At 63.1% G+C, this 57447-nt stretch carries 55 protein-coding genes (1 of these 55 only partly in view); 12 read left to right on the top strand and 43 right to left on the bottom strand.

Annotated features, from left to right (window positions below):
• The 8 genes from UP06_RS13440 to UP06_RS13470 all read right to left on the bottom strand — a co-directional run.
• The coding region (locus UP06_RS13440) for a caspase family protein (RefSeq protein ID WP_045003196.1) at window positions 1–2085 on the bottom strand (2085 nt) is incomplete at its 3' end.
• A 182-nt stretch (window positions 2086–2267) separates the two neighbouring features.
• The gene (locus UP06_RS13445) at window positions 2268–3230 is read right to left on the bottom strand and encodes an FHA domain-containing protein (protein WP_045003066.1); all 963 of its coding nucleotides are present in this window, start codon (window positions 3228–3230) and stop codon (window positions 2268–2270) included.
• The gene (locus UP06_RS13450) at window positions 3227–4570 is read right to left on the bottom strand and encodes a S1C family serine protease (RefSeq protein ID WP_245305469.1); all 1344 of its coding nucleotides are present in this window, start codon (window positions 4568–4570) and stop codon (window positions 3227–3229) included. The genes UP06_RS13445 and UP06_RS13450 overlap by 4 nt, the downstream gene beginning before the upstream one ends.
• 99 nt (window positions 4571–4669) lie before the next feature.
• Window positions 4670–5407, bottom strand: coding sequence for a carbonic anhydrase (locus UP06_RS13455; RefSeq protein WP_045003197.1), 738 nt, complete (start codon window positions 5405–5407; stop codon window positions 4670–4672).
• Window positions 5408–5465: 58 nt separating this feature from the next.
• A complete protein-coding gene (locus tag UP06_RS42030; RefSeq protein ID WP_245305470.1) occupies window positions 5466–5675 on the bottom strand; it encodes a hypothetical protein in 210 nt (69 codons plus the stop codon).
• Window positions 5675–5992 carry a DUF2846 domain-containing protein gene (locus UP06_RS42035; protein ID WP_245305471.1) on the bottom strand — a complete coding sequence of 106 codons (318 nt, stop codon included), beginning with the start codon at window positions 5990–5992 and terminating at the stop codon, window positions 5675–5677. The genes UP06_RS42030 and UP06_RS42035 overlap by 1 nt, the downstream gene beginning before the upstream one ends.
• 109 nt (window positions 5993–6101) lie before the next feature.
• On the bottom strand, window positions 6102–9605 hold the full coding sequence (dnaE, locus tag UP06_RS13465; RefSeq protein ID WP_045003068.1) for a DNA polymerase III subunit alpha: 3504 nt from the start codon (window positions 9603–9605) through the stop codon (window positions 6102–6104).
• Window positions 9606–10068: 463 nt separating this feature from the next.
• On the bottom strand, window positions 10069–10797 hold the full coding sequence (locus tag UP06_RS13470; protein ID WP_045003069.1) for an outer membrane protein: 729 nt from the start codon (window positions 10795–10797) through the stop codon (window positions 10069–10071).
• Window positions 10798–11051: 254 nt separating this feature from the next.
• Between UP06_RS13470 and UP06_RS13475 the strand changes: the two genes are divergently transcribed.
• The 3 genes from UP06_RS13475 (at window position 11052) to UP06_RS13485 (ending at window position 12985) form a co-directional block, all read left to right on the top strand.
• Window positions 11052–11360: a DUF3551 domain-containing protein gene (locus tag UP06_RS13475; protein WP_045003198.1), complete on the top strand. Its 309-nt coding sequence runs from the start codon at window positions 11052–11054 to the stop codon at window positions 11358–11360.
• 1 nt (window position 11361) lies between these two features.
• Window positions 11362–11610: a DUF3551 domain-containing protein gene (locus UP06_RS13480; RefSeq protein WP_045003070.1), complete on the top strand. Its 249-nt coding sequence runs from the start codon at window positions 11362–11364 to the stop codon at window positions 11608–11610.
• A gap of 115 nt (window positions 11611–11725) precedes the next feature.
• On the top strand, window positions 11726–12985 hold the full coding sequence (locus tag UP06_RS13485; protein ID WP_045003071.1) for a hypothetical protein: 1260 nt from the start codon (window positions 11726–11728) through the stop codon (window positions 12983–12985).
• Window positions 12986–13058: 73 nt separating this feature from the next.
• Here UP06_RS13485 and UP06_RS13490 read toward each other — a convergent pair whose 3' ends face one another.
• Complete coding sequence (locus UP06_RS13490) at window positions 13059–14765, bottom strand: arylsulfatase (RefSeq protein ID WP_045003072.1); 1707 nt, start codon at window positions 14763–14765, stop codon at window positions 13059–13061.
• Between the two features lie 109 nt (window positions 14766–14874).
• Window positions 14875–15069 carry a hypothetical protein gene (locus UP06_RS39830; protein WP_045014086.1) on the bottom strand — a complete coding sequence of 65 codons (195 nt, stop codon included), beginning with the start codon at window positions 15067–15069 and terminating at the stop codon, window positions 14875–14877.
• A gap of 363 nt (window positions 15070–15432) precedes the next feature.
• On the opposite strand from UP06_RS39830, the gene UP06_RS13495 reads away from it, so the two are divergent.
• Complete coding sequence (locus UP06_RS13495; protein ID WP_045003199.1) at window positions 15433–16758, top strand: MFS transporter; 1326 nt, start codon at window positions 15433–15435, stop codon at window positions 16756–16758.
• 56 nt (window positions 16759–16814) lie between these two features.
• Here the strand turns inward: UP06_RS13495 and UP06_RS13500 are convergent, their stop codons facing one another.
• From UP06_RS13500 to UP06_RS13510, 4 genes are all read right to left on the bottom strand, one after another.
• Window positions 16815–17330, bottom strand: coding sequence for a GrpB family protein (locus tag UP06_RS13500; protein ID WP_045003073.1), 516 nt, complete (start codon window positions 17328–17330; stop codon window positions 16815–16817).
• A 138-nt stretch (window positions 17331–17468) separates the two neighbouring features.
• A complete protein-coding gene (locus UP06_RS13505; RefSeq protein ID WP_082081387.1) occupies window positions 17469–17852 on the bottom strand; it encodes an ester cyclase in 384 nt (127 codons plus the stop codon).
• 214 nt (window positions 17853–18066) lie between these two features.
• The gene (locus UP06_RS39835) at window positions 18067–18243 is read right to left on the bottom strand and encodes a DUF1127 domain-containing protein (protein WP_082081388.1); all 177 of its coding nucleotides are present in this window, start codon (window positions 18241–18243) and stop codon (window positions 18067–18069) included.
• A 49-nt stretch (window positions 18244–18292) separates the two neighbouring features.
• Window positions 18293–19033, bottom strand: coding sequence for an NIPSNAP family protein (locus UP06_RS13510; RefSeq protein ID WP_245305472.1), 741 nt, complete (start codon window positions 19031–19033; stop codon window positions 18293–18295).
• A 122-nt stretch (window positions 19034–19155) separates the two neighbouring features.
• On the opposite strand from UP06_RS13510, the gene UP06_RS41850 reads away from it, so the two are divergent.
• Together UP06_RS41850 and UP06_RS13515 are read left to right on the top strand one after the other, a co-directional pair.
• On the top strand, window positions 19156–19327 hold a 172-nt coding region (locus UP06_RS41850), incomplete at its 3' end, for a helix-turn-helix domain-containing protein (RefSeq protein ID WP_245305476.1).
• 142 nt (window positions 19328–19469) lie between these two features.
• On the top strand, window positions 19470–20015 hold the full coding sequence (locus tag UP06_RS13515) for a LysR substrate-binding domain-containing protein (protein WP_245305477.1): 546 nt from the start codon (window positions 19470–19472) through the stop codon (window positions 20013–20015).
• Window positions 20016–20062: 47 nt separating this feature from the next.
• Here UP06_RS13515 and UP06_RS13520 read toward each other — a convergent pair whose 3' ends face one another.
• Window positions 20063–20836 (bottom strand): helix-turn-helix transcriptional regulator, encoded by a 774-nt coding sequence (locus UP06_RS13520; protein ID WP_045003203.1) that lies wholly within the window; start codon window positions 20834–20836, stop codon window positions 20063–20065.
• Between the two features lie 107 nt (window positions 20837–20943).
• On the opposite strand from UP06_RS13520, the gene UP06_RS13525 reads away from it, so the two are divergent.
• Complete coding sequence (locus UP06_RS13525; protein ID WP_045003209.1) at window positions 20944–22023, top strand: zinc-binding dehydrogenase; 1080 nt, start codon at window positions 20944–20946, stop codon at window positions 22021–22023.
• 128 nt (window positions 22024–22151) lie between these two features.
• Here UP06_RS13525 and UP06_RS13530 read toward each other — a convergent pair whose 3' ends face one another.
• The 8 genes from UP06_RS13530 to UP06_RS13565 all read right to left on the bottom strand — a co-directional run bounded on the left by UP06_RS13530 (window position 22152) and on the right by UP06_RS13565 (window position 31278).
• A complete protein-coding gene (locus UP06_RS13530; protein ID WP_045003075.1) occupies window positions 22152–22856 on the bottom strand; it encodes an ABC transporter ATP-binding protein in 705 nt (234 codons plus the stop codon).
• 7 nt (window positions 22857–22863) lie between these two features.
• Window positions 22864–24144 (bottom strand): lipoprotein-releasing ABC transporter permease subunit, encoded by a 1281-nt coding sequence (locus tag UP06_RS13535; protein ID WP_045003076.1) that lies wholly within the window; start codon window positions 24142–24144, stop codon window positions 22864–22866.
• Window positions 24145–24216: 72 nt separating this feature from the next.
• Window positions 24217–25536 (bottom strand): proline--tRNA ligase, encoded by a 1320-nt coding sequence (gene proS, locus UP06_RS13540; protein WP_045003077.1) that lies wholly within the window; start codon window positions 25534–25536, stop codon window positions 24217–24219.
• Between the two features lie 147 nt (window positions 25537–25683).
• Window positions 25684–27246 (bottom strand): copper resistance CopC/CopD family protein, encoded by a 1563-nt coding sequence (locus UP06_RS13545; protein WP_045003078.1) that lies wholly within the window; start codon window positions 27244–27246, stop codon window positions 25684–25686.
• Window positions 27246–27764, bottom strand: a complete 519-nt coding sequence (locus UP06_RS13550) for a YcnI family copper-binding membrane protein (RefSeq protein WP_045003079.1) — start codon at window positions 27762–27764, stop codon at window positions 27246–27248. Before UP06_RS13550 ends, UP06_RS13545 begins: the two co-directional genes overlap by 1 nt.
• Before the next feature lie 31 nt (window positions 27765–27795).
• Complete coding sequence (locus UP06_RS13555; RefSeq protein WP_045003080.1) at window positions 27796–28317, bottom strand: copper chaperone PCu(A)C; 522 nt, start codon at window positions 28315–28317, stop codon at window positions 27796–27798.
• A 41-nt stretch (window positions 28318–28358) separates the two neighbouring features.
• Window positions 28359–30818, bottom strand: coding sequence for a TonB-dependent receptor (locus UP06_RS13560; protein WP_045003081.1), 2460 nt, complete (start codon window positions 30816–30818; stop codon window positions 28359–28361).
• A gap of 85 nt (window positions 30819–30903) precedes the next feature.
• The gene (locus UP06_RS13565; protein WP_197087220.1) at window positions 30904–31278 is read right to left on the bottom strand and encodes a DUF2946 family protein; all 375 of its coding nucleotides are present in this window, start codon (window positions 31276–31278) and stop codon (window positions 30904–30906) included.
• Between the two features lie 478 nt (window positions 31279–31756).
• Here UP06_RS13565 and UP06_RS13570 point away from each other — a divergent pair, with 478 nt between their 5' ends.
• The 5 genes from UP06_RS13570 (at window position 31757) to UP06_RS42040 (ending at window position 36936) form a co-directional block, all read left to right on the top strand.
• Window positions 31757–32161, top strand: a complete 405-nt coding sequence (locus UP06_RS13570; protein WP_045003083.1) for a globin — start codon at window positions 31757–31759, stop codon at window positions 32159–32161.
• Window positions 32162–32304: 143 nt separating this feature from the next.
• Window positions 32305–33327 (top strand): sugar ABC transporter substrate-binding protein, encoded by a 1023-nt coding sequence (locus tag UP06_RS13575; RefSeq protein ID WP_045003084.1) that lies wholly within the window; start codon window positions 32305–32307, stop codon window positions 33325–33327.
• A gap of 21 nt (window positions 33328–33348) precedes the next feature.
• Window positions 33349–34851, top strand: a complete 1503-nt coding sequence (locus UP06_RS13580; protein ID WP_045003085.1) for a sugar ABC transporter ATP-binding protein — start codon at window positions 33349–33351, stop codon at window positions 34849–34851.
• 11 nt (window positions 34852–34862) lie between these two features.
• On the top strand, window positions 34863–35891 hold the full coding sequence (locus UP06_RS13585) for an ABC transporter permease (protein WP_045003086.1): 1029 nt from the start codon (window positions 34863–34865) through the stop codon (window positions 35889–35891).
• Between the two features lie 721 nt (window positions 35892–36612).
• Window positions 36613–36936 carry a hypothetical protein gene (locus UP06_RS42040; protein ID WP_502691549.1) on the top strand — a complete coding sequence of 108 codons (324 nt, stop codon included), beginning with the start codon at window positions 36613–36615 and terminating at the stop codon, window positions 36934–36936.
• Between the two features lie 52 nt (window positions 36937–36988).
• On the opposite strand, the gene UP06_RS40755 is transcribed toward UP06_RS42040, so the two are convergent.
• The 20 genes from UP06_RS40755 to nuoI all read right to left on the bottom strand — a co-directional run.
• Window positions 36989–37183, bottom strand: coding sequence for a hypothetical protein (locus UP06_RS40755; RefSeq protein ID WP_156162950.1), 195 nt, complete (start codon window positions 37181–37183; stop codon window positions 36989–36991).
• Window positions 37184–37442: 259 nt separating this feature from the next.
• Window positions 37443–37904, bottom strand: a complete 462-nt coding sequence (locus UP06_RS13590) for a hypothetical protein (RefSeq protein WP_245305473.1) — start codon at window positions 37902–37904, stop codon at window positions 37443–37445.
• A gap of 1122 nt (window positions 37905–39026) precedes the next feature.
• The gene (locus tag UP06_RS13595; RefSeq protein WP_045003087.1) at window positions 39027–40643 is read right to left on the bottom strand and encodes a glycoside hydrolase family 17 protein; all 1617 of its coding nucleotides are present in this window, start codon (window positions 40641–40643) and stop codon (window positions 39027–39029) included.
• A 50-nt stretch (window positions 40644–40693) separates the two neighbouring features.
• The gene (locus tag UP06_RS13600) at window positions 40694–41758 is read right to left on the bottom strand and encodes an ABC transporter ATP-binding protein (RefSeq protein ID WP_045003088.1); all 1065 of its coding nucleotides are present in this window, start codon (window positions 41756–41758) and stop codon (window positions 40694–40696) included.
• A complete protein-coding gene (locus tag UP06_RS13605; protein WP_045003089.1) occupies window positions 41751–42731 on the bottom strand; it encodes an ABC transporter ATP-binding protein in 981 nt (326 codons plus the stop codon). The genes UP06_RS13600 and UP06_RS13605 overlap by 8 nt, the downstream gene beginning before the upstream one ends.
• Window positions 42728–43549 (bottom strand): ABC transporter permease, encoded by an 822-nt coding sequence (locus tag UP06_RS13610; RefSeq protein ID WP_045003090.1) that lies wholly within the window; start codon window positions 43547–43549, stop codon window positions 42728–42730. Before UP06_RS13610 ends, UP06_RS13605 begins: the two co-directional genes overlap by 4 nt.
• Window positions 43546–44469 (bottom strand): ABC transporter permease, encoded by a 924-nt coding sequence (locus tag UP06_RS13615; protein ID WP_045003091.1) that lies wholly within the window; start codon window positions 44467–44469, stop codon window positions 43546–43548. The genes UP06_RS13610 and UP06_RS13615 overlap by 4 nt, the downstream gene beginning before the upstream one ends.
• A 60-nt stretch (window positions 44470–44529) precedes the next feature.
• Window positions 44530–46119, bottom strand: a complete 1590-nt coding sequence (locus tag UP06_RS13620; protein WP_045003092.1) for an ABC transporter substrate-binding protein — start codon at window positions 46117–46119, stop codon at window positions 44530–44532.
• A gap of 122 nt (window positions 46120–46241) precedes the next feature.
• The gene (gene mtnK / locus UP06_RS13625) at window positions 46242–47534 is read right to left on the bottom strand and encodes an S-methyl-5-thioribose kinase (RefSeq protein WP_045003093.1); all 1293 of its coding nucleotides are present in this window, start codon (window positions 47532–47534) and stop codon (window positions 46242–46244) included.
• Between the two features lie 35 nt (window positions 47535–47569).
• Window positions 47570–47917 carry a hypothetical protein gene (locus UP06_RS13630; RefSeq protein WP_045003094.1) on the bottom strand — a complete coding sequence of 116 codons (348 nt, stop codon included), beginning with the start codon at window positions 47915–47917 and terminating at the stop codon, window positions 47570–47572.
• A 47-nt stretch (window positions 47918–47964) separates the two neighbouring features.
• On the bottom strand, window positions 47965–48240 hold the full coding sequence (locus UP06_RS13635; protein WP_045003095.1) for a DUF1467 family protein: 276 nt from the start codon (window positions 48238–48240) through the stop codon (window positions 47965–47967).
• Between the two features lie 9 nt (window positions 48241–48249).
• Window positions 48250–48654: a methylmalonyl-CoA epimerase gene (gene mce, locus UP06_RS13640; protein ID WP_045003096.1), complete on the bottom strand. Its 405-nt coding sequence runs from the start codon at window positions 48652–48654 to the stop codon at window positions 48250–48252.
• 69 nt (window positions 48655–48723) lie between these two features.
• Window positions 48724–50394 carry a ribonuclease J gene (locus UP06_RS13645; protein ID WP_045003097.1) on the bottom strand — a complete coding sequence of 557 codons (1671 nt, stop codon included), beginning with the start codon at window positions 50392–50394 and terminating at the stop codon, window positions 48724–48726.
• The gene (locus UP06_RS13650; RefSeq protein ID WP_045003098.1) at window positions 50394–51200 is read right to left on the bottom strand and encodes a biotin--[acetyl-CoA-carboxylase] ligase; all 807 of its coding nucleotides are present in this window, start codon (window positions 51198–51200) and stop codon (window positions 50394–50396) included. Before UP06_RS13650 ends, UP06_RS13645 begins: the two co-directional genes overlap by 1 nt.
• Before the next feature lies 1 nt (window position 51201).
• Window positions 51202–52638 (bottom strand): NADH-quinone oxidoreductase subunit NuoN, encoded by a 1437-nt coding sequence (gene nuoN / locus UP06_RS13655; RefSeq protein ID WP_045003099.1) that lies wholly within the window; start codon window positions 52636–52638, stop codon window positions 51202–51204.
• A 22-nt stretch (window positions 52639–52660) separates the two neighbouring features.
• Window positions 52661–54169, bottom strand: coding sequence for an NADH-quinone oxidoreductase subunit M (locus UP06_RS13660; RefSeq protein WP_045003100.1), 1509 nt, complete (start codon window positions 54167–54169; stop codon window positions 52661–52663).
• Entirely contained in the window at window positions 54170–56251 is a 2082-nt protein-coding gene (gene nuoL, locus UP06_RS13665) for an NADH-quinone oxidoreductase subunit L (protein WP_045003101.1), read from the bottom strand.
• An 8-nt stretch (window positions 56252–56259) separates the two neighbouring features.
• A complete protein-coding gene (gene nuoK / locus UP06_RS13670; protein WP_008547737.1) occupies window positions 56260–56568 on the bottom strand; it encodes an NADH-quinone oxidoreductase subunit NuoK in 309 nt (102 codons plus the stop codon).
• Window positions 56565–57203 (bottom strand): NADH-quinone oxidoreductase subunit J, encoded by a 639-nt coding sequence (locus tag UP06_RS13675; RefSeq protein WP_045003102.1) that lies wholly within the window; start codon window positions 57201–57203, stop codon window positions 56565–56567. The genes nuoK and UP06_RS13675 overlap by 4 nt, the downstream gene beginning before the upstream one ends.
• Window positions 57204–57212: 9 nt before the next feature.
• Window positions 57213–57447, bottom strand: the end of a protein-coding gene (gene nuoI / locus UP06_RS13680) for an NADH-quinone oxidoreductase subunit NuoI (protein ID WP_026232873.1). Its footprint extends 254 nt past the window's final position; the window shows 235 of its 489 coding nt (coding positions 255–489); its start codon lies off the right edge, out of view; it ends in the stop codon at window positions 57213–57215.

Genomic DNA, 57447 nt, shown 5'->3' on the forward strand with positions numbered 1-57447 from the left:
TCGCTGATTCCTGGGCTTGAGCTGCTCCCGCGCGGCGACCGGCGGTGGAGGCGACGCGGCCGGCTTCGCCGAGGTCACCGCCGGCTTGACTGCCGGGGTCGCCGAAGGCGCGATGGCGGCCGGCTCATGTGCGGTCGATTTCGCGCGCCCCAACGGTCCCGTCGTCGGCGCTTGAGCCACGGGCGGCTTGGAGGACGGTGCAGTACCGGTGGGAACGGCCTCATTCGACGGCGCCGTCGCCGCATTGGGATGCGTCTGTGGCAGACCGTTGGCAGGCGCCGTTGCGGTTGGCGCCAGCCGGTTCGGCGCCTGGACCGTGCCGGCAGGCGCAGGCGGGGTGTTCTGGGTGCCCGGAACCGGAAGCGCGTGGCCGGCCGGCGGCGAAGCCGTCTGCGGCGCGGCCGCCGTCGGCGCGGCGTTGACCGGCTTCACGAGCATCGCTGCCGGCTTTGCGGTCGGATTGCTGACGAACGCCGCCTGGCTCGGCTTGAGCTGCTGGTTCGGATTGGTCTGGATCGCCATCGCCTGTTGCCTCACAGCACCGGGTACCGGCGTCAGCGCGCCCGCTCGGCCGGCTCCATTCGCCGCAACGATCGCTGCGGCCGCGGCATTCCCGGCCGGCGGCGGGGCCGGCGCCTGGTTGATCACGGTGTTGATGACCGTGGTGTTGTGGCTGTTCTGGTAGATGATGTTGTTCGGCGGCGGCGCGACATAGATCGGCGGCCGGACGAACACCGGGATCGGCACGAACATCGGCTGCGGCAGCACGAACAGGCCGACGACCGGCAGCGGCGGCGCCAGTACCACGAAGTCCGGCGGCGGCGGCGGCAGATAGTAAACCGGCGGCGGTGGCGGCGGCGCGAAGCCGAACACGGGATCGCCGAACAGCAGCACCGGACGGTCGATATAGACCACCTCCTCCGGCGGCGGTGGCGGCACATCATAATCCATCATCGCGAAAGTTGGCGGCGGCTCGAGCGGCGCGGTCAGGATCGCAAGCCTGCGCCGTGCATCGCCCGCGTGCGGCCCACGCGGATAGCGGCGCAGATACGACCAATAGGCGTCGGGCGTATCGGCGCGATAGGTCCGCCGCCAGGTGATGGCTTCGCGGCGCGCCGCCACGATCGCCATCACGCGCTTCGACATCGGATCGTTGGGATAGGCGCCGAGAAACTCCTCATAGGCCGGCAGCGTGTCGCGCTCGAGCGCGGCCGCATAGGCATCCTGCACGCCGAGATCGCGGATCGGCTTGTTGCGCAGCGCGGCGACCTGGTCGGGCGCGGCCTGCGGCGGCGGCGCGTCGGGCCCGCGCTCAAAGAAGGCGAATTGCTCCGAGACCTTCTGCTCGTCCCAGGGCACCTGCGCGCCCTTGCTGGCCTCGTTGACGCGCAGGCGAACGCGGTCGAACACATCCGTGAGCGACAGGCCGCCGGTGCGGATCATTTCGGCCAGCGATTGCGCGTAGATGCCGTAGGGCCCGGGCTCCTCGGGCGCCACCGTGCCGGGCGCCGCATTGAAGGCGATCAGCATGTTCGCCTCCGGCTCGACCAGCCCAAGCCCGCTCGCGATCGCCTGGCCGCCCTCGATGAAGGGCTGTGCGCGCGCCGCGTCGAGTACGATGATGTTGGCCTTGAGCGGAATGGACGCGAGCTGGCGGACATAGTCGCTGATACGCAGGCCCTCGATCGGAACGTCGGTATCGCGCGTGATGCTGGAATCGACCGGGATGAAATAGTTCTCGCCGGCGAGCTGCACGCCATAGCCGGCGAGATAGATCATCGCGACGGTGCCGGGGCCAGAGGCCTGCGCCTTCTGGATGAAATCGCGAAAACTCTTGCGCAGCGTGTCGCCGTCGAGATCGCGCGCGCCGGCGACGTCGAAGCCCGCCGCTTGCAGCGTCTGCGCAATCAGGCCGGCATCGTTCGCGGTGGTCGCCAGCGGCGACTTGGCATAGGCGCCGTTGCCGACCACGAGCGCGATGCGCTTTTCCTGCTGCTGCGCGCGCACGGGATCATGCAGCCCGCCGGCCACAACCAGCAGGATCGGCAGAAGAAGACGGACCAACAGTCCTGGTGTCCCATGCATGGCTTGCTTGCCCCGCTATTGTTGTTGAGCGCATTCCCGCGCAACAAGGCACGCGGATACCTGAACGGCATTTGAACGAAGACGCCGCGAATGCGGCGGCCGGATGGCGCACACGCTTGTCAGGATCATGTCAGCTTCACCGGACCAAACGGCCACCTATCTCGCAAGGTGGCCCGCTCGCATCACAGGCGCGGATCGCCCGGGCGGGACTGGCTGCGATCAGCATCGAGCTCGCCCTTCAGGCTGCCGATCTTGTCGAAGAAGGCGTCCTTGTTCCTGACCGGAACCGCGCGCAACATTGGCGGCATCAGCCAATGCACCGTCAGCTGCCGTCCGGAATCGGTGAAGGCCTCTGATTGCTGCAACGTCTGCACGCCGATGCCCCCCACCAGCACAGCCGCGACGAGTCCCCCTTTCAACCACAGCCGGCTGCGCCCGATCTCGCGCAGATGACCGAAGCAGACGACCGCAAAGATCAGCCAGACCGCGACATAGGCGTAACTGACGCCCTCCGGCCAAGTCCAGGCGAACGCGGCATATTGCGAGAACTCGTTGTAGAGCGAGACGGCGGCGAGGCCGACCAGCACGATCAAGAGATTGCGGAGGAAGTGCGAGCGTCCGGCGAAGATGCGGCAGAGCAGCGCCCATAGTCCGACCCAGACCAGGAGCGTCCCGGCGACCGTCAACAGTGGCGTGAAATAGGTCGATGCGCGCGGCTCGCTCGTCTGCGTCAGCCAGATCTTAAGCGCGTCGATCGCCAGGACCGACACGCCAATGACGAGCGCCATGATGATCGGCAAGACATGCCGCTCGGGCGGCGCAATCAATTCGCGCTCGACTGCGTGATTGACGTCGCGAATGCGCAGATAAGTCTGCCCGATGCGGATCAGCTGATTCCCGTCCACGACGAAATCGGACAGCCCGGTCTTGCTGCCGTCGATGAATGTGCCGTTGGCGCTGCCAACGTCCTCGGCGACAAGGCTGCCATCGTCGCGACGGACCACGCGCAGATGCTGCGCGGCCACGTAGGGGTCATCGATCACGACATCGTTGTCGTAGCCCCGCCCGATACGCACCTCGGAGGCGGTGATGCGAAAGCGTGCGGCGACCTCGCGCTGTCGCGAAAGTATCTCGATCCACATCATTTGGCGACCTGCACCGCCTCGAGGAAGCGCTTGCCGAGCGCGACGGCGTCGTCATAGCCGACCGCCTGCATGTTCAGCCGCGAGACCAGCGCTTCAAGTGACTGGTCCTGCGTAACCGCGATCAGGGACACATCATAAAGTCCTTCGAACTGCCGGTAGGCCTGCGCGCACCACACCACATGCAGCGACGGATGCTGCGGCGCCGCGCCAGCCTGGACGAAGTCCTCGTGACACCGCTCCGGCGTGTACCATTTCTTGAAGGGACCGCCGACGCTGAGGCGGGGCTGGCTGATCCGGACTAGATAGGTTGCGAACTGGAATTGATTGAGGTCGACGGTCTTGACCAGGGAATGATTGATGTTGATCGCACCGATGTTGAGGTCGGACGCCACGAACACGCTGGTGTCGCTGCTGCATTCGGTGGAGTTGACGCTGGCGCGCGGCTTCGGCGTGTCGACGGCGTTGGTGCTGGCCCAGCAGTTGAACCAGCGCGCCTGCGCCGCCGGTACGCGGTAGGGACCGAGCGCGTCCGAGCGGAAATCCGCTTCACCCAGCGACTTGTAGAGTCCTGATCGCCACGCGACCAATTGCCGGCCCACATCGCTCTTGATGTCAGACGGCTTGACGTCAGAGGATCTGGCATCCTCGCTCGCCCGCTGCAGCAGATCCGCCGCAAAGCGTGCGGGCACCAGGAAGCTGATGAGCTGGCCGCCCCTGCGCGTTGCGACGTTGACGCCGATGACGTTGCCGTCGGCAGTGACGGCCGGGCCTCCGCTCATGCCGGGATTGAGCGCGCCGGAGAAATGGATCCGATCGGTGTAGGTGTGATCGGTAAGGCCGTTATAGGTGCCTTCGATGATGGTGAAGCCAAGGTCGAGCGGATTGCCCATCGAATAGAGCCGTTCGCCCTTGGCGAGCTTGTCCTCGAGCGCCGCCTGGTTGAAGGCAAAGAACGGCACGCCCTTCTTGTCGATACGGACCAGCGCAAGATCGTTCGGCAAATCGACGCGCAGCAGCGTCACTTTGCCCTGGCCGCCGTCGGCGGCGGTATATTCAAGCCGATAGGTGTCCGGCTCCAGCGCGGCCTGCGAGACGACGTGATAGTTGGTGATCGCCAGTCCGTCCGCAGAGACGAGGAAGCCGGAGCCGTTCGAGGTCTGGCGCCCAGCATCTGCGACCAAGGTGCGGATTTGCAGCAGGCGCGGCGGCGCGGCCGCGTAGATACGCTCGGCGACCGAACCTTCACCTTGTGCTGCCGACGCCGTGTCCGAAGCGCTCGCCGCGATCAGAAGCGACAATCCGATCGCACGCACAAGCGCGCCAACAAACAATCTTTGCAAGTCCCTGCCCCCGCGCAAATACACGCACGGCTGCATAGCCAAAGCACGGAGGGGTTGCAACATAATCCGGCTTCGTCCGAAGCACGCACGCGAGGCATCTCATCCCTGGGCGATCAAATCGACGGTGCCGGTCGCGAGCCGATAGATACCGCCGACCACTCTGAGCTTGCCCTGCCCGACCGCGGCGTCGAGGATCGGCGCGGCTGACTTCAGCTTCGCGACGTTGTCGATCACGTTCTGCCGGATCGCCTTGTCGAGCACGTCCCCGCCCTGCTGCATCGCAGCCTTTGCCGCGGGCGCGATCGCATCGACCAGCGAGGGAATGTGCCCCGGCGGCGGCTTGTCGTCCTTGATCGCCTTCAGCGTCGCATCGACCGCGCCGCAAGCATCATGGCCGAGCACGAGGATCAGCGGCGCGCCCAGCACAGCGACCGCATATTCCATGCTCGCGATGGTCTCAACGCCGGCAAAATTTCCGGCGACGCGGCAGACGAAGAGATCGCCGCGGCCGGTGTCGAAGGCATATTCCGGCGCGATGCGCGAGTCGGCGCAGCCCAGCACCGCCGCGAACGGGTTCTGCCCGCCGGCCAGCGCCTCGCGCTCATGCTTGAAATCGTGGCGCCGCGACACGCCGTCGACATAGCGCGCATTGCCCTCCATCAGCCGCTTCAACGATGCGTCGGGTGACAGCACGTTCTGCGGCTTCGGCGGCGGCTTGGTCTCCTTGGCCAAGGCCGCGCCGGCAAAGGCCAGCCCCACCGCGGAGACTGTCAAGTGGATGAGCGACCGCCGCGAAGGCCCGATGCGGACGTCGTCATGGACGCAGTTCTCGCACATGTTTGCTCCTCCCGGCCGAGCCGCCTTCGTCGATACAGCGGCAATCATGCCGCGCATCTTAGTCGACGGCTTGCAACTCGGCGAGCTTTGTTCGCGCGGTCGCCTCGTCCAGCGGGACAAGCTCGGCCGGCCCGGGATTCGCTTCTCCCGCCGTCGCGACGGACACGACCGCAAGCCCGGCCAAGCCGCCGAGGATCGCTCCGCCCGTCGTGGCATCGTGCCTGGGGCTGCTCTTGATGAGGTAAAACTGCGTGCGGCCGGATTCCATCACGATCTCGCGCTTGGTGTCGCCGGGAACAGCAGCTCGGTCACCAGCAATTCGTGACGGCCGGCCGGACGATCAGCATAGGCATATTTCCCGGCCAGAATCTTCCCGAGTGGGGCGCCATCGAGCTTCACCTCGCAGGCGCAGATCGCCATGCTCAGGCCCTGCCGCTTGTCCTGCAAGAAAACCACGCGCGACTGGCCCGCGCGCGGAGGACCGATCTTTTGTGACACGGAAGCAAAGTCGGTTCCGACCTGATCGCTGACACACCCCGCCAGCATGGCACCAACGGCAAACAACAGCACGCCCAGTCGCAGCATAACACCCCCAATTCATTCCCCGGGGACATGTTAGCCAAAATCAGCGCAGGGTTGCAACCGATCCAATATGACTACTTTGTAAAATCTGGAACGTGCATCCGCCACGCGGCTACAGCTGCTGCACGTCCACCACACCCGCCACCGCCTTGATCGCGCCGGCGATCTGCGGCGAGACCTTGAAGCGGCCGGGCAGCTTCATCTCCACCTCGGTCTCGAGGTCGAGCATGATCACCAGCGAGACCTCGCCGTCGCCGTTGGAGCGCGGCGCGATGCCGGGACTGCCGATCTTTGGCGCGGCGCCGTTCGCGCCCGCCATCTCGGGTCCGGCCAGACGTTTGGCGATCGAGTCCAGCGGCTTGGTGTCGCGCACGAAGATGCGCAGGCCCTTCTGCGTCTTGGCGGCGGCGTCATCGAGCGGCTCGGCGTGCAGCACGCGGGCGCGGACGTCCTCGCCCTGGAGCTCGGCGCCGAGCTGGAGCAGCACGGCTGCGCCCGGCTCCAGCACGTCGCGATATTGCGCGAGCCCTTCCGAGAACAGCACCGCCTCAAAGTGACCCGTGGGATCAGAGAGCCCCATGATGCCCATCTTGTTGCCGGTCTTGGTGCGCCGTTCCATCCGCGACACCACGGTGGCCGCGACCTTGCCGGCGGTCGCGCCGGTCTTCACCGCGCGCGAGAATTCGGCCCATGACTGCACGCGCAGGCGCTTCAGCACGGTGGCGTAATCGTCGAGCGGATGGCCCGACAGGAAGAAGCCGATCGCGTCATATTCGCGGCGCAGCCGCTCGGCCGGCAGCCAGGGCTCGACCTGCGGCAGCATGATGGTCGGCGCGTCGGGGGCACCGCCGAACATGTCGTTCTGGCCGACGGTCGCAGCCTCATGGGAGCGCTGACAGGCCGCGAGCACCGCATCGGCGCCAGCGAAGACGCGCGCGCGGCTCGGCTCCAGCGTGTCGAACGCGCCGGCGGCCGCGAGGCTTTCGATGATCCGCTTGTTGATCGCACGCGGATTGACCCGCGCGGCGAAGTCGGCAAGCGAGGTGAACAGGCCGTTCTTGGTCCGCTCCGCGATGATCTGCTCGACCGCCTGAATGCCGACGCCCTTCAGCGCTGCGAGCGCGTAGTAGATGGTCTTGTCGCCGACCTCGAAGGTCGCGCCGGAACGATTGATGTTGGGCGGCTCGACCTTGATGCCGAGGCGCTGCGCCTCGGAACGAAACTCCGAAAGCTTGTCGGTGTTGTTGAGATCGAGCGTCATCGACGCCGCGATGAACTCCACCGGGTAATGCGCCTTCATATAGGCGGTGTGGTAGGACACCAGCGCATAGGCGGCCGCGTGGCTCTTGTTGAAGCCGTAATCGGCGAACTTCGCCAGCAGTTCGAAGATGGTGTCGGCCTGCCCTTTCGGCACGCCGTTCTTGACCGCGCCCGCGACGAAGATTTCGCGCTGCTTCTCCATCTCGGCGCGGATCTTCTTGCCCATGGCGCGGCGCAAGAGGTCGGCGTCGCCGAGCGAGTAGCCCGACATCACCTGCGCGATCTGCATCACCTGTTCCTGATAGATGATGACGCCGAACGTCTCCTTCAGGATCGGCTCGAGCACGGGATGCAGATATTCCGGCTCTTCGTCGCCGTGCTTGCGCAAGCAATAGGTCGGGATGTTCGCCATCGGGCCCGGGCGATAGAGCGCGACCAGCGCGATGATGTCCTCGAAGCGATCGGGGCGCATGTCGACCAGCGCGCGCCGCATGCCCTGGCTTTCAACCTGGAACACGCCGACCACCTCGCCCCGCGCCAGCATCTGGTAGCTTTCGGCATCGTCGATCGGCAGCGTGGCGAGATCGACATGGATGTCGCGCGGCTTGAGCAGCTTGATCGCGACGTCGAGCACGGTCAGCGTCTTCAAGCCGAGGAAGTCGAACTTCACGAGCCCGGCCGGCTCGACCCATTTCATGTTGAACTGGGTCACCGGCATGTCCGACTTGGGATCGCGGTACATCGGCACCAGTTCGCTCAGGGGGCGATCGCCGATGACGATGCCGGCCGCGTGCGTCGAGGCGTGCCGCGTCAGGCCTTCAAGGCGCTGGGCGATGTCGAAGGCGCGCGCCACCACCGGGTCTTCGTCACGGAAGGCCTGAAGCTTCGGCTCGCTCTCGATCGCAGCCGCCAGCGTCACCGGCGCGGCCGGATTCTGCGGCACGAGTTTCGTCAGCTTGTCGACCTGGCCATAGGGCATTTGCAGCACACGGCCGACGTCGCGCAGGACGCCGCGCGCTTGCAGCGTACCGAAGGTGATGATCTGGGCGACTTGGTCGCGGCCGTAGCGCTCCTGGACGTATTTGATCACCTCGCCGCGGCGGTCCTGGCAGAAGTCGATGTCGAAGTCCGGCATCGAGACGCGCTCGGGATTGAGGAAGCGCTCGAACAGCAGGCCGAACTTGATCGGGTCGAGATCAGTGATGGTCAGCGCCCAGGCCACCAGCGAGCCTGCGCCGGAGCCGCGGCCCGGCCCGACCGGAATGCCTTGCGCCTTGGCCCATTTGATGAAGTCGGACACGATCAGGAAGTAGCCCGCGTATTTCATGCGCATGATGACGTCGAGCTCGAACGCCAGGCGCTTGTTGTAGTCCTCTTCCATGGTGCCCTGCGACAGGCCGTGCACGCGCAGGCGGTTGGCGAGCCCCTCCTCCGCCTGACGCTTCAGCTCGGCCGCCTCGACCGCGGCGGCATCGGAGCTTGCGGCGGCGCCGACCGTGAAGAACGGCAGGATCGGCTTGCGCGTCATCGGGCGGAACGAGCAGCGCTCGGCGATCTCCACCGTGGAGGCGAGCGCCTCCGGAATGTCGGCGAACAGCACCGCCATCTCGGCGCGCGTCTTGAAGCGGTGATCGGGCGTGAGCTGCTCGCGCTCGGTCTCCGCGATCAGCCGGCCGCCGGCGATGCAGAGCAGCGCGTCATGCGCCTCGTAATCGTCGGCCGCGGCGAAATACGGCTCGTTGGTCGCAACCAGCGGCAGACCCTTCGCATAGGCGATGTCAATCAGCCCGCTCTCGACGCGCCGTTCCTTGTCGATGTTGTGGCGCTGCAATTCAACATAGAGGCGATCGCCGAACAGGCTGGCGAGACGCTCGCAGCGCGTGGCCGCAAGCTCGGCGTAGCCGCCGGCCAGCGCGAGCGAGATCGGCCCGTCCGGGCCGCCCGTGAGCACGATCAGGCCTTCGGTCTCGCCTTCGAGCCAGTCGAACTTGATGTGGGACGCTTGGGTGTCGGGCGTGTCCAGGAACGCGCGCGAGTTCAGCCGCATCAGGCTGCGATAGCCGCGCTCCTCGGCGGCCAGCAGCACCACGCGCGACGGCAGCAGCGCGTTGCGCGCGTTCGGATCCTGGTCGCCGAAATCGATCGCGAGTTCGCAGCCGACGATCGGCTGGATGCCGGAGCCCGCCATCTTGTCGGAGAACTCCAGCGCACCGAACATGTTGTCGGTATCGGTCAGCGCTAAGGCCGGCTGGTGATCCTTCTTCGCAAGCTCGGCGAGCTTGGCGATCTTGATCGAGCCCTTGAGCAGCGAATAGGCCGAGTGAACGTGAAGGTGGACAAATCCGGCGCTCGGCATGGTCGCGTGACGGCCTCTTGCAGATGGGTGGCGCGGTCGCCGGCACCAAGGGCGTCATGCACAGGCACGGCCGACTCGCCTCACAATGGTGGGGGCTCGCAGCGCCAGAGTCCACGCCGGAGCGGCCGATCGGCCAAATCGTCCCGCTTTTCCCCAAGGGGGGTTAGACGCGGCACCAAAAGGCGCCCGCATCAGAGCTGCGGTAACACTTGGGCCCAGATCGCGATCATCCCGACGAACAGCGCGATCGAGGTCAGTGCAGCGGCTTCTTCCACGAAAATCCTGAACATGGCTTACTCCCCTTGCTGGAACGTATGAAGAACATTGTTCTCATTTCGTTCTCAGGAGTCAAGCCAACTCAACCACCTCGCAATAAAATGGTTAACTCACTGAATTCAAACAATAAAAAAACCCCGGCGCAAGGCCGGGGCTTTCGACGAGCGCTCAAACAGAGCGACTAGTCTCAGTACTTCGCGATGATCGGGCCGCCGAACTTGTAGTTCAGGCGGACGAGACCCATGTCGACGTCCTGCTTAATGTGGTCGGTCTGAACGAAGGCGCCGCCATTGGTCAGGTTCTGGTCGTTGCCGCCCAGGAAGATGTGGTTGTACTCGACGCCAACCGACCAGTTCGGGGCGAAGCCGTATTCGAGGCCCACGCCGACCGTGCCGCCCCAGCGGGTGTCGTCGGACGAAGCGACAAACGCGCCGCCCGCGGTGCGGACGTCGAACTTGTTGCCGACCACGGCAGCACCGCCCTTGACGTAGACGAGGACGTTGTTCCAGGCGTAACCGACCTGACCGGTGATCAGACCGAACGAGTCGATCTTGGTGCGATTGCTATTGCCGGTCAGCGCGCTGGTGTTGCTGCCCGAGAAGTCAGCCCAGTTGCCCTGGCCTTCCACGCCGAACACCCACTGCGCCGACTGCCAGCGATAGCCGACCTGGCCACCGACCGTGCCGCCGGTCGCATCGTGCGAACCTTCACGGCCGACGCCGGTCAGATCCCAGGTCGCGTGCGACGAACCGCCACCGCCGTTGATACCGATGTAGAAGCCGCTCCAGTCATAGACGGTGGCAATCATCGCAGGCGCCTTGGTGTAAGGCCGCGCCGCGAGATCAGCAGCCACCGCTGGCGCAGCCGCGCTGAGCGCGACGAGGCTGACAGCAGCAAGCAACAAATTCTTGTTCATTTGAATCCCGTTCCAGTTTCTTCAGTAGGCCCCCGGGCCGTGGCGCCGTCTTAGCAGCGATCGACGGAATTGCTGTAACCTCGACGCAACAGTTCAGTCGAAAGGCCTGCGCTTCATTAATGAAGATTTAGCAGAGCGCTCGAGAAACCCTTTGAAACAAGAGTTTTCAGCAGTTCCAATGTCTTCTGCGCGAAGTACACTGCGAGCGCGCGCAACAACGTCGCGCGCACAATCCTGTGATCGGAGAATCGATGATGCGCGCACTGTTTGCCCTCCCCATTGTCGCCACATTTTCGCTCGCGATCGCCACATTCGCGCTGGTGTCGAGCGCGAGCACGCCAGCCCGTGCGTTCGGCACGCATCATGCGTTCTGCCTGACAGGCGATGAATGGCCGGGGCTGAGCAACTGCACCTTCGACACTTACGCGCAGTGTCAGGCCAGTTCATCGGGCCGTGCGCTGACCTGCATCGCGAATCCGTATTTCGGCGGGCAAAGCGACGATCCCTACGCGTACCAAAATCGCCCGCGCGCCCAGGCGCCGGGTTATTCCTGGTCGCGATAAGATGCGCCGCGCTTGCCTCACGCTTGCGCTGGGCACGCTTCTCGTGAGCGCACCTGCACATGCGCAGACCTATGATCCGAACTATCCGGTGTGCATGCAGATCTACGGCCCCGTCGGCTATCTCGACTGCCGCTACGCCTCGCTCGAGCAGTGCAAATATCTCGCCGTCGGCCGCTCCGCGACGTGCCTCGATAACCCGTATTTTGTGCGGAAGCCGACAGCCCCTCGCCGATCGAGGCGCGGCGATTAGAGCGCGGGGTGTCGCGAGATAAACGGCGCGTCAACACGCTACCAAAAGTTGTGAACGCCCCGATCATTGTGTATCGTCAGCACCTGTTATTCACCGCGCGTGGTCCCCTCACTTCATGCTTGCCCGTATTTTGGTTCTCCTGGCCTCGCTGTCGATCCCCGGCGCATTGCATGCGGAAGGAACGGCGGCCGAGAAGGCTCCATTTGCGCACAGGCTGACGATCTATCTTGCCAAGGGGGCCCCTGACGCGTGCGGGCCGGGCTGCGACCGCTGGATCGCCATCGAGGGCGAGGTCGACCAGGACGCCGCGCCGCGGGTTCGCCGCTTCCTCGCCGGCGTCAAGGACACGCAGCGTCCGATCTACCTTCACTCGCCCGGCGGAAACGTGGAGCAGTCCTACGTCATCGGGCGGTTGCTGCGCAGTCGCAAGGCGGTCGCGCGCGTCGGCCGCACGATCGTGACGGCGTGCGCCGCGGGCACGCAGCAGGACGCCGCGTGCCTGAAGATCAAGAACGCAAGCGGCGAAGTCGAGGCCGAACTCACCACCCGCAACGCGATGTGCAACTCGGCCTGCGGCTACCTGTTTCTCGGGGCGACATCTCGCGAAGTGGCGCCTGACGCTGCGATGGCGGTCCATAATTCCAGGCTGATGCTCCTCATCCACGGGCATCCACCAGCGAAATTGCTCGCGGACGCCAGGCAGCGTCAGATCGAGACCTCCAATCGCGCGCGCACGACGTTCATGGCGGCGATGGGGATCAGCCACGAGCTTGATGATCTGATCCGGACAGTGAAGTTCGAGAACCCGCACACGCTGACGCGACCCGAGCTCTATCGGTTCGGAATCGATACGCGAAATTTGGCCGAAACGATGTGGACGCTGGAGAAGGGAGCGCGGCCCTCCATCAGCAAGTTCGCGATGATGAAGAAGGACAGCGGCTCCTCGTTCCGGGCGATGGAATGGCGTCTGTCCTGCGAAACCAGGGATCGCGTGCCGCTGAGATTCGCGGGCGAGATCGACGAGGCCACCGTCGGCAAAAGCACGATCCAGATGGCGGCGAGCGCCGACACGAACGCGGAAGCCGGAGGAATTCCGCTGCGCGTCGGCAAGTATGAGGTCTGGAGCGGCGCCGTCGACTCCGACATGGTCAAGGCGATCCTGGCGTCGCGCTATCTCCAGGTCCGCGAAACCACGCCCTTGCCGGACGGACAGGCGGACACAACAAGATTCGACATCGAGATGACGAGCCTGGCGCCGGTGTGGACGCAGCTTGTGGCGTCGTGCGCGTCGGCGACAGCCGTCCCGAAGAGCCCGTGGCCGGCACCCCCGTGGCCGACCGTCAGCGCAACGCCTCCGGCCGCGCCATCGCCGTAAGCGCAAGGGGCGTGGCGGGTTCAACCGATTGGCGCAACACTCCAAGATGGAGTGTGGATATGAAACGACGCCGTCAGTTCTTGGTCGCGCTCTCCATGATCTTGTCCATCGCGTCGCTGACCGTAAAACTCGCCGCCTTGGCACGCGGTGGAAACTCCTTGAAGCTCTCCAGGTATCTGGCAACGACGGCCTGCGCCGGAACCAGCAGGAACGAGCGACGTGCGAGCCAGTCGCCGTAATAGATGCTGGTCGTACTCCGCTCAAAGGGGTCGGCACGGAGATTGTACAGGTTCGGCATACGCAGCTTCGTAAACTGGCCTTGCCAAGGCCCAACGGGCACCTTGGGGTTCACCTCGTTGTTCTGCTCCATGAAGGCGATCTTCCAGTCTCGAACCCGGATGGCCATCAGGTCGCCGTCGTCGCTCCAATAGAGGAATTCCTGGCGGGGCGATTCTTTTGCGTCGCCCTTGAAATATGGCAGCAGGTTCGTGCCATCGAGATAGACCTTGAAGGTCCTGCCGTTCATCGTGTGGCCCGTCCGGATCTTCTCAACCAGGTCGGGTTCGCCCGCAGCGGCGGCGAAAGTCGGGATGAAGTCTTCGTGTGCACACACGTCGTTGACGATCGTGCCCGGCTTGATCACACTTGGCCACCGGATCAGGCAAGGAACGCGGAAGGCGCCCTCCCAATTGGTGGCCTTTTCGCCTTTGAAGGGCGTTGCGCCGCCGTCGGGCCACGTGAAAACTTCGGCACCGTTGTCGGTCGTGTAGACGACGATGGTGTTGTCGGCGACGCCGAGGTCGTCAACGAGCTTCAGGAGTTCACCGACGTGCCCGTCGGTCTCCACCATGCCGTCAGGGTAGAGGCCGAGCCCGGTTTTGCCCTGAGAGGCCTGCTTCAAGTGCGTGAAGACGTGCATCCGCGTTGAATTGAAATAGCAGAACCAGGGTGTTCCAGCCTGTTGTTGACGGCCGATGAAGTCCTTGGCCGCCGCCAGGAACTCCGTGTCTACCGTCTCCATGCGCTTGGTATCTAACGGCCCGGTATTTTCGATGATCTGTTTGCCCACGCGACCAAAGGCAGGATCAACAGTCGGATCGTCGCGATCACTCGCCTTGCACTTGAGAACGCCGCGCGGCCCGAACTTGCCGCGGAAGCGGGGGTCCTTTGGGTAATCCGCATTCTGTGGCTCCTCCTCGGCATTCAGGTGATAGAGATTGCCAAAAAACTCGTCGAAGCCGTGCACCGTCGGCAGATGCTCGTTGCGGTCGCCCAGGTGGTTCTTGCCGAATTGGCCGGTGGCGTAGCCAAGCGATTTCATGACGTCGGCGACAGATGGATCGAGCGGATTAAGACCGAGTTCCGCGCCCGGCAAGCCAACCTTTGTCAGACCTGTTCGGATCGGCGACTGGCCGGTGATGAAGGCGACGCGTCCCGCCGTGCAGCTCTGCTGGCCGTACCAGTCGGTGAAGATCGCACCTTCCCTGCCGATCCGGTCGATGTTCGGCGTCCGATAGCCCATGATCCCCATGTTGTAGGCGCTGACGTTGAACCAGCCGATATCGTCGCCCATGATGAAGAGGATGTTCGGCTTCGTGGTCACCGGCGGTGTCGACGCGCCCTGCTTGGATTGCACGGGTGCTGCTTTCTGCGCCTGCGCCAATGCTTCGGAGGTCAAAACGGATGCGGCCACCAACGTTGAGGTACCGAGCAACAGGCTGCGACGGTCAACCTTTGACGGCGAGTTTGATTGGCTTGGTGTCTTGTTGCTGCCGGTCATTGAGCGCACTCCCATATTGGTCTTGCTGGACGGCTAAGCCCTGGACGGCTGAGACGCATTAAAACCTATGGGTGCGACTTGCGCATATGCAGTTTGTGCCAGCTCGGACCTATTCCGACGTCCGCGGACCGGAAGGGGCCAGCCACTCATCCATCTGAGCAGCCGTCTCCGCTTGCCCAGCCTTCCTCAGAAGCTCGTCGCGGCGGATGCTGGGTGGCATTCCTTCAGCTTGCTTGCGCAAATTCCTCGCCTCCTTCTTCAGGCGATCTCCGAGCGTCGATGATTGCTTGATGCGGCTTCGCATGTGCTGCTCCCTCTATGGGCGGGAGCGCGACTGGCGTTCTCATCACCGGCAACTGCCACGAACCGGGCGGTGACGGTTCTTAACGCTCCAGGACCGGAACGGTTGCCGCTTCAAGGCGAATTAAGCCAACGTGATTTTCAAAACGGGGCCACTGAGGTGGGAGACAGGCCGCAGAAGGTAGCGCCTCGCCAAATGCAGCACGTCAAGGCCTCACGCAAATCGGGACGCTGATATGCGGCCTGCCTTGCGTTGGGGGTCCGGTGTTGACGCGGACTGATCCGGGTTTAAGTAGGACAGACAAATCTTGCAGGGGTGGCGACGTTCGCTGGGCTGGTTCCCGTTGACGCCACCAATGCAGGACACATGACGACATCGCCCCAAGCGACCTCGCCCCGCGCGACCCCGACCGCGGCCTCAGCACCCCATCATCTCGGCATCGTCCTGTTCTCGCTCGCGATGGGCGGGTTTGCGATCGGAACCACCGAATTCGCATCCATGAGCTTGCTGCCGTTTTTCGCCGCCGACCTCAAGATCGACGAGCCGACCGCGGGATACGCGATCAGCGCCTATGCCCTCGGCGTGGTGCTGGGCGCACCTCTGATCGCCGTGCTTGGCGCGCGGTTCGCTCGGCGCACGCAATTGCTGGCCCTGATGGCCGTGTTTGCACTCGGCAATGGGCTCACCGCGCTTGCGCCAGGCTTTGGCTGGATGATCGCGGCCCGCTTTCTCTCAGGCCTGCCGCATGGCGCCTATTTCGGCATCGCTGCGCTGGTCGCGGCGTCGCTCGTTCCCAACGATCGTCGCTCACAGGCGGTGGGCCGCCTGATGCTGGGCTTGACCTCCGCCACGATCGTCGGTGTGCCCCTGGCCAATCTGGTTGGGCAGGCGGTCGGCTGGCGCGCGAGCTTCGGCCTCGTGTCGGTGCTGGCGTTGCTGACGATCCTGCTTTGCGCCCTGTTCGCGCCGCGCGACCAGGCCGGCAGGTCGGATCCGCTGCGAGAGCTTGGGGCGCTGAGAAGCGGACGCGTCTGGATCACGCTGGCGATCAGCGCCATCGGCTTCGGCGGCATGTTCGCCGTCTATACCTATCTTGCGACGACACTGATCGAGGTCACCAAGGTCAGTCCCGCGGTCATTCCCTTCTTCCTGGCCGTGTTCGGCATCGGCGCCACGCTCGGCAATCTGTTCGTGCCGCGCTTCGCTGACCGCGCGCTGATGCCGACAGCGGGCATCATCCTGTTGTTTTCAGCCGGCGCGCTGCTGGTCTTTCCGCTTGCAGCCCACAATCCTTGGCTACTGGCGGCAGACGTCTTCGCAATCGGGGCCGGCGTCTCGCTCGGAGCCATCCTTCAGACGCGGCTCATGGACGTCGCGGGAGACGCGCAGGCGCTCGCTGCCGCGCTCAACCATTCGGCGTTCAACACCGCCAATGCGCTCGGGCCCTTTCTGGGCGGCGTTGCCATTCGCGAGGGGTTCGGCTGGACGTCGACAGGTCCCGTCGGCGCCGCGCTCGCGCTTGCGGGTTTCCTGATCTGGATCGTTGCCTGGCGCGACGCCCGATCTGATCGGGCCGATAACACCTCTGGAAGTGACGCGGGGTCACCGCAGAACCCTCCCACACGGCCAGCGCCACCGCTGGCGCCGCACGGCCGAAGCCATTCGGATCGTCCCAAGGAACCGGTAGCGTAGCGTCTCGGGACGAGCCACGAGATCGCGGTCCGCGTTGGCGCCAACACCGTACGTCCCTACTTGATTGCCTTCTGCATCACGCTATCGACGTAGACCGACTTGGCGTCGGTGTATGCCTCCCGATCTGCTCGATGTTCGGCGGCAAGTCGTCGTTTGATCCGTTCGTAGGTCCGCGCTTCCTCCGGATGCGCGCGCAAATAACCCCTGAATGCCAGGCGTTGCCACATCTCTCCATCAGGCTCAGTGACATGCACGTGATGGGAGCGCCTCGCACCAAAGGGTGGCATGCCCTTGACGAAGAACATTCGATCCTTCTTCGGATTGTCGGCCCAATAGACGTAATCAAGACTTTGAAGCGCGTCGACAAAGGTGGCTTGCGCGACAGCCAATGAACGGACCGCGATCAGGATATCTATGATGGGCTTGGCAGACAGGCCGGATATCGCAGTGCTTCCGAAATGCTCGAGTCCCACGATCAATGATGGATCGAGGACCTTGCGCAACCGCTCGGCCTCTTCTTCAAACAGGAGCGGCCATCGGGGATCGTAATCGACGATCTCGACTTCATCCATGCCCTTGGCTCCATGACCGCCCGCCCAGACCCATACGACAAGCGGCGTTGATTTCTACCTAATTCTAGCACGGGCCAAACTCGTTGGAATTGTTGAACCGGAATTCTCGTGCAGCACCGCACAAGCGGGCGCTGCCCGTTACCCGGGAAGCTGAGCCTCGATGGCGGCCTTGTCGATGACCGACCAAACCGACGCGATCTTGGAGAGTCTGAACTCGTAGAAAACGTTCTCCGCAAACGAGAGCATGCGCCCGTTGACGTCCAGCCCGAGAAATTTCGCCTTTGGGGAGCATCTGAAGGCGAGGCGCGCGGCGACGAACGGGGGAGAACCGAGCAGAAGCTGGATGTTGAAGCGGAGATCGGGGATGTCCTTGAAGTCCTGGACGAGCATGTCACGGTAGCCGGACAGCTTAAGCGGTCGGCCGTTATGCTCGACCTCGTCGTCGACGTATTGCCCGAGTTCGTCCCAGTCCTGTCGGTTCAGGCAGTCGATGTAGGCGCGGTAGAGATCGGTAAGAGACATAGACGCCAAATGGAACTCTCCATGGATCGATCTTCCGCTTCCCCCCATTCTTGGCCCAAATCGTACGGTGCGCAATTCTTGATTTTTGCACCTAAACCAAAGCAAGGCGAAGTACGTTAAGGGGCCGGAAACGAACGTCACTGAGAACCGGAATCAAAAGCAGTTAGCGTCTGCTCGCCATAATGGACCACTGCATCACAACCGGCGCGTGGCATTAGCATGAGCAGGGCAAGACCAGCGCGTTGACGGGCGTTGATGCGACGCGTTGGATGTCCGACCGCCGAATGCCGAGGTCGGAAAGTTCGCGGTCGTGCAGTTGCGACAGCTCGGCAATGCACAGCTGACGCTCCCGAGCTACGCGGATCAAACTGAATAAGAAAGCGATGAACATCCTGGCTCTCCATTGCGATACTCGCCCGATCCGGCGCAGCCGTCCGGACTCACCTTAGCGGCGAGTGCGGCGCAGGCAGCATGATGGTGGTGTGCATCTCCTCGAGAAGAGAACCTCCCTTCGCGAGGAAGTCCTGCCACTCAGGCTCCTTCAACGCATTGGCTCGGGCTTCGGCGCGCGCATTCAAGCTGGGAAATGCCCAGATGTGACAGACCTCGCTCGGCCCTCCGTCGTCGGTATGCCAAAGTCCCACGATCTTCGAATGCCTTTCACGTCCTGGAAGGCCGGTGAGAAATGCATCGATCCACTGAGCGACCGCGCCGTCTTTGACGCGGTAGTTGCGAAGTTCGTAGACATTTCCATCCAACGCTGGCGGCACTGGGCCCACCGCCCCCTTGAGCAAGCGGACCTCCTGGCGGACAATCAGCGGAGAAACCAGCGGAGCGTATTCCGCGGCCCAGCGCTCATTGCTGGTCAGTTCTGCCTGTAGCTGTGCCCGTTCATTGGAATCGCTGTAACTCCACAGCTGCTTGACCTGGTTGAGCGGACCGATGTCGGTCGACCAATATCCCTCGAGCTGGCCGAAAGCATCCCTGCGGATGTCTTGCTCCAAATTGCTCGCTGCCTTCAGCATGTCGCCGACCGTGCCGGGCTTCAGGGTGTATGTGCTCAATTCATACAGTCTCGTGGCAGCAGCCTTACCGGTTTCCTGCATCTTGTCGTCTCCCAAGGCCTGAGCTGGCGAGGCAGCGCCCGAAAGCGGCAACGGCTGGTCCGCTGTCGCGAGCATCGATCATCCTTGCGTTTATGGTACCGGCCGTCCGATAATTGAAATCGATAGGTCATATACGAGGTATCATTTTGATGGATATCAAGGGACATAACCTTCCCCTGCTCGTGTCGCTTCGGATCATGTTGGACGAAAAGAACATCACACGCGCTGCCGCACGTCTGGCGATCAGCCAGCCGGCCCTGTCGGCGCAACTTGCGCGGCTCCGCGACATCTTCGGCGACGAGTTGCTGACACCTGCCGCATCGGGCAAGGGAATGGTCCTGACACCGCGCGGCGCGGAGCTTCGCGAGCNGAGCCGCTACGGCTCGCCTTGCAGCATCTGGAAGACGTCCTCAGGAAGCCTGATGTCTTTGACCCCGCCAGCTCGGATCGCACTTTCAACATCTGCGCCAATGACAACGCCACCGCAATCGTCGGATCGCGCCTGATCTCGTTGATCCGTGGCGAGGGCTTTTCGCAGATCCGCCTCGCCTTTCGAGGCGTAGATTCTGCGAAACTCAGCGATCAACTGGAAAGCGGCGAAATCGACATCGCCCTGGTCTCCAGGAATGCCGTCCCCAACATCATGCCTCACCAGCCGTTGCTGGACGAGGAATTCATGATGGCTCAACGCAAGGATCATCCGCGCGGTCTGCGGCGGCCAACGGTCAGAGAGTACGTCAAGCTCAGTCATCTGATCGTTTCGGGAGATGGCGGCGGATTTCACGGATTCGTCGACGATATTCTGGAGCAACAGGGCCTCAAACGACGCGTCAGCGTTTCAGTTCAACATTACAGCGTCGTGCCTCTGATCCTTCAGACCACCGACCTGGTCAGCACGCTACCGAAGAAATTTCTGATGAGGTACGCCGGCGTGCTCACCGCATTGCCTCTCCCCTTCGAGACCCGACGGTTCAACCTCCACGCAACCTGGCATTCTCGATTTGACAAGGATCCCGGTCACCTCTGGCTCAGACAGCAACTTGGCCGCTGCGCGTAATCATAGGACCAGGGCCGAAGACACCACAAGCCAGCGCGTCTCCGCCCTCACACCGGCGTATAAATCACGAGCTTCAGCGCGGGATCGTCGTTGGCCTGGAAGCTCGTGTGCTCGAAATGCAGCACGCCCTTGGTGGGATGGTTCATGGTCTTGCGGCCCGACGCCGTGCTGCGGATCTCGTGCGCCTCCCACCATTTGACGAATTCCGGACTGCCCTGCCGCAGCCGCGCCAGCAATTCCACAAACGCAGGATCGCCCGCCCAGACGTCGTGGGTCGCGCGAAACATCGCCACCATGCCCTTGGCCACGTCGGCCCACCCGGCACCGTAGGATTTTCGCCTCTGCTTGTTGGTCATCATCAGGAGCAGCGTGTTGCGATCCTCCTCCGGCAGGCGCCCGAACGCAAAGATCTCCTCGGCAGCTCCGTTCCAGGCCAGCACGTCCCAGCGCCGCCCCGTGATGTAGGCCGGCTGGTTCAAACTCTCGATCATGCGCCGGATGGGCGGCGGGACGATTTCGGGCGCGAATGGACGTCTGTCACCGTCGCGCGCGAGCGCCTTCAGATGCGCATGCTCGGTCTTCGTCAGACGAAGCGCACGCGCCAGCGCGTCGACGGTGGTGACCGACGGGCTGACGGTGCGGCCCTGCTCGAGGCGGATGTACCAGTCGACCCCGATGCCGGCGAGCTGCGCGACCTCCTCGCGGCGGAGACCTGCGGTCCGCCGCCGCTGGCCTGCGGGAAGCCCGACGGTCTTCGGCGACAGCTTTTCGCGGCGGGACCTGAGGAAGTCACCGAATTCGACGCGGCGTGGGTCGGCCATCATGACTGCCTCGATGGAGGGTCCGGACAATACTAGGATAATACCAGGCCTTCCTAGCCCTGCAAAGGCGGCGCATATTGGTTTCACCCGACTTTGAGGTGAACATCATGAAAGCTGCCGTACTTAAATCCTTCGGATCGCCGCTGGTGATCGAGAATGCCCCGGAGCCGGTGCTCGGCACCGGCGAGGTCATCGTCGACGTCGTCGCCACGCGCGTGCTGTCCTACATGAACGAGGTCTTCAGCGGCGAACGCAATTACGCGCTCGAACTGCCGATCATCCCGGGTCCCGGCGGCATCGGCCGGGTGCGCGCGATCGGCCTGGACGCAACCAAGCTCGCGATCGGCGACTGGGTGTACTGCGACCCGACGGTGCGCTCGCGCGACGACGCGGTCGCGCCCGATATCGCCCTGCAAGGTTTAACGGCCGCCGGTCCCGGCGGCATGCGCCTGCAACAGCATTTTCGCCACGGCTCGTTTGCCGAGCAGATGCGGGTGCCGACCGAGAACGTCAAACGGCTCGGCGCGATCACATCCGAGGAGGCCACGCAATGGTGCGCGCTGGGAACGCTGCTGGTGCCCTATGGCGGCTTCCTCGCCGCCAACCTTCAGCCGGGCGAGACCGTGCTGGTGAGCGGCGCCACCGGCAATTTCGGCAGCGCGGCGGTGTCGGTCGCACTCGCGATGGGCGCGGCCTGCGTGGTGACGCCCGGCCGCAACGAAACAATCCTGGCCGATCTCGTTCGCCGCTTCGGCGCGCGGGTGAAGCCGGTCAAGCTCACCGGCAATGAGGACGACGACCGCGAGGCGATGAAGCGCGCGGCACCTGGCCCGATCGATTGCGTGTTCGACATCATGCCGCCTTCGGTGAGCACGAATGTGGTACGCGCGGCGATCATGACGGTGCGCGCTTACGGCCGGGTCGTGCTGATGGGCGGCGTTGGCATGGCCGGCGGCGCGGGCCTGGAGCTGCCCTACCCCTGGATCATGCGCAACTGCATCAGCATCCACGGCGTCTTCATGTACCCGCCGGATGCGGCGAACCGCCTGATCTCGCTGGTGCGATCCGGGTTGCTGCGGCTGGAGGAGTACGAGACGACGGCGTTCGATCTCGACCATGCCAATGACGCCGTGACGCACGCCGCGGCCAATGGCGGGCCATTCAAATTGACGGTGATCCGGCCGTAACCGGCCTGGCCGCTGCGGCGATGCGCCGTCGCAGCGGGTTTGCCTGATCTATCAGATGGCTGGAAGACGTCACCCCGATCGAAGCCGGCAACGGCCGGCTACTGTGCATGGGGTTGTTTTCGACTTTTTTAGTCGAGCTCGACCACTTGGCCGTTCGACAGCGACACGCGCCGGTCCATGCGGCCGGCGAGCTCCATGTTGTGGGTCGCGATCAGCATCGACACTTGCGTGGCCTTCACGAGCTGCATCAGGGCCTGGAACACGTGGTCCGCGGTGTGCGGATCGAGATTGCCGGTCGGCTCGTCCGCGAACAGCACCCGCGGCGCATTCGCCACAGCACGCGCGATCGCGACGCGCTGCTGCTCGCCGCCCGACAGCTCCGCGGGGCGATGGGTGATGCGGTCGCCGAGGCCGAGATAGCCAAGGATCTCCTTGGCACGCTTGACGCTCTCGGACTTCTTCAGGCCGCGGATCATCTGCGGCATCATCACGTTCTCCAGCGCCGTGAACTCCGGCAGCAGCCGGTGCGACTGATAGACGAAGCCGATGTCGGTGCGGCGAAGCTGGGTGCGCTCGATGTCGGGCAGTTGCGAGGTCGGCGCGCCATTGACATAGACCTCTCCGGAATCGGGGGCTTCGAGCAGGCCCGCAATGTGCAGCAGCGTCGACTTGCCCGAGCCCGACGGCGCCACCAGCGCCACGGACTGTCCAGCCCACAGCGCGAGCTTGGCGTTGTCGAGGATCGTCAGCGCCGCCTCGCCCTGCAAGTACTGCCGTTTTATCTCGTGGAGATAAATGACCGGTACATCTTCCGCCCCGTGCTCCCGCTCCATCAGCCCCTCACTCGTACCGCAGCGCTTCGACGGGATCGAGGCGCGCGGCGCGCCACGACGGATACAGCGTCGCAAGGAACGACAGCGTCAGCGCCATGACAACGACGGCCGTGGTCTCGCCGACATCGATCTCGGCGGGCAGTTTTGAGAGGAAGTAGAGCTCCGGCGAGAACAATTCGGTGCTGGTGAGCCAGGACAGAAACTGCCGGATCGATTCGATGTTGAGGCAGATCACGAGCCCGACGACGAACCCGACCAGCGTGCCGACCACGCCGATCGAGGCGCCCGTGATCAGGAATATCCGCATGATCGAGCCTTGCGAGGCGCCCATCGTGCGCAGGATCGCGATGTCGCTGCCCTTGTCCTTCACCAGCATGATCAGGCCGGACACGATGTTGAGCGCCGCGACCAGCACGATCATGGTCAGGATCAGAAACATCACGTTGCGCTCGACCTGGAGCGCATTGAAGAAGGTCGAGTTGCGCTGCCGCCAGTCGACCAAGAAGACTGGGCGGCCAGCGGCCTCCGTCACCGATTTGCGGAATGAATCGATCTTGTCGGGATTGGTCGTGAACACCTCGATCGAGGTGACATCGCTGCTGCGGTTGAAGTAGGCCTGTGCTTCGGCCAGCGGCATGAAGACGAAGCCGAGATCGTACTCGGACATGCCGATCTCGAAGACCGCGACGATCTTGTACGGTTTTATGCGCGGCGTGGTGCCCATCGGCGTCACCGCGCCCTTCGGCGCCACCAGCGTCACGCTGTCGCCGGCATGCAGCGACAGCTGGTCGGCCAAGCGCCGGCCGATGGCGACGCCCTGCCCGTCGTCAAAACCCTCGAGCGAGCCCTGCTTGATGTTCTTGGCGATCGACGTGAGGTTGTTGAGATCGTCGGAGCGAATGCCGCGCACCAGCACGCCCGAGGCGTTCCAGGGCGAGGACGCCAGCGCCTGGCCGTCGACGACGGGGGCAGCCAATCGGATGCCCTGGACCTGACTGATGCGCTCGGCGACATCCTTCCAGTCGGTCAGCGGCGATTCCAACGGCTGGACCAGGATATGGCCGTTGAGGCCCAAAATCTTGTCGAGCAGCTCTTTGCGGAAGCCGTTCATGACGGCCATGACGATGATCAGGGTGGCGACGCCCAGCATGATGCCGAGGAAGGAGAACCCGGCGATGACCGAGATGAATCCCTCCTTGCGGCGCGCCCGCAAATAGCGCGCCGACAGCATCCACTCGAAGGGCGCAAAAGGCGCGGTCTGCACGGTTTCGGTCATGGTTTCATCCATCGCTTGATAATCCCATGATTCGGGGTCAATTGTGGCCGGATTGCCGGCCCATTATCGCGCGATGAACACTATTCAACCGACCAGGCGAGCAACCGCGTCCGCCGGGGACATTGTTTCGCGTGAGCCGTCGCTGCGCCGCTTGAGCTCGACCTTGCCGTCGGCCAGCCCCTTCGGTCCGATCATGATCTGCCAGGGGATGCCGATCAGGTCGGCGGCTGCGAACTTGGCGCCGGCGCGCTGGTCGGTGTCGTCGTAGAGCACGTCGACGCCTTTGGCGGAGAGCTCGGCATAGAGCTTCTCGGAGGCCGCATCGACCGCCGCGTCGCCCTGCTTGAGGTTGAGCACCACGGCGCGGAACGGCGCCACCGCTTCCGGCCATTTGATACCGGCATCGTCATGGCAAGCCTCGATGATGGCGCCAAGCAGGCGCGAGACGCCGACGCCATAGGAGCCACCATGGATCGGCACGTCGACGCCGTCGGGACCCGCCACCATCGCCTTCATCGGTTCGGAATATTTGGTGCCGAAATAGAAGATCTGGCCGACCTCGATACCGCGGGTGTTGAGCCGCTTCTCTTCCGGCACTTCCTGCTCGAACCGGGCGGCGTCGTGGACGTCCTCGGTCGCAGCGTAGACCGAGGTCCATTGCTTGATGATCGGCGTCAGATCGCCGTTGTAGTCGACATCCTCGCCCGGCACTGGCAGGTCCAGCACATCGCGATTGATGAATACACCGGATTCGCCGGTTTCGGCGAGCACGATGAATTCGTGGCTGAGATCGCCGCCGATCGGGCCGGTCTCGGCGCGCATCGGAATCGCCCTCAGCCCCATCCGCGCAAACGTGCGCAAATAGGCGACGAACATCTTGTTATAGGCGACCCGCGCGGCTGCCTCGTTGAGATCGAAGGAATAGGCGTCCTTCATCAGGAACTCGCGGCCGCGCATCACGCCGAAGCGCGGACGCTGCTCGTCGCGGAATTTCCATTGGATGTGATAGAGATTGAGCGGCAGGTTCTTGTAGGACTTCACATAGGCGCGGAAGATCTCGGTGATCATTTCCTCGTTGGTCGGCCCGTACAGAAGCTCGCGCTTGTGGCGGTCGGCGATCCGCAGCATCTCCGGGCCATAGGCGTCGTAGCGGCCGCTCTCGCGCCAGAGGTCGGCGAGCTGGAGCGTCGGCATCAGCAGTTCCAGCGCGCCGGAGCGGTCCTGCTCCTCGCGCACGATCTGCTCGATCTTCTTCAGCACGCGAAAGCCGAGCGGCAGCCAGGCGTAGATGCCGGCGGCTTCCTGCCGGATCATGCCTGCGCGCAGCATCAGCCGATGCGAGACGATCTCCGCCTCTTTCGGATTTTCCTTCAGGATAGGCAGAAAGAACCGCGACAACCGCATGGCAACACTCGAAGAATCAACGACGGCTTGCAGTGAAAGCGGATTGGGAGCGAAAACACAAGACCGGGAATGAGGAAAAGCCGCTAACACGGCGGAATTCCTGTCATTTTTCCGTCGACTTCAGGTTCGACTCGAACCGCGTGGAGCCTAGGGTGGCGCAACCTCGAGCTCGTCCTCGAGCGTGATCTTCTCAAAGTCCGTCACCAGCGCATCGATCCGCACATGCCAGCGGCCGGCGAAGGGAAGCTCGACCTTGCGCACGTGCCAGTAGCCGTCCGGTCCGAGCTCGGCGTCGCGCTCGATCGGCTCGATACCCCGCTCGGGCAGGCTCAGCGTCAGCGTCGCCTCCTTGGCTTTCAGCGGCGTCGCCTCTCCCGTCATGAGCTGAAGCACGAAATCGTCGATGCCGGCCTTGCCCGGCGACACCAGCACCTGGAACATCGCCTTGTCGGTGTGGATGTGGATCGCCAGCGGCGTCTCCGGAACGATCGTTCGCGGCGGCGGCGTGAAGCGCCAGACGGCAACGACGGCGAAGATGCCAAGCGCGGCCCCGCATTCGAGCAGGATCGAACGTTTGAGCACGGACGTAGCCTTTTGATCCTTCGCCAGCGCAGGCGTCAGCCGGAAGCGGTTGAGAGCAGCAAGCCCCAGCAGGGACAAGACCAGCAACAGCTTGAACGAGAGTATGAGGCCGTAGCTGGTCTCGACCAGCGCTGACAATCTTTCGAGCTGGATGATCGCAAGCAGCAGGCCCGTCAGCGCCAGCACTGCGACGACCGGCATGGCGATGCGCGAGAAGCGGTTCAGGACTGGCAATGTCGCCGCCGTCGGTCTCGACACCAATACTGTCAGCGGCGCCAGCGCGCCGATCCAGAAGGCGACGCCGAGGCCATGGAGGAAGATGGCCGGCCGCGTCAGCACCTCAGGCGGCGCCGTCGCGGCGTGCCCGGTCATGGCGAGCGACAGGCCGACGCCGGCGAACGCGACGACCGCAAGAGCGCGCGCGTACCACGCGCGGCCCAGCGCCATCAGCGCGAGCAGCATCGCGGCAATGGCAACCAGCAAGGCGGGGCCGGCGCTGGTCGCGAATGAGATTGTCCAGGGCGCCGCCGTCACGAGAGCCGCTGGTGGCAGACCGAGGAGATCGAGGCCCAACACGCCAAGAGAGGCAACAGCGCTCGGGAGACCAACAAGAAGCGCGATGCGCGGCACGGCCATGCCCGCCATCGACCACGCAATCCAGCGCGCGAAGAACACACCGCCGACACCGACAAAGAGCCCGAGATAGAGACCGATCCGCGTGAGCCAGATCAGCGCATTCAGCCCGCCGTCCGCATTGGCCGGCGGCTTCGTCGCCGTCGGCGCGCCGACCGAAAAGATCACCGATCCCGCGACGGGGTGGCCATCCTGCGAGATCACCCGATAGCTCACAACCGCCGTGCCCTGTGGCAGGTCGGGCGGCATCGCAACCGAGATGCTCTCGCCCGAAATGGTGACGCGCGCATCGTCGCGCACCCTGCCCGTACCATCGATCAATTGGATCGCGCCAGGTATCACCGCCTCATTGAAGCGCAGCTCGACAGCCTTCGGCGCGCTCTTTAAGAGGCTGCCGCTGGCTGGCTCAACCGCAATCAGAGCCGCATGCGCAAACACGCCGGTCGAATAGCCGACGAACAACAGCAGTGTCGCGAGCGCAGCGATTAGGCGCATTACGGCTTGGGCAGCAACTTCACGCCCGGCGCCGGGGACTTATCTTCGTGCGAGTGCCCTGCCCCTTCCGCCGGGATTTCGATCCAGCGGCTGACGCCCTTCTCGCATTCCTGCACTACGGGGAAATACAGCGTCGTGTTCGGCTTCAAACTGTCGGTGAGAAAGCTGCTGAGGACGAACTCGTCGTAATTGTGGTCCGGCAGCTTGCCGCCGGACCAGACCACTTCCTTCGCTCCCGAGGAGAGCTTGTTGCCGTGATAGTCGTATTCACTGGCATATTGGCCCTCGACGACATCGACATTCCAGCCAGCCTTCGGCATCGGCTTCACGGCGATGACTCCTTCGGGGATCTGCACGCGGATCTTGACCGTCGGCGAGCCCGAACAGCCGTGCGGCACCGCGAAGACGGCCTTGTAGGACGCGCCGACCGTGGCCTGCTTGCCTTCCAGATAGACGTGCGCCGCCGCAGGCGATGCGGCGAGCGCAGCCATCAGGATCAGCCAGGGTGTCTTCGACATGTTTGGTCTCCGGGGAGTTAGATCGGGCTCATTACATTTTCATTCCCGAATGATCGGGCATTTTCTTCATCATGCTTCCACCACCGGCGGGCGCCTGGGCGCCGACGCCCTGGACGTCGAGGGACACGGCAACCTTGCCCGCCTTCTCGAATTCCAGTGTGACCGGCACCTTCTCGCCCTCTTTGAACGCGCCCTTGAGATCCTGGAGCATCAGATGATAGCCGCCCGGGGCAAGCTTCACCGTCTTGCCGGGCTCAATGACGAGGCCTTTGTCGAGCGGGCGCATCTTCATCACACCATTGTCCGTCGTCATCTCGTGGACCTCGGCCTTGCCCGCAATATCAGCCGAAACGCTGACGAGCTTGTCGGGCTCCGTGCCCTTGTTCTCGATGGTGAGGAAGCCGCCGGCGACCTTGGCGCCGCCCGGCGTCGCCCGGCTCCAGGCCTGGGTGATGACGAGGTCGCCGGCTTTGACATCATCGGCGCGGGCGGGAGCTGCGATCACCACAGCCGAGAGCACTGCGAGCGCGAAGATACGAAAGAGTGTGTTCATGTCGATTGCCTTTCTTGTCGCCGTGGAGACCGCCCCATCCGTCAGAACGTGTACTTGCCGGCGAGAACGAAAGTTCGTCCCGGGAACGGATGGAACAGGAAGTACTGCTCGTTGAAGAGATTATCGATGCCGAAGTCGAACGCGAAATTCTTCGTCGCGTTGTAGTGGATCTTCAAGTCCACAACGAAAAAGTCATCGAAGGCACCATAGACGTGCGGGATGATATCCGAGTTGTCCAGCGTCGAATACTGCTTGCCGCTGTATCGCGCCGCGACCGTATAGGCCCAGCTGTCGTTCGGCCGATAGGTCACGCCGAATTTGGCGCGCCAGTCGGGCACGAAAGGCACGCGCTTGCCGACGACGCTGGTCGGACCCTTCCAGCTCGGATCGGAGATGATCCTGGAATCGACGTATGTGACGCTGCCAAAGACTTGCAGGCCACTCACGAGCACGTTGTCCTTGTCGGCCGACAATTCGACGCCCTGCATGCGAACGGCCGCAACGTTGCTGACCGCCGTCTGCACCGACTGCGCCCCGCCCGCATCGGTCACCGTGGTCGACTGCGAGATCAGTGCATTGTTGGTCCGTTCCCCGAACACGGTGAGCCGTATCCGCCCATCAACCCAGCGCCGCTCGAGATTGAGCTCGCCGTTGAAATCCTGCTCCGGTGACAAGAGCGGATTGGCCAAATAGGTAACGCCGCCGACACTGATGTTCTGATAGAGCTCGGTCACCGTCGGATAGCGGTAGGCCTCACCGAAATTCGCAGTAACGTTCCAGTCCTTGTTGGGATCAAACGACAACGACGCCTTCGGCGAGAAATTGGTCGAGGACAGCCCCGGCTGCCACGTCGGCACGGCCGATGTGATGACGCCGGCGCTGGTGGCCGTGGTGTTGAGGTTAAAACCCTCGACCGCCTGCCAGTTCTCCAGCCGCCCGCCAAGCGTCAGCTTGACGACCGGCGTGATCTTCCATGCGTCCTGTACCCAGAGCGCTTCGGTGCGCGTCTCGCCGACGCCGGTCGAATATAGCTGGCCGTTGCCGGTCGAAGGCGCGTTGAACCAGACGGTCGAGGCATAGACCGGATTTTCCAGCCGGTAGCGGTCGCCGTGCACGCCAAAACTGATCTCGTGCGGCCCATCGATCCCGAATGGACGCCAGATGCCCTTTGCATCGGCGTTCTGCCAATTGGTGCCGTCCATCCGCGTCACCTTGCCGTTCAGGGCATAGCCGAGGCCCGGTGACGACGCGACCGTAAAGGGATTGACCAGGGTGTCCTGGAGATAGTTGTAGCTCGACGCCGACAGGTCAAAGTCGAACACGCCTTTGGTATCACTCTTGAGCGAGACAGCGTTGCTCACATGGAGCTGATCCCAGGTGTATTTGCTGCTGGCAAAACTGCTGACGCCGCCGAACGTGGGCAAGCCAGTCGCGGTTGATCTCAGATAGGTTTGCGGATCGGAGGTCTGATGATTGCTCCAGATACCGAACGAATACGTCGCCTGTACAAGCGGCGTGATGTCATAGGCGAGGCGCAGATTGCCCGAAGTCTGCTGCGAATGCGCCAGCACACCTGTGCCGACAACGTTTGCAACACCCCCTGTCTTGTTGAGTGCGGCAAAGCCGCCGGTCGTGCCAGCCGGGAACGTCGCGTTGGTGGTGTACGTCAGCGGTTGCTGAAAGCTATCGAGATAGTTCGCGCTGACGAGCCAGGACAGCTTGCCGTCGCGATTGCCCGCAGCGGCGCTGGTTTGGCTGGTCACGTAGGTGTCCTTGGTGCCGTATTGATTCCACGGCATCACCGAGACCGTCTCCTTGGCCACAGCAAACGGCTTGTCCGGCATCTTGGAAGTGATCAGCAGCACGCCGCCAATCGAATTGCCGGGATAGGCGGCCGCAAACGGACCATTGAGAAAATCGATCCGCCCGATCGCCTCGGGCGAGATCAAGTTCCATTTCGGCGAGGCACCGGAGTTGTTGTTGCCGATCAGCGCCGAGATCAGGAGATCATCATAATAGATCAGCGTGCGTGCGCTGGAATTGAGGCCCCAGCTTCGCGTCGCCAGCACAGCCTGGTTGTCGCCATCGTTGCGCTTTCGCACGAACAGGCTCGGCATGTATTTGACGGCGTCTTCGGGGTCCTTGAGGTTGATGGTTTCGTCGGCCTGTTTTGCCGTGATGCTGAAGGAACGCTGCGGCAATTGATAGCGCGCCACGGCCGCCGGCGGATTTAGCGAGGCCCGGGCGCTGCCCGCACCCTGGTCATTGGTCGCGGCCACTGGGACTGCCCGCTCGGCCACCCGCTTTGCCGACGACCGCGAGGCTCCAGCCGTTTGGGCCACAGGCTTGCGCGGCTTGGGCTTCACCGTCACGGGTGCATCGACGGTCACCGCCGGCAGCGCTCTCTCGCTGCTCTCTGCGAAAACGCCGCTCGACGAGGCGAGCAGCGCGGCCGGAACGGCAACGATGCTCACGCCGCGGCGGGCATGACGAGATAACATGGGGCATTCCTGACACCGGCAGTCATCGCCGGCCAATTGACAACATCAATCGCCGGCGGACGGACCGCGGCGACACCGAGGGTCGTCAGGAAAGCTGGGGAGGCCCGCGGGCCTGGGCGCTCGAGCCCTTATGGGTGGCGACAGCGGATGCATCCGCGTCGTGCCACACCACGCGTTCGGCGTGGCGGAAAGGAATGGAGAGCGCGACCTGCGGCGGCGAATCGAACGACGCGTTGGCCTGCGCCAGGCAACACAGCGCGCACGCACCGGCATGCGCGGTCGGCGCGCCCGTCGGGTCGTTCGGAACGCCCTGCTCGCTCGTGCTGTGACAGATGACGGCGGCAGAAAGCGGATCGGTAACGGCTTGGCCGGCCGCCCAGCAGGCGGCAATCGGGGCCAGCACCTGCATCACCAGCGCGAGCAGGACAACGGGTAGGAATTTTTGCAGCTGTGCGCGCATCCGCCGAACCATTCGTTCGTCTGCTAACTAAACACCGCACCTGCCCCGAGTCGAGGTTACTTCGCCAGCCTTGTTGGGTTGGCGCAAATTTCTCGAAAACTGTGTTCGAACTGCCCGCCGGCGGTCGGAATTCCGAAATTGAGGCAGCGGCATGATCCTGCCCATCCACAGATATCTTATACTTGTCATATACTTAGGGGACGAAGAGCCCGATCATTTCGTTAACTGCTCTAATTTTGAACAATCGTTGCCGAAAATGATGACAAGTGAGAAAAGTTGATCTAGCATCACTCTTGCTCAGGCTAGCCGCGAGGCCAAAGTCTGGTGGTCCAAGTCTCGGGAGGAGCCCCTGGCGCGCAAAACGCAGCGTCGCCCCGCCAATCAAGATCAAATCTTAGAATCGGGGATAATAGGGTCGACACAATTTTTGAGCGGGGCTAGGGCCCCGCTCTTTTTTGTCTGCGTGGCTGATGCGCCGATGAATGCTTCTCCCAATCGAATCGAACAGTCTTTCGAGCTTGCGGCGGTGCGCTGCGCGGATCTCACGCCGCTCGTCTACCAACGCCTGTTCAAGGAGCATCCGGAAACGCAAACGATGTTCCGCTCGCAAGGCAGCGAGTTCGTGAAGGGATCGATGCTGGCGCTGACGATCGAAGCGATCCTCGATTTCGCGGGCGCGCGCAGCGGACATTTCCGGCTGATCGCCTGCGAAGTGTCGTCGCACGATGCCTATGGCACGCCGCGCGAGCTGTTCATCGCCTTCTTTGCCGTCGTTAGGGATACGCTGCGCGACCTGCTCGGCGATGAATGGTCGCCGGAGATCGCGCAGGCCTGGGACACTTTGCTCGTCGAGATCGACGCCTTCGCTGGCAGCGCAGCGTAACGCTTTGCGCTGCACCAAGACGACGCGGCGAAACCCAACGCGATTGCAGATTGGGTGGCGTGAACTCCTCGATTGTGAGACACTTTCGGACATCGGTCGCGCAATCAATGACGCGCCGACGAAAAATGATATGGGAGCGAGCGATGTCCGGGACGAAAGATTTCTCGACGACGAGGCGCGATCTTCTTCAGGCGGCAGCGACCGCCGGCGCCGCAACCGCCATCCTCGGCAGCATGGGCATAAACCCCGCACTTGCGGCCGAAGTCGGACGATCCGAGAAGCCGCTGAAGGCGGCGTTCTCCAACGCAGGCCTTCAGGCCACCTGGTGCGCGCAGGGCAAGCAGGCCGCAGAATTCTGGGGCAAGCTGTTCAATGTCGAAGTCACCTGGTTCGACGGCCAGCTCGACGCGGTGAAACAGCGCGCCGCGATCGACAACATGGCCTCGCAGAAATGGGATTTTGTTGCGATCCAGGCCTTTGGCATCGGCACCCTCACCCAGCCCGTGCAGAAGATGATCGACGCCGGCACACCCGTGATCGACATGGACACACTGATTGCGCCGCTCGACCAGATCAACGTCCACTCCTTCCTCGCGCCCGATAACGAATTCATGGGCGCCTCGGTGACGCAGGCGCTTTGCAACGCGATGGGCGGCAAGGGCAAGATCATCATGACGCAAGGAGCCCTCGGCCACACCGGTGCACAGGGCCGCGCGAAGGGCTTCAACAACGTCGTCAAGCAATTCCCTGCGATCGAGGTGCTCGACACCCAGCCGGCCGACTGGGACGTGTCCAAGACCGCGCGGCTTTGGGAGACCTATCTCACCAAATATCCGCAGATCGACGCGGCGTTCTTCCACAATGACGACATGGCGCTGGCCGCCGCCAACATCATGAAGGCGCACAACCGCACCAACATCCTGATCGGTGGCGTCGACGCCATGCCGCCGGCGATTCAGGCGGTGAGCGAGGGCCGGATGTTCGCGACCGTGCGCAATCCATCCTGCCGCATCCACGGCGGCGCCATTATCGCTGGCGTGGCAGCGGTCGCCGGTGGCGAGAAGAGCGGCCAGGGCATCCCGAAGAACGTCGTCACCGACGGCCCGGTCGTGACCAAGGCCAATGCCGCCGGCATGCAGTGGATGCAGGATCACTTCCTGATCTGAGCCTCCAAGATCTGAACTGACATGTTCGAGGGTCGTTCGCCCATCCTGGAACTCCAGGCCATCACGAAGAGCTTCGGCGGTGTCGAAGCGCTTCGTGGTGTCGACTTCGCGCTCCATCCCGGCGAGATCCATGGTCTCGTCGGCGAGAACGGCGCTGGAAAAAGCACGCTGATGAAGATCATCGCCGGCGTGCATGCCGAATTCTCCGGCCGCTTCCTGATCGACGGGCAAGAGACGCATTTCCGCTCGGCCCGCGATGCGCACGCGGCGGGCATCGCCATGGTGCATCAGGAGCTCTCAGTCGCGCCGGATCTGACGGTCGCCGAGAACGTCTTCCTGGGCAACCAGCCGACGAACCGGCTTGGCTTGGTGCAATGGCGGCGCATGGCGCGCGAGGCCGGGGAGCAGCTCGCACGTTTCGGCATCGACGTCGATCCGATGAGCCGGCTCGGCGACCTCCCGATCGGGCTCCAGCAGCTGATCGAGATCGCGCGGGTGCTGTTCTCCGGCGCGCGCATCGTGATCCTGGACGAGCCGACCTCCGCCCTCTCCCCGCCCGAGGTCGAGCGGCTCTTCTCCACGCTCCGACGCTTGCGCGAGGAAGGCACGGGCATCGTCTTCATCTCGCATTTCATCGAGGACATCCTGCGTGTCTCCGATACGGTCACCGTGTTCCGCAACGGGCGGAAGGTCGCTGAGACTGCGGCCTCAGCCACAACCAAGGGCGCGCTAATCGAGGCCATGATCGGCCGCGGCGGCGAAGCGCTCGAGCACAGCTATAGCGACGATCTGATGCTGCCCAAGCCGAGCGACAGTTCTGTGGTGCTGAAGGTCGACCAGTTGTCGCTGGCGCGCAGCCTGAAGGATATCTCCTTCGACGCCCGCGCCGGCGAGGTGCTCGGGATCTACGGTTTCATGGGCTGCGGCCAACAGGAATTGTCCCGCATCCTCTTCGGCAAGCTGAAACCGGATGGCGGCACGCTGGCCGTCGAAGGCAAACCCAGAACCTTCGCCAGCACCGCCGCCGCGCGCCGCGCGGGCGTGGCGCTGGTGCCGGAGAGCCGGCGCGCGATGCTGTTCCACCAGGAGCCGGTCTACAAGAACATCTCGATCAGCATTCTCGACCGCATCTCGGCGTTGCTGCTCAAGCCGGCGCAGGAGCGCGATATCGCGAAGCGCCAGGTCGAGCAGTTACAGATCAGGCCGCCCGTGGTCGGCCTCGACCTCGGCATGCTCTCCGGCGGCAACCAGCAGAAGGTCGCACTCGCAAAGTGGCTGACCTATCCGCCCAAGCTGCTCGTGCTCTGCGAACCCACGCGCGGCATGGATGTCGGCGCCAAGAACGACGTCATCAACATCATCCGCGACCTTCGCGCCAAGGGACTTGCCATCATCGTGCTGTCGACCGAGCCGGAAACGGTGCTGTCGCTGGCCGACCGCATCCTCGTGCTCAAGCGCGGCGCATTGGTGCGAGAGTTTACGAACGAACCGGTCAGCAAGGACCGCCTGCTGGAGGCGGCGTGACGGAGAAGCCAATGGCAAGCAGTGAGACGGTTCCAGCGGCGGCTCGGCGGGCGCACGGTCTGGCGCCCTTCCTGCGCTCGCAGATGCGCAACATCGCGCCGTTCCTGACGCTGATCATCCTGTCGGCTTTCTTCGCTCTCTCCAGCCCGTCCTTCGCGACGCTCGACAATCTCGGCAATATCCTCACGCAGGTGTCGGTGACCGGCATCATCGCGGTCGGCCTCACCTTCGTGATCCTCTGCGCGGAGATCGATCTCTCCATCGCCAGCATCGCCAACGTCACCGGCATCGCGGTCGCCTATTTCACGCTCCAGGAATCCTACGTCAACATTCCCAACATCCCTCTCCCTGGCGCCGCCGCGATCCTGCTCGCCATTCTGCTCTGCGCGGCTCTCGGCCTCGTCAATGCACTGGGCCTGACCGTGATCGGCATCCCCTCCTTCATCATGACGCTCGCCATGATGCAGATCGCTGCCGGCATCTCGGCGCTGCTGGTGCGCGGGCAGATCGCCTACAAGGTGCCCGGCCTGATCACCACGCTCGGCTCGGGCTCGATCGGCGGCATTCCCTGGATCGTCATCGTCGCGGCCATCATGCTGCTCGGCGGCCATCTGGTGCTGACCTACACGCGCTTCGGCCGCTACGTCTACATGGTCGGGGGAAATCGCGAGGCAGCCGAATATTCCGGCCTCAACGTCAAGCTCATCCTCGGCGCGGTGATGGTGATCTCGGCGGTGTGCTCCGGCATCGGCGGCATGCTCGGTGTCGCCCATTTCGGCAGCGCGCAGCAGAACGAGTTCGACACCTATTTGCTCGACTCCATCGCCGCCGTCGTGGTCGGCGGCACCAGCCTGTTCGGCGGCCGCGGCGGCATCGGCAACACCATCGTCGGGCTCTTCGTCCTCGGCGTCCTCAACAACGGCCTCGATCACGTCAACATCGACAGCTTCCTGAAGATCCTGATCCGCGGCGTCATCCTGCTGGCGGCGCTGATCATCAACGTCTATGCGCAGCGGCTAAGGGAGAAAGCGGCGGAGTAAGGTGCCTCCCCGCAAAAAGCGCGAAAACAACCCCATGCACAGTACAAATCATTGGGGAATTTCGCCCGGAATGGCTTGAGCGCCCTGCCACCGAACGTTTGACTCGTCGGGCAAAACACCGGCACAATCCCATTATCGCACCGCCCAACTAACACATCATGTCATGTGCTATACACCAGTCCGGGCCATTTTCGGGTGCTGGTCTTCCCTGTATCTTCGTTGTTTGCCATCGATAGCCGCGACCGAGCATGCACTGTTTGAATGCAGCGGTATCCGCGAGGCCTCGAATGTCACCTGTCTGGCTATAGCAAAAATCGAGAGCGGCTTGTGAGACAGCGGCACTGCGCGGGTGCCCGTGCGGCCTAATGAGATCCCGGTAAACCTCATTTACAACCTGGCCGGCGCGCACATCAACGCAGCTTACAAGCAAAAGGACTAAAATAATCATCGCCCGTTGCATGGCCCGCAACCTTTGCCTTTTTGAATCGCCTCAATAGTTGGTCGCGTTCAACGTCGCACTGGTTCGAAGCTGTCAATGACGAACTGGAAAGCCTAAGCGTAACAGGCAATATTCCGAACCGCACCGCATGTCGCCTTCTGGCCCATCGCTTCCGTATTAGATCGCTGTGCACTGCGGCTTATAGGGCGCATGTCGCGACCTTACGTTGGCAGGATCATTCGTTGATCTAGGTCAACATCAGCGATCCCGCGCCCCTCAGCAATGTTTCAACCACGGCTGAAGCGGCTCCCATTATCAGCCGCGGCTCAGAGGAGGTTCGCCACGCATCCGAGGAAGCGTCTTTCGATCACGTCAGCGACAGTTGCCGGGATTGCCGCCAGCGTCCTGTTGGGGCTGACAGGTCTCACGCTCAATCCAACGCCAGCCGAGGCGGTCGTGTATTGCCAGTACGTTGAATATCCGGTCGGTTGCGTTGCCCGAGCAGGCGTCGTGCTTAGGCCTCGTCCCGTGGCGCGCGCTGCGGTCCGTCATAACGCCGGTGGCAATGCAAATGGTGGCGTTAATCGCGTTGGGGTGCGGCGGTGAGGCACGTGCATGTGGGCTTGGTTCTCCAGACCGGGCGCCCTTATGCTGAGGCCTAGGCTCCGCGCCAGACGCGCAGCACGCCTTCGCGAAAGCCGCCGACGAAATGATCAGATGCGTCCGCTGGTAAAATTTGGCTGAGATCATCGAACGAGCCGCTCACCATGGTCGCAAGCTCATGTGCCGAAGCATGCTCCGCCCATCGACGCCCCAACTCCAAACCACGATTCCGATCTTCCTCTGCGTCCATCGTCTTGGCTATCCCACGCGTTAACCGGCGCCGACGAAGTTGCTGACCGCGTCGGGGCCTTCGACGTTCTCGCCAATCTTTGGACGCTTGGGGGCTGGAAAGATCAGCAAAGCGCATCCAGACAAGCACAACCGCAGTGTCTGGCTAGTGTACTTTGTGCCAATGCCGGAGCGACCGCAGGCGTGGAAGTTAGGTGAGGACGGCAAACGACTTGAATGCGAAAATGGTGGTCCCGAAGCGGGGGCGGCATCCATCAATGCTACTGGCTACCTCCAAGTACACGCCCCAGTCGTTCGAGTTCAAGTGTTACGCAAAATAGCGCGAACAGCGATGCCACGAGTTGCAGCCCGCGACGGAACATGAGCCAAAGATCGGCGCCTTGATTGATCTCCGGCAAATGTCTGAAGAACACGACGCCGAACAGTGAGCCACCGAAAATAAAGGCAAGACGCCCCAGAAATAGAAACAGGTGACTTAAGACCGGACTCGAGCGCTGAGGGGGAAGCGGAACGCATCGCAAGCGATACCAATAGGCGACCTGCATCGCAATGATCATGACGGGCGCAACAAAATTGTGGGACCGTTCGAACGGCAGCTGCTCACCAGGATAGGTCATCAAGTGCCTGAATTCGGGCAGGCCGTGCAAGATTATAAAGAGCGCTCCCGTCAGTTGAATCAATAGAAGAACCAAATAGACGGCTCTCGATTTCAAGTTCGTCATGCCGAACACCCGTCAAAGCCCATGCTAGTAGGCTCGCCTCCGACCATTTTGTTTATTCGAGAGTGAGGACACCACAAAAGAGTAAGCGCCTCAGAAGCTCTTGAACGATGATCCAGATCAAAGCCTAACCTCCAGCGGTCACCAACGATACCGGCATGGCATTCGATCCACGGCAGCTTTGGCAGATTACCATCCTCGAAGTGGTGGGGATCGTCACGGTTGCCGTCAGTGCGGTTGCAGTCGCTGGCGTCCTATATTCGGTCTGGTAGCGGGCGCCGTGTTGTGCCGGTACGGCAAAGCCACATAGCTGCTTCGCGGCTTGCCCTGAGTACGTCGACTCCCCTGCAATGGTGATGATCATCGCATCGCCACCGGTCATCATCGGATGACTGGATGCGCGCAAGGAGACAACGTGCCTACCGCTGAAGAATGACGTGCCTACGCCGCCGAGTACAAACTACGTGCCGCTGATCCGAGGAATTCACCCCGCCGAGCGACCGTGCTGACGAATATCTCACGGAGCTGGGCGGCCCTCTCGAGCCAGCTCGAGAACCTTGCAGACATCGTGAAGGCGGAAGAAATGTGAGATCGCGCAGCTCAACAGTGGGGCACTGTTCTGTCCGGTAACGAACATTAGTGCGCAACTTTGCCGGATTCCGCTAACTGTTGCGGTCAAGCTGGCGCAAACTGCATAGCCACCTTGGGGCACGGCCAGTTACGATTGCCCATGTGGCGGGAAGTGGCATTTCGTATCGCGGTCATTGTGATTGGCATGTTGCCGGTCGCGCTGCTCACCTTCGCACTCTTGAAGATGTGATCCGCAACATTCATTGATCCAGCGCAACGCGCACGGCGGCGGTCGAGCGCCTCTCTCTTGTTTTAGGGAAGCGCGCCATGACCCGCCGTCAGCTCTGGATTTGCCAATCACTGGTCTGGGCGTCAGCCGCGCTTGGCATTGCGGTGATCGCATCCATGATGTGGTGATGCCGCGGCACGATCTGAGGATCACAGCAGCCTATGGTGTCCCCTCGTGGCCCATCAGCGAAGCAGCGGCGCACCTCGTTAGGGTCCGCTCAGTGAAGCACGGCGGACTAGATTTGCTCAGGTTCTGGCCAGGCTTTCTCAAGCGCGCGCCCGCCACAGCGTAACCGCAAGCAGTATGTAGGCAGCACAAGTCCACAGCGACTGCCAATTGTCCGGCCCTTCGCTAAGCGCCGCATAGATGGCTGCCACCAGGAATACGCCGGCAAATATCGCTTCCGCCATGGGGCGGATTCCCTTCTTGGGGCGATTGAGCTGCGTCATGGCCGCAAACGGGACTGCCGCCATAGTGAGGGCCGCAAAAGGAAAATCCTTTTCGCGCGGGTCAAACATAAAGCCCAGCGCGGTCTCCGTGCCGATCACGATGGTGACGATCAAGATCAATCCGTGCGTGATCGCCAGCCCCGATGGTGTCCGGTAGTCCTTGGGACCCAGCAATTCCAGAAATGTGGGCGGTGCGCGCCCGGACATCAGGGCGTTGGCGCCGAACAGCGGCGAGGCAGTTGCCGCCACCAGAAGTGCGCCCCACAGAAGCCAGCTGCCCGCGTCGTAGCTTTCATAGAACATCTTTTGAGCGGCCACCCCAAACAGGACGCCGGCGGTGGTTGCCGATATTGCGACCGCAAACCATGAGACGAGCCGGGGCTGCGAGGGCTTCCGGCGCGAGGTCAGCCATGCAGTGCCGAACACCAGGATCGCCAGCGCCATTCCGCTGCTCATTTGCAGTTTCCAAAGCGGATAATTGCTGACGGGGATGCCGGGCGGATATTTCAGCGTGCGCTGCGCGGAGTCGAATAAGCCCCACGATCCGCCGACGGTGCCCTCGAACTCATGCTTCCACAATTCATCATACGCCTCGAACAGGTTGACGCGAAAATTCTCGCGCCGGGCAAGATCGAGGACCTCCGAGATCACCCGCGCCTGATTGGTGCGCGACGGTAGCGCCGAAGCGCGCATCCGCCCTTCGCTCGGCCAACCTGTTTCTCCAATCAGGATTTCCTTGCCGGGAAACGCCGACGCCACCTGCTTTCGGACGGCGTCGACATGAGCAGCGGCAGATTTCGCCGGGACCGGGACATTTTCCCAATATGGCAGGACATGAACGGTGACGAAATCGACGGCGTCATCAAGTTCCCGATAGCGCAGCCAGTACTCCCAGACGTCGGAATAGGTGACGGGGACCGGCACTTGTGCCTTGACCGAGCGGATCAAGGCAGCAAGGTCGGAAGGCGTCATCGTCCGATGCAACAGAACCTCATTGCCGACCACGAGTGCGGTGATGGTTTCCGGATATTGCCGGGCGAGACGTATGCCCGTGGATATCTGCGTCGCGTTCTTCTGTCGGTCCCTATCGAGCCAAATTCCCTGAATGACTTTCAACCCCACCTTGGACGCAAGTTCGGGGATCTGATCGAGACCAAGATCAGTCGCATAGGTACGGATACAGTCGGTTATTTTGGCAAGCTGGGCGAGATCTTCCGCGATCTGGTCCCGCGGCACAGGTGTCGGCGACTCCGACGTTTGGTTGTTGCGGAAGGGCGCGTAGGAGATGCATTGCAGTTTGGCATTCGGATCGATCGGTGCGCGCGCCAAGTTGATCGGTATGGCCAGCCACCACCACACCGCGGCGATCGCACCTATGGATATGATGAGAAGCGCCAGAGGCGTGCGAAGCGAAATAGTTCGACCCTCCAACATAGAGATCGTCGGTCAACCGGCATGCTGTCGTGACCAGACAACAACAGACATCATCGTCCGCCGGTACCTACTTGACCTGTGATAGCTGCCAACGCCGCCTGCCCCACAATCTCGTCAGCGCGCCAACACCTCACCGCATGTCCGTCGGGACGCGTTTCAAGTGACGGACCCGGCTCGCGACGACACTTGTCCTCGGCATACCGACAGCGTGGGCTGAACGCACATCCGTTCGGCGGATTGAGCGGATTGGGAAGATCGCCGCCGGTCGTAGCTAACGGTGCATGGTGCAGCGGATCGGGGATGGCGGCAATCAGGGCCTGCGTATAGGGGTGCGCCGGCCGTTCAAAAATCTCGCGCCAGTCGCCATTCTCGACGATGCGGCCGAGATACATCACGGCGACCCTGTCGCTCATATGCTCGACGACGCCGAGATCGTGGCTGATCATGATGTAGGAGAGACCGAGCGTATCCTTCAATTCCAGCAGCAGATTGATGATCTGGGCGCGGATCGAGACATCGAGTGCCGAGACGGGCTCGTCGCAGATGACGATTTTGGGGTTGAGGATCAGGGCGCGCGCGATGCCGATGCGCTGGCGCTGGCCGCCCGAGAATTCATGCGGGTAGAGGTTGGCCTGTTCGGGCCGCAGGCCCACATGCCGCAGCATCGTCGCAACGCGGTCCTCGATCTCGCTTTTCGCGGTCACTCCGTGCACACGCAACGGATCTTCAAGCGTGCGACGGACGGTCTGGCGCGGATTGAGCGAGGCATAGGGATCCTGGAACACCATCTGCACGGTGCGGGCCAGAGACCTCCGATCGCCGGATTGCCTGCTCGTCACGACCTGCCCGTCCAGCACGATGCGGCCGCGCGTCGGCGTCAGGAGACCAAGGATCGAAAGTGCCACCGTCGACTTGCCGGAGCCGGACTCGCCAACGAGACCGAGGCATTCGCCGCGCTTCAGCTTGAGATCGACGCCATCGACCGCCCGCAACACCCGCTGGCCGCGCCCCAGCAAACCGCCGCCCAGCGGAAAATGGACCGCGAGATCCTCGACACTGAGAATGAGATCGTCGTCCGGCTTCCCGTCACCCGACCTGTCTTGCGGCTCATGCATGGTGGTGACACCTCACCAGGCCGCCAGCCTCCAGAAAATCCGCCGTCGGCGCGACGGTCCTGCAAATATCGGTCGCCTGCGCGCAGCGCGGATTGAACCGGCAGCCATCGGGGAAATTCGTAATGGCCGGGACGACGCCCGCGATCTCCTTGAGCCGGTTGCGGCCAAGCGCTGCGCGGCTGCCCAGCCGCGGCAGCGAGGCGACCAGGCCCTGCGTATAGGGGTGCGAGGGTGCCCGAAAAATATCGGCCGAGCCGCGCTCTTCGACAATGCGGCCGGCATACATGACGGCAACGCGGCGGCAGACATTGGCGACCAGGCCGAGATCGTGGCTGATCATCAGGATCGCCGTTCCTCGCTCGGCGCATAGATTCCGCATCAGCTCGATGATTTCCGCCTGCACGGTGACATCGAGCGCGGTGGTCGGCTCGTCGGCAATCAGAAGGTCCGGACCACATGCGAGTGCGATGGCGATCATCACGCGCTGGCGCATGCCGCCCGAAAGCTGGTGCGGGTAATCCTTCACCCTGCGCTCGGGTGCGGGGACGCGAACACTCGCCAGCGCCTCGACCGCCAGTTGGTTGGCCTCCCGCCAGCTCTTGCCCTTGTGCAGCACGAACATCTCGGCGATCTGCCGTCCCACGGGCGAGACCGGGTTCAGCGCCGTCATCGGCTCCTGGAAGATCATGGCAATGCGATTGCCGCGCAGCGCACGTTGCTCGGCCGTTGAAAGTCCCTGGATCTCACGGCCCTCAAATCGGATGGCGCCGGCGCCAATCGAGAGCGGCTGGCGCAACAGGCCGATCAAGGCGAGGGCCGAAATGCTCTTGCCGCAGCCGGATTCGCCGACAAGGCCGAACGTTTCGCCGCGATCGATGCGGAATGAAACGCCCTCCGCGGCGGGAACCTTGCCCGATCCGTTGTCGAGATCGATGCGCAAATCCTCGACTTCGATCAGCGGCGCGCCCGTCATGACCGCCGGCTCCGCGATTGGGGATCGAGAATGTCACGCAGGCCATCGCCGAGCAGATTGAGGCCGAGCACCGTGAGAAAGATGGCGAGGCCGGGAAACACTGAGAGCCACGGCGCCGTCGTGATCTGGTCGCGGGCTTCCGACAACATGCTGCCCCAGCTTGGAAACGGCGGGCGGACGCCGAGGCCGAGGAACGACAAGGCAGCTTCGGACAGGACCGCGCTGCCCATGCCAAGCGTGCCGATGACGATGATGGGTCCGAGCATGTTCGGCAACAGCTGCGTGATCATGATGCGCAGATCGCTATAGCCGAGCACGGTGGCCGCCTGCACATAGCCCTGGCTCTTGAGCGACAGCGCCGAGGCCCGTGCGATCCGGCAGGTGAAAGACCAGTTGGTCAAGCCGAGCGCAATGAGCAGGCTGGTCAGCCCAGGTCCCAGCACCGCCATGATGGCGAGCGCGAAGATCAGCGAGGGGATCGCGAGCATGAGATTGGTCAGGCCGTTGACGACATCGTCCCACCAGCCGCCCCAATAGCCGGCGCTCAGGCCCAATCCCACGCCGATGACGCTGTTGATGAGTTGCGAGACGATACCGACCGTCAGCGAGATGCGCGCGCCGTACACGACGCGCGAATAGATGTCGCGGCCCTGCCCGTCGGTGCCGAACCACCAGGTCCAGCTCGGCGGCTCTTCGGCATTCATCAGATTCGCGTCCAGGACAGGGTCGGTGTGCGCGAGCCAGGGCGCGAGCAGGCCGACGACAATCGCAAGCGCGAACAAGGCACCGCCGATGATGAGATTGGCGCGGAGCTTCATGCGTATCTGATCCTGGGATCGATTACGCCGTAGAGCAGGTCGATCAGCAGATTGATCGCGAGAAAGAACAGCACCACCACGAGAATGGAGCCCTGGACGGCGGGAATGTCGCGCTGGAGCACGCTGTCGACCAGCAGCGAGCCGATGCCCGGCCAGGAGAACAATTTCTCGACGACAACAGCCTGCCCCATCAGCGCGCCGAATTGCAGGCCGACCGTCGTGAGAATGAGGACGAGCGCATTGCGCATGACATGCCACTTCACGACCCGGGTCTCGCTCATGCCCTTCGAGCGCGCCGTGCGAACGAAATCCGCGGTCATGATCTCGAGCACCGCGGCGCGTGTCGTCCGGGCCAGCAGCGCCATCGGCGAGACGCCGAGTGTCACGGCAGGCAAGATCAGATATTTGCCTCCGCCATCGCCATAACCAAAACTCGGCAGCCAGCCGAGTTTCAGAGCGAACAGATACATCAACAGCAGCCCGAGCCAGAACTTGGCCAATGACAGGCCCGACACCGCCAGGACCATCGCTGCGCTGTCGACAAGACCGCCCGGCCGCAATGCGGCGACGAAGCCGAGCGGCACGCCGACCACGACCGCAATCGCCATGGATGCGAAGATCAGTTGCAGCGTCGGCCATGCCCGCTTGGCGATCATGGTCGTGACCGGCTCGCGGGTCCGGAACGACGTGCCGAAATCACCGGTCGCGAGCTTGGCGATATAGGTGCCGAAGCGGATGTAGACGGGCTCGTCGAGGCCGAGCTGCTTCTTCATGCGCGCCTCGACCTGCGGATCGCTGTCGTCGCTCATGGTCGAGACGATGCTGCCGGGAACGACGCTGAACAGCGCAAACACCAGCAGCACGACGGCAAGCACGGTTGGGATGGTTTGCAGGAGACGACGGATCAGGAAGGAGAGCATCGGCCTTTGTCCTCTCTCCCTCCATCGTTTGCTACGACGGAGGGAGCGCGAGAGCGCGTGTCACTTCGCGGGCGAGGTCGCGTCGACCCAGAGGTCTTCGACGTTCTGATGGGTCAGCTCGGTGGCGTTCAACTGAACGCCCTTGAGCCACGGCTGCACGGCCATGACCGCCTTGTTGTAGTTGAAGAACCACACCGGCGCCTCGTCATAGAGCAGCGCATTGGCCTTTTGCAGCAGCTGGCCGCGCTTTGCGGAATCGTCGGTCTGCCCGGCTTCGTCGATCAGCTTGTCGAAGTCGGCGTTCTTGAAGTTCATGTAGTTGCAGGCTGTTTGTGGCGTCGCCGAATGGAAACATTTGAGGGCGGCCTGGGGATCCGGGCCGGTCTGCTGGGAATAGACATAGGCCTGGTAGTCGCCGCTGCGAACCACCTCCGATAGCACTGCGGCCTCGACCTGCTTGACTTTGGCCTTGATGCCCACCCGGTCCAGCATCGGAATGACGGCCGTGACGATCGGCAAGCCCCAGCTTTCATTCTGGCTGGTGGTCCATTCGAATTCGAAGCCGTTGGGATAGCCGGCGTCCGCGAGCAGCTGCTTGGCCTTCGCGGGATCGAAGGGATAGGGCTTCATGGTCTTGTCGTAGAGCGGAGAGGTCAGCGGCAGCCAGCTGGTGGCGCGGTAGGCCTTGCCCTTGACCAGCTTGTTGATGATCAAATCGGTATCGATCGCATAGTTGATCGCCTGCCGGACCCGCTTGTCGGCGAACGGCTTGAAGGCGGGATTCATCCCCATGTAACGCGTGAAGACCTCGGCGACTTCGACAATGGTGCCCTTGAGGTCGGGGTCGGCCTGATAGGCGACATATTGCGCAGGTCCCAGCACCGAAGTGTCGATCTCCTTGTTGCGGAAGGCGACATCGCGTGCCGCGGCCTCACCCATGACCGACACAATGAGCTTGTCAGCGTAGGGCTTGCCGGGCTTGTAGAACCGGTCCCACCGCTCCAGCACGATGCGCGATCCCGGCACGTGCTCGACGAACTTGAATGGCCCAAGGCCAATCGGATGCTGGATGAAGCTGTCCTTGGCAGCCTCGTCGGCGGGATAGATCGAGGTCAGCGCGGTGAAGAGGTAGAAGCCCGGATCGACCTTCTCGGTCAGCTTCATCTCAACGGTGAAATCGTCGATCTTCTTCAGGCCGGAGATGTCCTTGGCTTTGCCCTTCTCGACGTCGGCCGCGCCCTCGATGATCCGGACATAACGCGCGCCGGGATAGGCCTTGCTGCCGTCCATGATGCGATTATAGGACCAGATGACGTCGTCGGCCGTCATCTTGCGGCCATTGTGGAAATAGGCGTCGTCGCGCAGCTTGAAGGTGTAAACGAGCCCACCGCCGGAAACGATGACCTCCTTGGCCAATTCCGGAACCGGCTTTCCTTCGGCAGAATCCCAGATGTAGAGCGACCGGTGCAGACCCTTGGCGTAGATCTCGTCCTGGGCGCGCTGGGTGGTGTGAATGTCCAGGCTAGTGAAACTCGAACCATAGGGCGCCGTCATGCGGATGGTTCCGCCCTTGTGCGGTGTCTGCGCCTCCGCTGACCCGGCGAGCGCCAGTCCCAAACCCGCGACGATCGCCATTACCCTGAAGATCATTTGTCCTCCAACCATGCGGAAGTCGTCCGATCCGCGATTTGAGCATTCACGGCATGTCGAGCGCAAGCGCCTCTTTTCATGTTGATGGCGATCCGGAGCCCCCAATTTAGGCGTACGCAGCCCTAGTCGGCCGTAAACTCCGGCATCCAGCTGCGCAGCTCGCGGGCGGCGGCCGTGACGCTGGCGATGTCGGGAAACTCCGCCGTATCCACCATCAACGTGCGCGCGAGGCCGACGCTGCGCGCTTCGCTGACGGCCCGCCTGCGCGGGTCTTCGATCAGCTCGAAGTCGATATTGTGGGCGAGGCCGAAGATGCGGCGGTTGATCTTGGCACCGGCAAAGCCGACGGTGTCGGCGAACAGCCGCTGCATATAGGCCTGCCGCTCGGCTTCCAGCCGCGCACCGCCCTTCCCTCCGCCGAATAGGGTGGCCGGATAGGCATCGCCCCTTGCATCGGTCCGCCAAAGGTCGAGGAATTTGCGAGCGAACTCGTTCCACACCGTTTCCACGGTCTCCAGCACCCAGCCCTCGAACGCGCGCCGCTCGCCGGGCGAGCGCTCGTGGCCGGCGGAAGCGAAGAAGGCCATCAAGAGATTGGCGATGACGGCGCCGACGTCGAACCCCATCGGGCCATAGAACGCGAATTCGGGATCGATCACGCGCGTCTCGGTTGCCGTCACCATGATCGAACCGGTGTGGAGATCGCCATGGAGCAGCGCTTCCGGGCTCGCCATGAATTTCAGCTTGAGGCGGGAGACCGCGACATGCAGGTCCATATCCTCGCGCAGCTCTGCGGCAACCGCATCGAGATACGGCGCGGTCCAGCGGTTCTGCTCGGCGATGCGGTAGGGATCGGTGAAGATCAGATCTTCGGTGATCTTGCAGAGCGCATGGTTGCCGGCAAACGCCGCGATGCCCTCCTTCTTCTCCGCGGCGGAAAGCGCGAGGTCTGAGGTGAAGAACAGATTCTGCGCCATGAAGGTGGTGATGTCACCGACGAAGCGCGGATAGTGCGTTCCGGCAACGAGCCCCCTGCGCATGATGATGTGGGGCTCGATCAGCTCCATCACAGTCAGCGCCAGCGCCTTGTTGTGATGCAGCAGCGCCGGCACCAGGCCGGGCGCGAGCTGGGCCTGCCGGGACAGGGCCAGATATTCATAGTGCGCCCGCGACAGCGGCAGCGGCCAGCTCTCGCCGACGAGACGGACGTAAGGCAGCGCCTGCTTCACGGCGACGCCGCCGCGGTCGCCCTTCACGATGAAAACGAGATTGAGATTGCCGTCGCCGACCTCGGTGATCGACCAGGAGGCCGGCTCGGCACCGAGCAGCGCCGCGATATCCGGAACGCCTGCGAGATAGTCCCGCAAGGCCGCCTCATGCAGAATCCGATAGTCCCCTGCCCGGTCCCCGGTCATGACGATCCCATCCCATGCTAGGCATGGCCGGATCGTTACTCCCGCTCCAGGAAGCTCGAGCCGATCTCGGCCTTTCTTTTGATCGGATCGTAATCGCAATAGACGCTGTCCGCCACCAGCGTGTAGCTGGCGCTGACGGTGTATTTGTCGAGCTTGACCGAATTCAGCCCGATCACCGAGGTGCTCCTGCCGCCGTTCCATTTGAACGGCGTCGAGCTCGGCGCCCGCTCGCAGGCCGCCACGGCCTCGTTGAAGACATAGCCCTCGACGAACGCCTTCAGCGTCCGCACCTGCACGGCCATCTTCCACTCGACATAGCCGATGGCGCCAAGACCGGCGACGATCAGCACCAGAAGCGCAATGACGATCCTCTGAAAAGTCATTCGTCCCCCCTAAACAATACGCAATCAGGAAAATCGAGCCAAGAAATCTAGAACGGCATTCCCATCAATTTCGATAGGCGTTCGATCGAGAGATAGCCGGCCTGATAGGCCGCCATGGCGAGGCCATAGATGATCGCCGAGATGATCGTGGTCCAGATCAGCTTGCGCTTCATGCCGGTGAGGATCGGTGCGCCTGGGTCTGTGCCGGGCGCGCCGACGCCGTCCTCGTGCTGGCTGCGGACACCGAACGGCAGCGTCAAGAACAGCGCGATCCACCAGATGACGAAGTAGATCGCGAGAGCGGTCGATATCTGGATGGCCATGGTTCGGCCCTATGCCTGCTCGATTTCGACGAGTGCGCCCGAAAAATCCTTCGGATGCAGGAACAGTACCGGCTTGCCGTGGGCGCCGATCTTCGGCACGCCGTCACCGAGCACGCGCGCGCCCTCCTTCACCAAGGTGTCGCGCGAGACGATGATGTCGACGACCTCGTAGCAGATGTGGTGGATGCCGCCGTCGGCATTGCGCTCGAGGAACTTTGCGATCGGCGAGGTCTCGCCGAGCGGCTCGATGAATTCGATCTTGGTGTTGGGCAGCGTCGCGAACACGGTGGTGACGCCATGCTCGGGCAGCGCGACGGCTTCCGAGATCTGCGCCCCGAACGCCGCGCCGTAGATCCTGGCAGCCTTGATGGCGTCCTTTGTGGCGATCGCCACATGGTTGAGCCGGCCCAGCATATTCTTCTCCCTCAAAGCATGATCCGGAAAAGTGCGAAGCGGTTTTCCGAAAAGATCATGCTTAAACAACTAGACTGTCAGGACATGTACCAGACAGGGGGGCTTTTTGCCCCAATGTTCGTTGATCACGGCACGGACAGCGCGTCGCACCGACTCGCCCAGCGCGTCAGCATCACGGCGGCGCGCCTTTGGCAGGCCCTCGATGGTGGAGACCACGGCATCGAAAACGAGATCGTCGAGGGGTTCGCCCGCCCGGTTCTTCTCGGGGATGCCGACGAGATCGACCTCGGGATCGTCGGCCAACTCGCCCTGCTCGGTCATGGCGATGGCCACGAAGGCGCAGCCCGAAAACGCCATCCGGCGCCGCTCGGACACCGCGCGCGACTTGGAATCCTCCAATATCGTGCCGTCCTTGTAGAGACGACCCGCGGGCACCTGGCCGATGATGCCGGGATCGCCTGGGCCGAGCTTGACGAGATCGCCATTGCGGACGACCAGCACGCGCGGCACGCCGGCGGCGCGCGCGAGCTTGGCGTGCTCGTGCAGATGCAGCGCCTCGCCATGGACGGGGATCAGAAGCTGTGGCCTGACCCAGGCGATCATGTCGCGCAACTCGTCGCGGCGCGGATGGCCGGAAACGTGGACCAGATGGTCGCGATCGGTGATGACCTCGACTCCCTGGAGCACCAGATTGTTGATGATCGAGCCGACCGCCTTCTCGTTGCCCGGGATGGTGCGCGAGGAGAAGATCACGCAGTCGCCGCGGTTGAGGGTGATCTCGGGATGGTCGTCATTGGCAATGCGCGCCAGCGCCGCGCGGGCCTCGCCCTGGCTGCCGGTACAGAGCGCCAGCACCTTGTCATGCGGCAGATGGCCGTAGACATCGGTCGAGCGGAAGCTCTGGACGCCGTCGAGATAGCCGGTCTCGCGCGCGACCTGCGACACGCGCTCCATCGCGCGTCCGACCACGACGACTTCGCGGTCAGCGGCCTTGGCGGCGTCGGCGACCGCCTTGATGCGCGCGACGTTGGAGGCGAAGGTCGTCACCGCGACGCGGCCCTTGGCGGCCTTGACCAGGTCGGCGATGGTCCTGGCGACTTCGGATTCGGACGGCGAGCGGCCGTCGCGCACGGCGTTGGTGGAATCGCCGATCAAGGCGATCACGCCCTCGTCGCCCAGTTCGCGCAGCCGCTTTTCGTCAGTCGGGCGGCCGATGATCGGGGTCGGATCGATCTTCCAGTCGCCGGTGTGCAGCACGGTGCCGATCTCGGTGTGGATCGCGAGCGCATGCGATTCCGGAATCGAATGCGCGACCGGGATGAACTCGACGTTGAACGGGCCGATATCGATGCGGCTGCCTGACGGCACCACCGTCACCGGGATTTTTGGCGCATTGCGCTCAGCGGCGCATTTGGCTTCGAACAGCGCGGCGCTGAATTGCGTCGCATAGATCGGGCATTTCAGCCTCGGCCAGAGATCGATGATCGCGCCGAAATGGTCCTCATGGGCATGGGTCAGCACCAGGCCCATCAGGTTCTTGCGTTCCTTCTCCAGGAAGCTGATGTCGGGCATGATCAAATCGATGCCCGGCAGATGCTCCTCGTCGCCGAAGGAAACGCCGAGATCGACCGCGAGCCAGGCCCGCTGCTGGCGGTTGCCGAGGCCGTAGATCGACAGGTTCATGCCGATCTCGCCAACACCGCCGAGCGGTGCAAATACCAGTTCGTCAGACTTCGCCATCACGCAGCTCCCACGGAGGCGGCCGAACCAAAGAACACCTCGCCGGCCGCCACCGGCAGGCGTCGGCCGTCAGCGGTGCGGACGATCAGGCAACCGGTGTCGTCGATCGTGTCGAAAATGCCTTCCAGCGTCGTCGCTCCCGTGTTGATCGCAACCCGCTCGCCGAGGCCAGCGGCGCGCTCCAGCCACAGTTTTCGGATCTCGGCGAAGCCGCGACCATTGTCCCAGATGCCGCGGAATTCCACCCAGGAATCCGTCAGTGCCGAAAACAGCTCTTCCGCGCTGATCTGGACGCCGAGGGCTGCGAGCGACACCGCCGGCGTCGGCGTGCCTTCCGGAGCCGCGACGATGTTGGTGCCGATACCGACGACGATGGCAAGGCAATCGCCGACGGCTTCGGCCTCCAGCCCAATGCCGACCAGCTTCTTGCCGTTGGCCAGGACGTCATTCGGCCATTTCAGGGCATATCGCGGCCTCTCAGGGCCAAGCCGCAGCGCGGCCTCGAGGCTGACCTTCTCCAAGGCGGCCTCCTCCGCCAGCCCCGCGGCAAAGCCGATCGTGGCGGCAACCGCGGGGGCCACGTCCACGACCTCGAGCACGCTGGCGGCCAGATTGCCCCGCGGCGAGATCCAGGCGCGCTGGCGTCGGCCGCGGCCGGCGGTCTGCTCGGAGGTCACGAACCAGGTCGGGCCGCGCTCGCCCGAACGCGCGCTTTCGATCGCGTCGGTGTTGGTCGAGCCGGTCCGTTCGAGGGCTGCGAGCTTGTAGCCCGCCGAAATGGCGCGAGGACCGAGCGCGAACCCCATCCTAGAACAGCGACTTGGCGGCGGCGGAGGCAACGCTCACCACCGGACCCGCGATCAGCGCAAACAGGATGTTGAACAGGCCAAAGACCGCCAGCACCGTCTTCACCTCGACGCGCACCGGATCGACCTGACCGGCCGGCTCGTCGAAATACATCGTCTTGACGATGGTGAGATAGTAATAGGCGCCCACGACGCTGGAGAGCACGCCGATCACGGCGAGCGTGAACAGGTTCGCCTTGATGGCGGCGACGAAGACGTACCATTTGGCGAAGAAGCCGGCGAGCGGCGGAATGCCGGCAAGCGAGAACAGCAGCATCGCGAACATGAAGGCGAGCAGCGGATTGGTGCGCGACAGGCCGGCGAAATCGCTGATCTGCTCGACGGCCTGGCCGTTGCGCTTCATCGACAGAATGACCGAGAACGAGCCGAGCGTCATCGCGACATAGATCACGATGTACATCAGCACGCCCTGCGCGCCTTCGACCGTGCCGGAGGCAAGGCCCACCAGGGCAAAGCCCATATGGCCGATCGAGGAATAGGCCATCAGGCGCTTGATATTGCTCTGGCCGATCGCGGCGAAGGAGCCGAGCACCATCGAGGCAATCGCCACGAACACCAGGATCTGCTGCCACTGCGAGACGATGCCGGGGAACGCGGTCAACGTGACGCGGGTGAAGACGGCAAGTGCGGCGACCTTCGGGGCCGAAGCGAAGAACGCGGTGACCGGCGTCGGCGCGCCCTCGTAGACGTCAGGCGTCCACATGTGGAACGGCACGGCCGAGACCTTGAAGCAGAGGCCGGCAAGCAGGAAGACCAGGCCGAACACCAGGCCGACATTCGCGGCCGTCGCCGCCGTTGCGATCCCGGCAAAGCTGACCGTGCCGGTGAAGCCGTAGATCAGCGAGGCGCCGTACAGCAACATGCCCGAGGACAGCGCGCCCAACACGAAATACTTCAGGCCGGCTTCGGTCGACTTGGCGTTGTCGCGGTTCGAGGCCGCCACGACGTAGAGCGCGAGCGACATCAGCTCGAGGCCGAGATAGAGCGAGATCAAATCGCCGGCCGAGATCAGCACCATCATGCCGAGCGTCGAGAGCAGCACCAGGATCGCATATTCGAAGATCCGGCGAGACGGATCCGACAGGAACTCGGTCGACAGCACCAGCGTCACCGCCGAGCCGATCAGCGCCAGGATCTTCATGAAGCGCGCGAAATCATCGACGATGAAGCTGCCGCCGAAGGTGACCTGCTTGCCCGCAGGCAGCATATATTCGAGCACACCGACCACGATCAGGAGCAGCACCGCGAGCGTCGTGACCGTCTTGGTGGTCTCCTGCCCGCGATAGGCCCCGAGCATCAGAAGCGCCATGGCGCCGACCGCGAGCACAAGCTCGGGCAGCACCGGCGCCAGTTGATAACCTGCAGTCGAAAAGCTCATGGCGATATCCTGACCTGCCCGCTCACTGGAGCAGTGCGGCGGCCTTCACGGCCGTCACAGCGGTGTTGTAATTGTTGACGAGTTGCTGGACCGAGGCCGCCGACATGTCGAGCACCGGCTTCGGATAGATGCCGAACAGGATCGTCAGTGCGATCAGCGGGAACAGCGTCAGGCACTCACGGAAGGTGAGATCCTTCATGCTCATCAGCGACGGCTTGACCAGCGCCCCGAACACGACCTTGCGGTAGAGCCACAGCGCATAGCAAGCCGACAGGATCACGCCGAAGGTGGCGAAAAATGCAGTCGGGACCGAGACCTTGAAGGTGCCGAGCAACGTCATGAACTCGCCGACGAAGCCGGAGGTGCCGGGCAGACCGACATTGGCCATGGTGAAGATCATGAAGGTCAGCGCGTAAAGCGGCATCCGGTTGACAAGGCCGCCATAGGCCGCGATCTCGCGGGTATGCATGCGGTCGTAGACGATGCCGACGCAGAGGAACAGCGCGCCGGAGACGATGCCATGCGAGATCATCTGGAACACGCCGCCGGCGACGCCCTGCATGGTGCCGGCGAAGATGCCCATGGTGACGAAGCCCATATGCGCGACGGAGGAATACGCAATCAGCTTCTTCATGTCCTCCTGCATCAGGGCCACCAGTGAGGTGTAGATGATGGCGATGGCCGAGAGCACGAACACCAGCGGTGCGAAGTCATGCGAGGCCAGCGGGAACATCGGCAGCGAGAAACGCAGGAAGCCGTAGCCGCCCATCTTCAAGAGGATCGCGGCCAGCACCACCGAGCCCGCCGTCGGCGCCTCGACGTGCGCGTCGGGGAGCCAGGTGTGCACCGGCCACATCGGCATCTTCACCGCGAACGAAGCGAAGAACGCAAGCCAGGCCCAGGTCTGCAACGACCGCGGCACCGCGGTGTGCATCAGGGTCGGGATGTCGGTGGTGCCGCCGTTCCAGTACAGCGCCATGATGGCGAGCAGCATCAGCACCGAGCCGAGCAGCGTGTAGAGGAAGAACTTGAAGGACGCGTAGACCCGGCGCGGACCACCCCAGACGCCGATGATCAGGAACATCGGGATCAGGCCGCCCTCGAAGAACAGATAGAACAGCACGAGATCGAGCGCCGAGAAGGTGCCGATCATCAGCGTTTCCAGGATCAGGAACGCCATCATGTATTCGCGGACGCGGTTGGTGATCGCCTTCCAGCTCGCGACGATGCAGAACGGCATGATCGCGGTGGTCAGGATCACCAGCGGCAGCGAGATGCCGTCGACGCCCATGTGGTAGGTGATGCCGGTGGCAAGCCAGGCCGCCTTCTCGACGAACTGGAAGTCGGCGTTGGACGGGTCGAAACGCATCACCAGGAGCACCGACACCGCGAAGGTGATCAAGGTGGTCCACAGCGCGATCCAGCGCGAGTTGCGCCGGGCGGCCTCGTCATCGCCGCGGCTGAGATACACGATCAGCGCGCCGACCAGCGGCAGGAAGGTCGTGACCGATAGGATGGGCCAGGTCGTCATTTACTGGCCTCCAAAGCCGAACATAAACCAGGTGATCAGGCCGGCGGCGCCGATCAGCATGGCAAACGCGTAGTGATAGAGATAGCCGGTCTGGATCTTCACGACGTTGCGGGTGACGTCCAGCACGCGGGCCGAGATGCCGTCGGGTCCGAGGCCGTCGATGATGAAGCCGTCGCCCTTCTTCCAGAGCTGGTAGCCGATCCACTTCGCCGGACGGACGAAGATGACGTCGTAGAGCTCGTCGAAGTACCATTTGTTGAGCAGGAACTTGTACAGCATCGGCTGGGTGTTCGCGAGCTCGACCGGGAGGTAGGGCTTGCGGATGTAGAACGTGTAGGACACCACGAAGCCCAGCGCCATCATGATGAAGGGCAGCCACCCGAGCAGCGGCGGCATGTGCTCCATATCCTCGAGGATATGCGGATTCATCTTCACGGACTCGCGGAAAAACTCCTCCACACCATGAGGCCCGGTGAAGAGCTCCTTGAACGGGAAGCCGGCGAGGATCGAGCCGATCGCGAGAACGCCGATCGGAATCAGCATCCAGATCGGGCTTTCGTGCGCGGCCTCGTAATGCTCCTGGTTGTGCGGTTCACCGAAGAAGGTCTTGAACACCAGACGCCATGAGTAGAACGAGGTCAGGCCGGCGGCCGCGATCGTCAGCAGATAGGCATACATCGAGAACGGATTGTGCGAGGCGTAGGCGGACTCGATGATCGCATCCTTGGAGAAGTAGCCGGCGAACAGCGGGAAACCGGTCAGCGCCAGCGTACCCACGGTCATCACCCCGAACGTATAGGGGATCTTGCGCCAGAGACCGCCCATGTTGCGGATGTCCTGCTCGTGGTGCATCGCATAGATCACCGAGCCGGAGCCCAAGAACAAGAGCGCCTTGAAGAAGGCGTGCGTGAAGAGGTGGAACATGCCGACCGAATAGGCCCCTGCCCCCATCGCCACGAACATGTAGCCGAGCTGCGAACAGGTCGAGTACGCAACGATGCGCTTGATGTCGTTCTGGACGAGACCGATGGTCGCCGCGAAGAACGCGGTCGTCGCGCCGAAGAACATCACGACGGCCTGCGCGTTCGGCGCAAGCTCGAACAGCGGCGACAGGCGCGCTACCATGAAGACGCCGGCGGTGACCATGGTCGCGGCGTGGATCAGCGCCGACACCGGCGTCGGGCCTTCCATCGCGTCCGGCAACCAGGTGTGCAGCAGGAACTGAGCCGACTTGCCCATCGCGCCCATGAACAGCAGCAGGCAGGTCAGGGTCAGCGCATCGGCATGCCAGCCGAGGAAGTCGATGGTCTTGCCGGTCAGGCCGGGCGCCTGGTGGAAGATGGTCTCGAAATCGGTCGAGTTGGTCAGGTAGAAGATCGCGAAGATTCCGAGCGCGAAGCCGAAATCGCCGACGCGGTTGACCACGAAGGCCTTGATCGCCGCCGCATTCGCCGACGGCTTCTGGTACCAGAAGCCGATCAGGAGATAGCTGGCGAGACCCACGCCTTCCCAGCCGAAGAACAGCTGCACGAGGTTATCAGCCGTCACCAGCATCAGCATGGCGAAGGTGAACAGCGAGAGATAGCCGAAGAAGCGCGGCCGGTTCGGATCCTCGTCCATGTAGCCGATGGAATAGAGGTGCACGAGCGAGGACACGGTGGTGACCACGACCAGCATCACGGCGGTGAGCGTGTCGACCCGCAGCGTCCAGTAGACTTGCAAGTCGCCGGAGAAGATCCAGGGCAGCAACTGGATCCGGGCGTCGTGGCCATTGAAGCCGACATCAACCAGCGTCATCCAGGACAGCGCGGCCGCCACGAACAGCAACGCCGTGGTGATCAGCTCGGCGCCGCGCGAACCCGTGGCGGCCGGCTCGACCGGGCCGTGGGCGTGATCGTCGTGCGCGTGATCGTCGTGGCCATGGTCGTCATGGGCCGCCGCCGCATGGGCGTCGCCGTGACCGTGGTCATCGTGATGCTCGACCGTGTCGCCACTGGGATTGCGGGCATGCGCGCCGAACAGCGCGATCAGGCCAGCCAGAATGGCGCCCAGCAGAGGCAGAAAGACAATTGCCTGGACCATGACTGAGCTCAGCCCTTCATCAGATTGACGTCCTCAACCGCGATCGAGCCACGGTTGCGGAAATAGACCACCAGGATAGCGAGACCGATCGCGGCTTCAGCAGCCGCGACCGTCAAGACCAGCAGCGCGAAGACCTGGCCGACGATGTCGCCGAGGAAGGTCGAGAACGCCACCAGATTGATGTTGACCGAGAGCAGGATCAGCTCGATCGACATCAGGATGACGATGATGTTCTTGCGGTTCAGGAAGATGCCGAGGATCCCGAGCGTGAACAGGATCGCGCCGACCGCCAGGTAATGTCCGAGCCCGATCGTCATTTCACCCACTCCGCCGCGTCGCTGTCCTGGAGCCCCTGCCCCGACGCGACCTTGCGCATCGCCATCGCCATCTCCGGCGTGCGCGCATTCTGAACGTTGATGTCCTGCCGCTTGACGCTCGCCTTGTGGCGCAAGGTCAGCACGATGGCACCGATCATCGCGACCAGCAGCACCATGCCCGAGAGCTGGAAGTAGTGGATGTACTTCGTATAGAGCACGAGCCCGAGCGCCTCGGTATTGCTGACATTGGTCGGGATCGCCGCCGTGATCGTCTTGCTCACAGTGGGATTGATGACCCAGAAGCCGACGGTGAGCAGCAGCTCGAACAGGAAGATGCCGCCGATCACCAGACCGACCGGCAGATATTCGATGAAGCCCTCGCGCAGCTCGAGGAAGTCGACGTCGAGCATCATGATCACGAACAGAAACAGCACCGCGACCGCGCCGACATAGACGACGATCAGGATCATCGCCAGGAATTCGGCGCCCATCAGCACGAACAGGCCGGAGGCGTTGACGAAGGCGAGGATCAGGTACAGCACGGAGTGAACGGGATTGCGCGAGACAATCACCATCACCGCCGAAGCGACGCAGACGCCGGCGAAGAGATAGAAGAACAGCGCGGGAAGGATCATGCTCTCATCTCACCGGTACGGCGCGTCGAGCTCGATCGCTTTTGCGATCTCGCGTTCCCAGCGGTCGCCGTTGGCGAGCAGCTTGGCCTTGTCATAGAACAGTTCCTCGCGGGTCTCGGTCGCGAACTCGAAGTTCGGGCCTTCGACGATGGCGTCGACCGGACAGGCCTCTTGGCAGAGGCCGCAATAGATGCACTTCACCATGTCGATGTCGTAGCGCACGGTGCGGCGGGTGCCGTCGTTG

The sequence above is a fragment of the Bradyrhizobium sp. LTSP857 genome, from assembly GCF_000938285.1.
Taxonomy (GTDB): domain Bacteria; phylum Pseudomonadota; class Alphaproteobacteria; order Rhizobiales; family Xanthobacteraceae; genus Bradyrhizobium.

Coding starts and splice junctions, on each gene's coding strand:
- UP06_RS13445 (WP_045003066.1), bottom strand. CDS start 3,230: ATGATGTGGATCGAGATACTTTCGCGACAGCGCGAGGTCGCCGCACGC.
- UP06_RS13455 (WP_045003197.1), bottom strand. CDS start 5,407: ATGTGCGAGAACTGCGTCCATGACGACGTCCGCATCGGGCCTTCGCGG.
- UP06_RS42030 (WP_245305470.1), bottom strand. CDS start 5,675: ATGGAATCCGGCCGCACGCAGTTTTACCTCATCAAGAGCAGCCCCAGG.
- UP06_RS42035 (WP_245305471.1), bottom strand. CDS start 5,992: ATGCTGCGACTGGGCGTGCTGTTGTTTGCCGTTGGTGCCATGCTGGCG.
- dnaE (WP_045003068.1), bottom strand. CDS start 9,605: ATGCCGAGCGCCGGATTTGTCCACCTTCACGTTCACTCGGCCTATTCG.
- UP06_RS13470 (WP_045003069.1), bottom strand. CDS start 10,797: ATGAACAAGAATTTGTTGCTTGCTGCTGTCAGCCTCGTCGCGCTCAGC.
- UP06_RS13475 (WP_045003198.1), top strand. CDS start 11,052: ATGCGCGCACTGTTTGCCCTCCCCATTGTCGCCACATTTTCGCTCGCG.
- UP06_RS13480 (WP_045003070.1), top strand. CDS start 11,362: ATGCGCCGCGCTTGCCTCACGCTTGCGCTGGGCACGCTTCTCGTGAGC.
- UP06_RS13485 (WP_045003071.1), top strand. CDS start 11,726: ATGCTTGCCCGTATTTTGGTTCTCCTGGCCTCGCTGTCGATCCCCGGC.
- UP06_RS13490 (WP_045003072.1), bottom strand. CDS start 14,765: ATGACCGGCAGCAACAAGACACCAAGCCAATCAAACTCGCCGTCAAAG.
- UP06_RS39830 (WP_045014086.1), bottom strand. CDS start 15,069: ATGCGAAGCCGCATCAAGCAATCATCGACGCTCGGAGATCGCCTGAAG.
- UP06_RS13495 (WP_045003199.1), top strand. CDS start 15,433: ATGACGACATCGCCCCAAGCGACCTCGCCCCGCGCGACCCCGACCGCG.
- UP06_RS13500 (WP_045003073.1), bottom strand. CDS start 17,330: ATGGATGAAGTCGAGATCGTCGATTACGATCCCCGATGGCCGCTCCTG.
- UP06_RS13505 (WP_082081387.1), bottom strand. CDS start 17,852: ATGTCTCTTACCGATCTCTACCGCGCCTACATCGACTGCCTGAACCGA.
- UP06_RS39835 (WP_082081388.1), bottom strand. CDS start 18,243: ATGTTCATCGCTTTCTTATTCAGTTTGATCCGCGTAGCTCGGGAGCGT.
- UP06_RS13510 (WP_245305472.1), bottom strand. CDS start 19,033: ATGCTCGCGACAGCGGACCAGCCGTTGCCGCTTTCGGGCGCTGCCTCG.
- UP06_RS13520 (WP_045003203.1), bottom strand. CDS start 20,836: ATGGCCGACCCACGCCGCGTCGAATTCGGTGACTTCCTCAGGTCCCGC.
- UP06_RS13525 (WP_045003209.1), top strand. CDS start 20,944: ATGAAAGCTGCCGTACTTAAATCCTTCGGATCGCCGCTGGTGATCGAG.
- UP06_RS13530 (WP_045003075.1), bottom strand. CDS start 22,856: ATGGAGCGGGAGCACGGGGCGGAAGATGTACCGGTCATTTATCTCCAC.
- UP06_RS13535 (WP_045003076.1), bottom strand. CDS start 24,144: ATGGATGAAACCATGACCGAAACCGTGCAGACCGCGCCTTTTGCGCCC.
- proS (WP_045003077.1), bottom strand. CDS start 25,536: ATGCGGTTGTCGCGGTTCTTTCTGCCTATCCTGAAGGAAAATCCGAAA.
- UP06_RS13545 (WP_045003078.1), bottom strand. CDS start 27,246: ATGCGCCTAATCGCTGCGCTCGCGACACTGCTGTTGTTCGTCGGCTAT.
- UP06_RS13550 (WP_045003079.1), bottom strand. CDS start 27,764: ATGTCGAAGACACCCTGGCTGATCCTGATGGCTGCGCTCGCCGCATCG.
- UP06_RS13555 (WP_045003080.1), bottom strand. CDS start 28,317: ATGAACACACTCTTTCGTATCTTCGCGCTCGCAGTGCTCTCGGCTGTG.
- UP06_RS13560 (WP_045003081.1), bottom strand. CDS start 30,818: ATGTTATCTCGTCATGCCCGCCGCGGCGTGAGCATCGTTGCCGTTCCG.
- UP06_RS13565 (WP_197087220.1), bottom strand. CDS start 31,278: ATGCGCGCACAGCTGCAAAAATTCCTACCCGTTGTCCTGCTCGCGCTG.
- UP06_RS13570 (WP_045003083.1), top strand. CDS start 31,757: ATGAATGCTTCTCCCAATCGAATCGAACAGTCTTTCGAGCTTGCGGCG.
- UP06_RS13575 (WP_045003084.1), top strand. CDS start 32,305: ATGTCCGGGACGAAAGATTTCTCGACGACGAGGCGCGATCTTCTTCAG.
- UP06_RS13580 (WP_045003085.1), top strand. CDS start 33,349: ATGTTCGAGGGTCGTTCGCCCATCCTGGAACTCCAGGCCATCACGAAG.
- UP06_RS13585 (WP_045003086.1), top strand. CDS start 34,863: ATGGCAAGCAGTGAGACGGTTCCAGCGGCGGCTCGGCGGGCGCACGGT.
- UP06_RS42040 (WP_502691549.1), top strand. CDS start 36,613: ATGTTTCAACCACGGCTGAAGCGGCTCCCATTATCAGCCGCGGCTCAG.
- UP06_RS40755 (WP_156162950.1), bottom strand. CDS start 37,183: ATGGACGCAGAGGAAGATCGGAATCGTGGTTTGGAGTTGGGGCGTCGA.
- UP06_RS13590 (WP_245305473.1), bottom strand. CDS start 37,904: ATGACGAACTTGAAATCGAGAGCCGTCTATTTGGTTCTTCTATTGATT.
- UP06_RS13595 (WP_045003087.1), bottom strand. CDS start 40,643: ATGTTGGAGGGTCGAACTATTTCGCTTCGCACGCCTCTGGCGCTTCTC.
- UP06_RS13600 (WP_045003088.1), bottom strand. CDS start 41,758: ATGCATGAGCCGCAAGACAGGTCGGGTGACGGGAAGCCGGACGACGAT.
- UP06_RS13605 (WP_045003089.1), bottom strand. CDS start 42,731: ATGACGGGCGCGCCGCTGATCGAAGTCGAGGATTTGCGCATCGATCTC.
- UP06_RS13610 (WP_045003090.1), bottom strand. CDS start 43,549: ATGAAGCTCCGCGCCAATCTCATCATCGGCGGTGCCTTGTTCGCGCTT.
- UP06_RS13615 (WP_045003091.1), bottom strand. CDS start 44,469: ATGCTCTCCTTCCTGATCCGTCGTCTCCTGCAAACCATCCCAACCGTG.
- UP06_RS13620 (WP_045003092.1), bottom strand. CDS start 46,119: ATGATCTTCAGGGTAATGGCGATCGTCGCGGGTTTGGGACTGGCGCTC.
- mtnK (WP_045003093.1), bottom strand. CDS start 47,534: ATGACCGGGGACCGGGCAGGGGACTATCGGATTCTGCATGAGGCGGCC.
- UP06_RS13630 (WP_045003094.1), bottom strand. CDS start 47,917: ATGACTTTTCAGAGGATCGTCATTGCGCTTCTGGTGCTGATCGTCGCC.
- UP06_RS13635 (WP_045003095.1), bottom strand. CDS start 48,240: ATGGCCATCCAGATATCGACCGCTCTCGCGATCTACTTCGTCATCTGG.
- mce (WP_045003096.1), bottom strand. CDS start 48,654: ATGCTGGGCCGGCTCAACCATGTGGCGATCGCCACAAAGGACGCCATC.
- UP06_RS13645 (WP_045003097.1), bottom strand. CDS start 50,394: ATGGCGAAGTCTGACGAACTGGTATTTGCACCGCTCGGCGGTGTTGGC.
- UP06_RS13650 (WP_045003098.1), bottom strand. CDS start 51,200: ATGGGGTTCGCGCTCGGTCCTCGCGCCATTTCGGCGGGCTACAAGCTC.
- nuoN (WP_045003099.1), bottom strand. CDS start 52,638: ATGAGCTTTTCGACTGCAGGTTATCAACTGGCGCCGGTGCTGCCCGAG.
- UP06_RS13660 (WP_045003100.1), bottom strand. CDS start 54,169: ATGACGACCTGGCCCATCCTATCGGTCACGACCTTCCTGCCGCTGGTC.
- nuoL (WP_045003101.1), bottom strand. CDS start 56,251: ATGGTCCAGGCAATTGTCTTTCTGCCTCTGCTGGGCGCCATTCTGGCT.
- nuoK (WP_008547737.1), bottom strand. CDS start 56,568: ATGACGATCGGGCTCGGACATTACCTGGCGGTCGGCGCGATCCTGTTC.
- UP06_RS13675 (WP_045003102.1), bottom strand. CDS start 57,203: ATGATCCTTCCCGCGCTGTTCTTCTATCTCTTCGCCGGCGTCTGCGTC.